This window comes from Actinosynnema sp. NPDC020468 (assembly GCF_040642015.1).
GTDB lineage: Bacteria > Actinomycetota > Actinomycetes > Mycobacteriales > Pseudonocardiaceae > Actinosynnema.
Map to the genome: position 1 here is coordinate 1 of NZ_JBFAEO010000005.1, position 57,671 is coordinate 57,671.

At 71.8% G+C, this 57,671-nt stretch carries 56 protein-coding genes and 1 pseudogene (1 of these 57 running past the window's edge); 30 read left to right on the plus strand and 27 right to left on the minus strand.

The window, feature by feature from the left end; genetic code table 11:
- The first annotated feature begins 146 nt into the window (after positions 1-146).
- From AB0G50_RS05855 to purB, 4 genes are read left to right on the plus strand one after another with little or no spacing between them, the layout of a single operon-like run.
- Positions 147-725, plus strand: a complete 579-nt coding sequence (locus tag AB0G50_RS05855; RefSeq protein WP_360102730.1) for a TetR family transcriptional regulator C-terminal domain-containing protein — start codon at positions 147-149, stop codon at positions 723-725.
- Positions 726-764: 39 nt separating this feature from the next.
- On the plus strand, positions 765-1,286 hold the full coding sequence (locus tag AB0G50_RS05860) for a SigE family RNA polymerase sigma factor (RefSeq protein ID WP_360102732.1): 522 nt from the start codon (positions 765-767) through the stop codon (positions 1,284-1,286).
- Positions 1,283-2,029: a hypothetical protein gene (locus AB0G50_RS05865; RefSeq protein WP_360102734.1), complete on the plus strand. Its 747-nt coding sequence runs from the start codon at positions 1,283-1,285 to the stop codon at positions 2,027-2,029. Before AB0G50_RS05860 ends, AB0G50_RS05865 begins: the two co-directional genes overlap by 4 nt.
- Positions 2,030-2,045: 16 nt before the next feature.
- Positions 2,046-3,476: an adenylosuccinate lyase gene (gene purB, locus AB0G50_RS05870; RefSeq protein WP_360102736.1), complete on the plus strand. Its 1,431-nt coding sequence runs from the start codon at positions 2,046-2,048 to the stop codon at positions 3,474-3,476.
- Positions 3,477-3,520: 44 nt separating this feature from the next.
- Here the strand turns inward: purB and AB0G50_RS05875 are convergent, their stop codons facing one another.
- Genes AB0G50_RS05875 through AB0G50_RS05885 form a run of 3 tightly spaced genes read right to left on the minus strand, consistent with a single transcriptional unit; the run spans position 3,521 to position 5,966 of the window.
- Positions 3,521-4,267, minus strand: a complete 747-nt coding sequence (locus AB0G50_RS05875) for an amino acid ABC transporter ATP-binding protein (protein ID WP_360102738.1) — start codon at positions 4,265-4,267, stop codon at positions 3,521-3,523.
- Positions 4,267-5,112: an amino acid ABC transporter permease gene (locus AB0G50_RS05880; RefSeq protein ID WP_360102740.1), complete on the minus strand. Its 846-nt coding sequence runs from the start codon at positions 5,110-5,112 to the stop codon at positions 4,267-4,269. The genes AB0G50_RS05875 and AB0G50_RS05880 overlap by 1 nt, the downstream gene beginning before the upstream one ends.
- Entirely contained in the window at positions 5,109-5,966 is an 858-nt protein-coding gene (locus tag AB0G50_RS05885) for an ABC transporter substrate-binding protein (RefSeq protein ID WP_360102742.1), read from the minus strand. Before AB0G50_RS05885 ends, AB0G50_RS05880 begins: the two co-directional genes overlap by 4 nt.
- 63 nt (positions 5,967-6,029) lie before the next feature.
- On the opposite strand from AB0G50_RS05885, the gene AB0G50_RS05890 reads away from it, so the two are divergent.
- Entirely contained in the window at positions 6,030-6,914 is an 885-nt protein-coding gene (locus AB0G50_RS05890) for a phosphoribosylaminoimidazolesuccinocarboxamide synthase (protein WP_360102744.1), read from the plus strand.
- A 72-nt stretch (positions 6,915-6,986) separates the two neighbouring features.
- Positions 6,987-7,706, plus strand: a complete 720-nt coding sequence (locus AB0G50_RS05895; RefSeq protein ID WP_360102746.1) for a DUF2334 domain-containing protein — start codon at positions 6,987-6,989, stop codon at positions 7,704-7,706.
- On the opposite strand, the gene AB0G50_RS05900 is transcribed toward AB0G50_RS05895, so the two are convergent.
- Both AB0G50_RS05900 and AB0G50_RS05905 read right to left on the minus strand, forming a co-directional pair.
- Positions 7,628-8,239, minus strand: coding sequence for an MBL fold metallo-hydrolase (locus AB0G50_RS05900; protein ID WP_360102748.1), 612 nt, complete (start codon positions 8,237-8,239; stop codon positions 7,628-7,630). The genes AB0G50_RS05895 and AB0G50_RS05900 overlap by 79 nt on opposite strands.
- 9 nt (positions 8,240-8,248) lie before the next feature.
- Positions 8,249-9,229: an NAD-dependent epimerase/dehydratase family protein gene (locus AB0G50_RS05905; protein ID WP_360102750.1), complete on the minus strand. Its 981-nt coding sequence runs from the start codon at positions 9,227-9,229 to the stop codon at positions 8,249-8,251.
- A 254-nt stretch (positions 9,230-9,483) separates the two neighbouring features.
- Between AB0G50_RS05905 and AB0G50_RS05910 the strand changes: the two genes are divergently transcribed.
- From AB0G50_RS05910 to purL, 4 genes are all read left to right on the plus strand, one after another.
- Complete coding sequence (locus tag AB0G50_RS05910; RefSeq protein WP_360102752.1) at positions 9,484-10,023, plus strand: hypothetical protein; 540 nt, start codon at positions 9,484-9,486, stop codon at positions 10,021-10,023.
- 228 nt (positions 10,024-10,251) lie between these two features.
- Entirely contained in the window at positions 10,252-10,491 is a 240-nt protein-coding gene (gene purS, locus AB0G50_RS05915) for a phosphoribosylformylglycinamidine synthase subunit PurS (RefSeq protein ID WP_360102754.1), read from the plus strand.
- Entirely contained in the window at positions 10,488-11,159 is a 672-nt protein-coding gene (purQ, locus tag AB0G50_RS05920) for a phosphoribosylformylglycinamidine synthase subunit PurQ (RefSeq protein ID WP_360102756.1), read from the plus strand. Before purS ends, purQ begins: the two co-directional genes overlap by 4 nt.
- Complete coding sequence (purL, locus tag AB0G50_RS05925) at positions 11,156-13,417, plus strand: phosphoribosylformylglycinamidine synthase subunit PurL (RefSeq protein ID WP_360102758.1); 2,262 nt, start codon at positions 11,156-11,158, stop codon at positions 13,415-13,417. Before purQ ends, purL begins: the two co-directional genes overlap by 4 nt.
- 34 nt (positions 13,418-13,451) lie before the next feature.
- Here the strand turns inward: purL and AB0G50_RS05930 are convergent, their stop codons facing one another.
- The 4 genes from AB0G50_RS05930 to AB0G50_RS05945 all read right to left on the minus strand — a co-directional run bounded on the left by AB0G50_RS05930 (position 13,452) and on the right by AB0G50_RS05945 (position 17,136).
- Positions 13,452-14,126 (minus strand): lysozyme, encoded by a 675-nt coding sequence (locus AB0G50_RS05930; protein ID WP_360103128.1) that lies wholly within the window; start codon positions 14,124-14,126, stop codon positions 13,452-13,454.
- Positions 14,127-14,221: 95 nt separating this feature from the next.
- Positions 14,222-14,965 carry a lysozyme gene (locus AB0G50_RS05935; RefSeq protein ID WP_360102760.1) on the minus strand — a complete coding sequence of 248 codons (744 nt, stop codon included), beginning with the start codon at positions 14,963-14,965 and terminating at the stop codon, positions 14,222-14,224.
- A 135-nt stretch (positions 14,966-15,100) separates the two neighbouring features.
- Positions 15,101-16,021, minus strand: coding sequence for a pentapeptide repeat-containing protein (locus tag AB0G50_RS05940; RefSeq protein ID WP_360102762.1), 921 nt, complete (start codon positions 16,019-16,021; stop codon positions 15,101-15,103).
- A complete protein-coding gene (locus AB0G50_RS05945; RefSeq protein WP_360102764.1) occupies positions 16,018-17,136 on the minus strand; it encodes a pentapeptide repeat-containing protein in 1,119 nt (372 codons plus the stop codon). Before AB0G50_RS05945 ends, AB0G50_RS05940 begins: the two co-directional genes overlap by 4 nt.
- Before the next feature lie 127 nt (positions 17,137-17,263).
- Between AB0G50_RS05945 and AB0G50_RS05950 the strand changes: the two genes are divergently transcribed.
- Both AB0G50_RS05950 and AB0G50_RS05955 read left to right on the plus strand, forming a co-directional pair.
- A complete protein-coding gene (locus AB0G50_RS05950) occupies positions 17,264-18,085 on the plus strand; it encodes an SAM-dependent methyltransferase (RefSeq protein ID WP_360102766.1) in 822 nt (273 codons plus the stop codon).
- A 61-nt stretch (positions 18,086-18,146) separates the two neighbouring features.
- On the plus strand, positions 18,147-20,306 hold the full coding sequence (locus AB0G50_RS05955) for an EAL domain-containing protein (RefSeq protein WP_360102768.1): 2,160 nt from the start codon (positions 18,147-18,149) through the stop codon (positions 20,304-20,306).
- A gap of 3 nt (positions 20,307-20,309) precedes the next feature.
- On the opposite strand, the gene AB0G50_RS05960 is transcribed toward AB0G50_RS05955, so the two are convergent.
- On the minus strand, positions 20,310-21,317 hold the full coding sequence (locus tag AB0G50_RS05960; RefSeq protein WP_360102770.1) for an alcohol dehydrogenase catalytic domain-containing protein: 1,008 nt from the start codon (positions 21,315-21,317) through the stop codon (positions 20,310-20,312).
- 1,346 nt (positions 21,318-22,663) lie between these two features.
- Entirely contained in the window at positions 22,664-25,249 is a 2,586-nt protein-coding gene (locus AB0G50_RS05965; RefSeq protein ID WP_360102772.1) for an exo-beta-D-glucosaminidase, read from the minus strand.
- Between the two features lie 137 nt (positions 25,250-25,386).
- Between AB0G50_RS05965 and AB0G50_RS05970 the strand changes: the two genes are divergently transcribed.
- The 7 genes from AB0G50_RS05970 (at position 25,387) to AB0G50_RS06000 (ending at position 30,181) form a co-directional block, all read left to right on the plus strand.
- Positions 25,387-25,992 carry a DUF3558 domain-containing protein gene (locus AB0G50_RS05970; protein WP_360102773.1) on the plus strand — a complete coding sequence of 202 codons (606 nt, stop codon included), beginning with the start codon at positions 25,387-25,389 and terminating at the stop codon, positions 25,990-25,992.
- A gap of 94 nt (positions 25,993-26,086) precedes the next feature.
- The gene (locus tag AB0G50_RS05975; RefSeq protein WP_360102775.1) at positions 26,087-26,470 is read left to right on the plus strand and encodes a transcriptional regulator; all 384 of its coding nucleotides are present in this window, start codon (positions 26,087-26,089) and stop codon (positions 26,468-26,470) included.
- A gap of 20 nt (positions 26,471-26,490) precedes the next feature.
- Entirely contained in the window at positions 26,491-27,837 is a 1,347-nt protein-coding gene (locus AB0G50_RS05980) for a PPE domain-containing protein (protein WP_360102777.1), read from the plus strand.
- A gap of 121 nt (positions 27,838-27,958) precedes the next feature.
- Complete coding sequence (locus AB0G50_RS05985; protein ID WP_360102779.1) at positions 27,959-28,765, plus strand: ESX secretion-associated protein EspG; 807 nt, start codon at positions 27,959-27,961, stop codon at positions 28,763-28,765.
- Positions 28,766-29,098: 333 nt separating this feature from the next.
- Positions 29,099-29,491 carry a sterol carrier family protein gene (locus AB0G50_RS05990; RefSeq protein WP_360102781.1) on the plus strand — a complete coding sequence of 131 codons (393 nt, stop codon included), beginning with the start codon at positions 29,099-29,101 and terminating at the stop codon, positions 29,489-29,491.
- Positions 29,488-29,808 (plus strand): hypothetical protein, encoded by a 321-nt coding sequence (locus AB0G50_RS05995; protein WP_360102783.1) that lies wholly within the window; start codon positions 29,488-29,490, stop codon positions 29,806-29,808. Before AB0G50_RS05990 ends, AB0G50_RS05995 begins: the two co-directional genes overlap by 4 nt.
- 25 nt (positions 29,809-29,833) lie before the next feature.
- Positions 29,834-30,181: a hypothetical protein gene (locus AB0G50_RS06000; protein ID WP_360102785.1), complete on the plus strand. Its 348-nt coding sequence runs from the start codon at positions 29,834-29,836 to the stop codon at positions 30,179-30,181.
- Positions 30,182-30,185: 4 nt separating this feature from the next.
- On the opposite strand, the gene AB0G50_RS06005 is transcribed toward AB0G50_RS06000, so the two are convergent.
- Both AB0G50_RS06005 and AB0G50_RS06010 read right to left on the minus strand, forming a co-directional pair.
- Positions 30,186-32,183: an alpha/beta hydrolase gene (locus AB0G50_RS06005; RefSeq protein WP_360102787.1), complete on the minus strand. Its 1,998-nt coding sequence runs from the start codon at positions 32,181-32,183 to the stop codon at positions 30,186-30,188.
- A complete protein-coding gene (locus AB0G50_RS06010; RefSeq protein ID WP_360102789.1) occupies positions 32,180-32,485 on the minus strand; it encodes a hypothetical protein in 306 nt (101 codons plus the stop codon). The genes AB0G50_RS06005 and AB0G50_RS06010 overlap by 4 nt, the downstream gene beginning before the upstream one ends.
- A 142-nt stretch (positions 32,486-32,627) precedes the next feature.
- Between AB0G50_RS06010 and AB0G50_RS06015 the strand changes: the two genes are divergently transcribed.
- The 8 genes and pseudogenes from AB0G50_RS06015 (at position 32,628) to AB0G50_RS06050 (ending at position 40,569) form a co-directional block, all read left to right on the plus strand.
- Positions 32,628-33,359 (plus strand): maleylpyruvate isomerase N-terminal domain-containing protein, encoded by a 732-nt coding sequence (locus tag AB0G50_RS06015; protein WP_360102791.1) that lies wholly within the window; start codon positions 32,628-32,630, stop codon positions 33,357-33,359.
- Positions 33,360-33,464: 105 nt separating this feature from the next.
- On the plus strand, positions 33,465-34,988 hold the full coding sequence (gene purF / locus AB0G50_RS06020; protein WP_360102793.1) for an amidophosphoribosyltransferase: 1,524 nt from the start codon (positions 33,465-33,467) through the stop codon (positions 34,986-34,988).
- Positions 34,989-35,019: 31 nt separating this feature from the next.
- Complete coding sequence (gene purM, locus AB0G50_RS06025; RefSeq protein WP_360102795.1) at positions 35,020-36,078, plus strand: phosphoribosylformylglycinamidine cyclo-ligase; 1,059 nt, start codon at positions 35,020-35,022, stop codon at positions 36,076-36,078.
- Positions 36,079-36,897: 819 nt separating this feature from the next.
- Positions 36,898-37,395, plus strand: coding sequence for a SigE family RNA polymerase sigma factor (locus AB0G50_RS06030; RefSeq protein ID WP_360102797.1), 498 nt, complete (start codon positions 36,898-36,900; stop codon positions 37,393-37,395).
- Positions 37,392-38,099, plus strand: coding sequence for a hypothetical protein (locus AB0G50_RS06035; protein ID WP_360102799.1), 708 nt, complete (start codon positions 37,392-37,394; stop codon positions 38,097-38,099). Before AB0G50_RS06030 ends, AB0G50_RS06035 begins: the two co-directional genes overlap by 4 nt.
- 194 nt (positions 38,100-38,293) lie before the next feature.
- Positions 38,294-38,704: pseudogene (arfB, locus tag AB0G50_RS06040) on the plus strand (alternative ribosome rescue aminoacyl-tRNA hydrolase ArfB); the annotation flags it as partial.
- A gap of 10 nt (positions 38,705-38,714) precedes the next feature.
- Positions 38,715-39,362 (plus strand): class I SAM-dependent methyltransferase, encoded by a 648-nt coding sequence (locus tag AB0G50_RS06045; protein ID WP_360102801.1) that lies wholly within the window; start codon positions 38,715-38,717, stop codon positions 39,360-39,362.
- A 334-nt stretch (positions 39,363-39,696) separates the two neighbouring features.
- Entirely contained in the window at positions 39,697-40,569 is an 873-nt protein-coding gene (locus AB0G50_RS06050; protein ID WP_360102803.1) for an aldolase, read from the plus strand.
- Positions 40,570-40,608: 39 nt separating this feature from the next.
- Here AB0G50_RS06050 and AB0G50_RS06055 read toward each other — a convergent pair whose 3' ends face one another.
- On the minus strand, positions 40,609-41,442 hold the full coding sequence (locus AB0G50_RS06055; RefSeq protein WP_360102805.1) for a hypothetical protein: 834 nt from the start codon (positions 41,440-41,442) through the stop codon (positions 40,609-40,611).
- 94 nt (positions 41,443-41,536) lie between these two features.
- Positions 41,537-42,247: a Crp/Fnr family transcriptional regulator gene (locus tag AB0G50_RS06060; RefSeq protein ID WP_360102807.1), complete on the minus strand. Its 711-nt coding sequence runs from the start codon at positions 42,245-42,247 to the stop codon at positions 41,537-41,539.
- A 326-nt stretch (positions 42,248-42,573) separates the two neighbouring features.
- Here AB0G50_RS06060 and AB0G50_RS06065 point away from each other — a divergent pair, with 326 nt between their 5' ends.
- A complete protein-coding gene (locus tag AB0G50_RS06065) occupies positions 42,574-43,638 on the plus strand; it encodes an NADH:flavin oxidoreductase/NADH oxidase (RefSeq protein WP_360102809.1) in 1,065 nt (354 codons plus the stop codon).
- Positions 43,639-43,708: 70 nt separating this feature from the next.
- Here the strand turns inward: AB0G50_RS06065 and AB0G50_RS06070 are convergent, their stop codons facing one another.
- Complete coding sequence (locus AB0G50_RS06070; protein ID WP_360102811.1) at positions 43,709-43,888, minus strand: DUF3073 domain-containing protein; 180 nt, start codon at positions 43,886-43,888, stop codon at positions 43,709-43,711.
- Positions 43,889-44,050: 162 nt separating this feature from the next.
- Here AB0G50_RS06070 and AB0G50_RS06075 point away from each other — a divergent pair, with 162 nt between their 5' ends.
- On the plus strand, positions 44,051-44,932 hold the full coding sequence (locus tag AB0G50_RS06075; RefSeq protein ID WP_360102813.1) for a hypothetical protein: 882 nt from the start codon (positions 44,051-44,053) through the stop codon (positions 44,930-44,932).
- On the opposite strand, the gene AB0G50_RS06080 is transcribed toward AB0G50_RS06075, so the two are convergent.
- The 5 genes from AB0G50_RS06080 to AB0G50_RS06100 all read right to left on the minus strand — a co-directional run bounded on the left by AB0G50_RS06080 (position 44,885) and on the right by AB0G50_RS06100 (position 49,854).
- Positions 44,885-46,057: an MFS transporter gene (locus tag AB0G50_RS06080; RefSeq protein WP_360102815.1), complete on the minus strand. Its 1,173-nt coding sequence runs from the start codon at positions 46,055-46,057 to the stop codon at positions 44,885-44,887. The two genes, AB0G50_RS06075 and AB0G50_RS06080, sit on opposite strands and share 48 nt — an antisense overlap.
- Before the next feature lie 94 nt (positions 46,058-46,151).
- Positions 46,152-46,733, minus strand: coding sequence for an aerial mycelium formation protein (locus AB0G50_RS06085; RefSeq protein WP_360102817.1), 582 nt, complete (start codon positions 46,731-46,733; stop codon positions 46,152-46,154).
- 60 nt (positions 46,734-46,793) lie between these two features.
- Entirely contained in the window at positions 46,794-47,606 is an 813-nt protein-coding gene (locus AB0G50_RS06090) for a 3-keto-5-aminohexanoate cleavage protein (protein WP_360102819.1), read from the minus strand.
- A 725-nt stretch (positions 47,607-48,331) separates the two neighbouring features.
- Complete coding sequence (locus AB0G50_RS06095; RefSeq protein ID WP_360102821.1) at positions 48,332-49,423, minus strand: folate-binding protein; 1,092 nt, start codon at positions 49,421-49,423, stop codon at positions 48,332-48,334.
- Positions 49,420-49,854, minus strand: a complete 435-nt coding sequence (locus AB0G50_RS06100; RefSeq protein WP_360102823.1) for a Fur family transcriptional regulator — start codon at positions 49,852-49,854, stop codon at positions 49,420-49,422. Before AB0G50_RS06100 ends, AB0G50_RS06095 begins: the two co-directional genes overlap by 4 nt.
- Before the next feature lie 34 nt (positions 49,855-49,888).
- Between AB0G50_RS06100 and AB0G50_RS06105 the strand changes: the two genes are divergently transcribed.
- Complete coding sequence (locus tag AB0G50_RS06105; RefSeq protein ID WP_360102825.1) at positions 49,889-50,731, plus strand: aminodeoxychorismate lyase; 843 nt, start codon at positions 49,889-49,891, stop codon at positions 50,729-50,731.
- 52 nt (positions 50,732-50,783) lie between these two features.
- On the opposite strand, the gene AB0G50_RS06110 is transcribed toward AB0G50_RS06105, so the two are convergent.
- The 6 genes from AB0G50_RS06110 to AB0G50_RS06135 form a co-directional block, all read right to left on the minus strand.
- Entirely contained in the window at positions 50,784-53,336 is a 2,553-nt protein-coding gene (locus tag AB0G50_RS06110) for a glycosyl hydrolase family 18 protein (protein WP_360102827.1), read from the minus strand.
- Between the two features lie 106 nt (positions 53,337-53,442).
- Positions 53,443-54,300: a biotin-dependent carboxyltransferase family protein gene (locus AB0G50_RS06115; RefSeq protein WP_360102829.1), complete on the minus strand. Its 858-nt coding sequence runs from the start codon at positions 54,298-54,300 to the stop codon at positions 53,443-53,445.
- Positions 54,297-54,902, minus strand: coding sequence for a 5-oxoprolinase subunit PxpB (gene pxpB, locus AB0G50_RS06120; RefSeq protein ID WP_360102831.1), 606 nt, complete (start codon positions 54,900-54,902; stop codon positions 54,297-54,299). The genes AB0G50_RS06115 and pxpB overlap by 4 nt, the downstream gene beginning before the upstream one ends.
- Positions 54,903-56,150: 1,248 nt before the next feature.
- Positions 56,151-56,786, minus strand: a complete 636-nt coding sequence (locus AB0G50_RS06125; RefSeq protein ID WP_360102833.1) for an FABP family protein — start codon at positions 56,784-56,786, stop codon at positions 56,151-56,153.
- A gap of 174 nt (positions 56,787-56,960) precedes the next feature.
- Complete coding sequence (locus AB0G50_RS06130; protein ID WP_360102835.1) at positions 56,961-57,257, minus strand: DUF1416 domain-containing protein; 297 nt, start codon at positions 57,255-57,257, stop codon at positions 56,961-56,963.
- 2 nt (positions 57,258-57,259) lie between these two features.
- Positions 57,260-57,671 carry the end of a sulfurtransferase gene (locus AB0G50_RS06135; protein WP_360102837.1) on the minus strand. 434 nt of this gene lie beyond the right edge of the window, so the window shows 412 of its 846 coding nt (coding positions 435-846); its start codon lies off the right edge, out of view; the stop codon is at positions 57,260-57,262.

A 57,671-nucleotide genomic window follows, 5' to 3' on the forward strand; every position in this document is an offset into this window, starting at 1 on the left:
CATACGGGGAGAACACGAGGCCCCGGCGTTAAGGCAAGCGCGCCTTCGGCGCTTCGGGGTGGGTGGGTGGGTGGGTTCGTGGGTAATTCTGGGCTTGTGGTGGTTCGGTTGGTGGTTTTGTTCGGCACGCCAGTACCATTCTTGGGGTGAGTGCAGCTACACCCAAGGGTGAACGTCGTCGGCAGGCGTTGGTCGAGGCGGCGGCGGGGCTTCTTGTGGATGGGGGGTTCGACGCCGTTCGGCATCGGGCCGTTGCGGAGCGGGCGGGGTTGCCGTTGGCTTCCACCACCTACTACTTCGACTCGCTCGAGGAGTTGGTGATCGCCGGGCTGGAGCACCACGCCGGGGCCGAGTTGGCGTACGGGAAGGCTCGGTTGGCCGAGTTGGAGCCCGGGGTGCACGGGCGTGAGCGGTTCGTGGAGTTGGTGTTGGACCTGCTGCTCGGGCCGTCCGCGGACGCCGAGGCCGTGTTGTTGCGGTACGAGCGGTTGGTCGCCACCGGGCGGCGTCCTTACCTTCGGCCGTTGATGCGCAGGCTCTCCGCGTCGCTGCACGCGCTGCTCGGCGACATCTTCCGGGCGTTCGGGCAGCCCGCGTCCCCCGATCGTGTCGAGGAGTTGGTGGCCCTGGTCGACGGGGCCGTGGTGAACGCGCTGATCGAGATCGACCCCGACCCCCGCGCCGTCGCCCGCCGCATGCTGCTCAAAGCCGTGCAACCCCGCTGACCACCTCCCGCGTACGAGTCAGCGAAAGGGAGGAGCGGCATGCGAGAAGAGCATGAGCACGGGTTCCGCGACTTCGCGTCGGCCAACGCCGCCGCGTTGCGGCGGACCGCGTTCCTGTTCTGCGGGGACTGGCACATGGCCGAGGACCTGATGCAGACCAGTCTGCTCAAGCTCTACCGGGTGTGGCACCGGGTGCGGTCGCAGGAGTCGCCGAACGCCTACGCGCGCAAGGTGCTGCTGCGGACGTGGCTGGACGAGAAGCGCCGGCCGTGGCGGCGGGCCGAGCAGCGGGACGGGGAGGTGCCCGACGTCGTCGGCACCGCGTCCGACCCGAGCGAACGGCTCTACGCGCGGGACCTGGTGCACGCCGCTCTGCTCCGGGTGCCGGCACGGCAGCGCGCCGTGCTGGTGCTGCGCTACTTCGAGGACCTGCCGGTGGCGGAGGTGGCGGTGGCGATGGGGTGTACCGAGGGCACGGTCAAGAGCCAGACGGCGCGGGGGCTGGTCGCGTTGCGGGCGGCCGTCGAGGCGTTGGAGAACGGGGCGGTGGTGGCGTCATGAGCGAGGCCGAGCTGCGGGAAGGGCTGCGGGCCGCCGTCGAGTGCGAACCGCCGCTGGAGTTCGACCCCGACCGGTTGATCGCGCAGGCCGAGCACGCGCGGCGGCAGCGGACGGCGCTGGTGTCGGTCGGCGTGCTGACGGTCGCGATCATCGGCACGGTGCTGGTGCTGCCCGGCCTGTCCAGACCGGCGCACCAGGTCGAGGCGGCGAACCTCGTCACCAGCACCACGTTCGCCCCGGCGCGGCCCACCCTCTTCCCGTCGACCCTGGCGCCCGCGCCGGGCGCGGTGGCGGCGAAGCTGACCGAGTTCCTCGAGGGCCGGTTCCCCCAGGTCGTGCCCGCGGCCAGGGGCGTGCGGGTGGTGTTCCAGGACGCCAGGTCCGGGGTGCCCGGCGCGCTGGTGGGCAGCGTCGTCTTCGCGGACGACCGCGGCACCACCGGTCTCACCGTGCAGGTCGACGGTCCGGCGTCCCGGGTCGACCGGGCCGCGTTCTGCCAGGGCGCGAAGTGCCTGCCGGACGAGCCGCGGGCGGACGGCAGCGTGCTCTCGTTCGCGACCCAGGGCCCGGCCGAGGGCATGCGGTCCTTCGCCGTGGCGCACTTCCGCGCGGACGGCGGCGTGGTCCGGTTGACCGAGTACAACTACGACCCGGCGAAGGGCGGCGACGTGCGCCCGTCCCTGCCGCTGTCCACCGACGAGCTGGTGCTGCTGGCCACCGACCCGGAGCTGCCGACGGGCTGACGACTAAGCTGGACGGGTGAGCAAGCCCCGCATCGCCAACGTCCTCGCAGGTCGCTACGCCTCCACGGAGCTGGCCACCCTGTGGTCAGCCGAGCACAAGATCATCCTCGAACGGCAGCTCTGGTTGGCGGTGCTGCGGGCGCAGGCGGCGCTGGGCATCGACGTGCCGGCGGGCGCGGTCGAGGACTACGCGCGGGTGCTGGAGCAGGTCGACCTCGCGTCGATCGCCGAGCGCGAGAAGGTCACCCGGCACGACGTGAAGGCGCGGATCGAGGAGTTCAACGCCCTCGCCGGCCACGAGCACGTGCACAAGGGCATGACCTCGCGCGACCTGACCGAGAACGTCGAGCAGCTCCAGGTGCTGCGCTCGCTGGAGCACGTGCGCGGCAAGACCGCGGCGGTGCTGGCCCGGCTGGCCCGGCTGGCCGCCGAGCACGCCGACCTGGTCATGGCCGGCCGGTCGCACAACGTGGCGGCGCAGGCGACCACGCTGGGCAAGCGGTTCGCGTCGGCGGCCGACGAGGTTCTGGTGGCGTTCGGCCGGCTGGACGAGCTGATCGCCCGCTACCCGTTGCGCGGCGTGAAGGGCCCGGTCGGCACCGCCCAGGACATGCTCGACCTGCTCGACGGCGACCATGACAAGCTGGCCGAGCTGGAGCGCGCCGTCGCCGGGCACCTCGGGTTCGAGCGCGTGCTGACCAGCGTCGGCCAGGTGTACCCGCGTTCGCTGGACTTCGACGTGGTGTCCGCGCTCGTGCAGCTCGCGGCCGGCCCGTCGTCGCTGGCCAAGACGATCCGCCTGATGGCGGGCCACGAGCTCGTCACCGAGGGCTTCAAGCCCGGCCAGGTCGGCTCGTCGGCCATGCCGCACAAGATGAACACCCGGTCGTGCGAGCGGGTGAACGGCTTCGCGGTGATCCTCCGGGGTTACCTGTCGATGGTCGGCGAACTCGCGGGCGACCAGTGGAACGAGGGCGACGTGTCGTGCTCGGTGGTCCGCCGGGTGGCGCTGCCGGACGCGTTCTTCGCGTTCGACGGCCTGCTGGAGACGTTCCTGACCGTGCTGGACGAGTTCGGCGCGTACCCGGCCGTGGTGGCCCGCGAACTGGACCGCTACCTGCCGTTCCTCGGCACGACCAAGGTCCTGATGGCGTCGATCCGCGCGGGCGTCGGCCGCGAGACCGCCCACGAGGCGATCAAGGAGAACTCGGTCGCGGTCGCCCTCGCCATGCGCGAGCAGGGCCTGGCCGAGAACGACCTCCTCGACCGCCTCGCCGCCGACTCCCGCATCCCGCTGGACCGCGCCGCCCTCGACGCGCTCCTCGCCGACCGCCTCTCCTTCACCGGCGTGGCCGAACAGCAGGTCGCCGCCGTCGTGAAGCAGGTCGAGGACCTCCTCACCGCCTACCCGGCCGCCTCGACCTACGCTCCCGCGCCGATCCTCTGACGACGTCGACCGCGAGTCCTCCGTGCCGGGGGACTCGCGGTTCGTCAGAGGCGACCGGCGTCGATGATCCGGCGGAGGAACCGGCGGGTCCGCTCGTGGGTCGGGTCGGCCAGGACCTGCTCCGGGGGACCCGATTCGATCAGCCGGCCGCCGTCGAGGAAGCACACGCGGTCGGCGACCTGGCGGGCGAACCCCATTTCGTGGGTGGCCATCAGGATGGTCCGACCCTGCGTCGCCAGTTCCCTGACCAGCGCCAACACCTCACCCACGAGTTCGGGGTCCAGGGCGCTGGTGATCTCGTCCAGCAGCAGCAACCTCGGGTCGTACGCCAGCGAGCGCGCGATCGCGACCCGCTGCTGCTGACCGCCGGACAACCGGTCCGGGTACGCCGCCGCGCGGTCCGCGAGCCCCACGCGCTCGAGCAGCTCCCGCGCCCGGGCCTCCGCCCGCTCCCGCGGCACGCCGTGCACCACGCGCGGCGCGAGGGTGATGTTGTCCAGCACGGTCATGTGCGGGAACAGGTTGTAGGCCTGGAAGACCACGCCCATCCTCCGCCGCGCCACGTCCGGGTCGAGCCGGGGGTCCGAGACGTCCTCCCCGTCGAGCAGCACCTGCCCGTCGTCCAACTCCTCCAACAGGTTCACGCACCGCAGCAGCGTCGACTTGCCCGAACCCGACGACCCGATCAGCACGACCACCTCGTGCTCGCGCACGTCCAGGTCGACGCCGTCGAGCACCGTCGCCGCGCCGTACCGCTTCACCGCGCCGCGCACGCTCAGCACCGTCGTCATCAGGCACCCTGCCGACGTGCCGCGCGCCGCGACACCGCGTCCGCGAACCGCGCCGACGGCACCGCGAGCAGCACGAACAGCAACCCCGCCACCACGTACGGGGTGAAGTTGTACGCACGCGCCTGCTCGATCTGCGCCGCGCGCACCGCGTCCACCGCGCCCAGCACCGAGATCAACCCGCAGTCCTTCTGCAACGCCACGAAGTCGTTCAACAACGCCGGCAGCACCCGCCGCACCGCCTGCGGCAGCACGACCAGCCGCATGGTCCGGCGCGGACCCAACCCGAGCGAGCGCGCCGCCGCGACCTGCGACGGGTGCACCGACTCGATGCCGGCCCGGAACACCTCGGCCACGTACGCCGTGTAGGTGAGCACCAGGGCCAACCCGCCCAACACCACGTAGTCGTTCGGCACGCCCGTCAGCCGCAGCGCGGGCAACCCGAACCCGACCAGGTACAACGTGATGATCAACGGCAACCCGCGGAACAGGTCCACGTACGCGGTCGCCAGCGCCCGGACCGGGAACCACACCGGCTCGCGCAACGTCCGCAGCGCCGCCACCCCGAGCGCCAGCACCAGGATCAGCGCGCCGCACACCAGCAGCACCCGGACGTTCAGCCACAGCCCCTCGAGCACGGCGGGCAGCGCGCGCCACGCGGAAGCGGGGTCGAAGAACGACTTCCGCACCCGCGGCCACCCCGGCGACCCGGTGACCGCGAACCACGCCGCCACCGCGAACACGACGGTCGACGCCAGGGCCACCAGTGTCGACCGCCGCGCGCGGGAGCGCTTGTACGCCAAGCGCTCCCGCTGCAACCCGCTGACCGCCGAGTCGCCGACGGTCACTTCAACTCGGGTGCGCTGCCCGGACCGGCCAGCCACTGCGCTTCGAGCTCCTTCAGGGTTCCCTTGGCGCGCAACGCTTCCAGCGCCGTCGACACGCACCCGGTCAACGGGCTGTCCTTGTCCAGCACGATGCCGAACTGCTCGCGCTTGCCGCCGCCGCCGGGCACCTGGCCGAGGATCACGCCGTCCTCGAGCTCGGCGGACGTGATGTAGAACGCGGTCGGCAGGTCGAACACCAGGGCTTCCACCTGGCCCGCCCGCAGCGCGGCCTTCGCGTCGTCGTTGTTGTTGTACACGGCCACGTCCTGCTCGGTCTGCAACCGCTTGGCCGCGTCGAAGCTCGTCGTGCCCACCTGGGCGCCGATCTTGACCTTCTTCAGGTCGGCCAGGGTTTTCGCCGACGCCGCCTTCGAGGACTTCAGCGTGATGACCGTTTGCGCGACCTCGTAGTAGGGCGCGGAGAAGTCGACCGCCTGCCGGCGTTCCTCGGTGACGGAGAACTGGTTGATGTCCGCGTCGTAGGTCTTCTTGCCCGGCTGGATGGCCGCGTTGAACGGCACCCGGGTCCAGACCACGTCGCCCTTGGCGTACCCCAGCTCACCCGCCACCGCGTACGCGACGGCCGATTCGTAGCCCTTGCCGTTGGTCGGGTCGTCGTCCACGAACCACGGTGAGTAGGCGGGCTGGTCGGTGCCGAAGGTGATCTTGCCGGCCGTCAGGGTGGTCAGCTTGTCCTTCGTGCAGGCCAGTCCGTTCACCTGGGGGGTGGTGGGCTTGGCCTCTTCGGCAGGGGCGCAGGCGACCGCGGCGAGAACCACGGCGGTCACGGTGAGTATCAGGGAAGGTGCGCGCATGGGGGAATCTTGCCGCAAGTGGGAAGAGCAGCCCATGAACTGGGACGGGTTAGGCTTCCGGTCGTGCCCAAGCTCGCTGATTACCGGCAGATCGCGCAGGGGAAGGTCCGTCAGATCCACGAGGTGGACGACGAGCTTCTGCTGTTCGTGGCGTCGGACCGGATCTCCGCGTTCGACCACGTCCTGTCCAGCGCGATCCCCGACAAGGGGCGCGTGCTGACCGCGATGAGCGTCTTCTGGTTCCGGAAGCTCGCCGACCTGGTGCCGAACCACCTGGTCGCGTGGGACGACCCGCGCATCCCGGACGAGGTCCGCGGCCGGGCGCTGCTCGTGCGCCGGCTGGAGATGGTGCCGGTCGAGGCCGTCGCCCGCGGTTACCTCACCGGGTCCGGCATCGCCGAGTACCGCGCGACGGGCTCGGTGTGCGGCGTTCCGCTGCCGGCCGGGCTGGTCGAGGCCTCCGAGCTGACCGAGCCGATCTTCACCCCGGCCACCAAGGCCGAGCTGGGCGCGCACGACGAGAACGTGAGCTTCGACCGCGTCGCGGCGCAGGTCGGGCCCGACCTCGCGGCACGGGTGCGCGACACGACGCTGGCCGTGTACGCGGCCGGCCGTGAGCACGCCCGCGGCCGCGGCGTGGTCCTGGCCGACACCAAGTTCGAGTTCGGCCTCGCGCCGGACGGCACGCTCGTGCTGGCCGACGAGGTGCTCACGCCCGACTCGTCGCGCTACTGGCCCGCCGAGGGCTACCGGCCGGGTCACGTGCAGCCGTCGTTCGACAAGCAGTACGTGCGCGACTGGCTGACCTCGCCGGACTCCGGCTGGGACCGCGCCTCGGACACCCCGCCGCCCGCCCTGCCCGCCGACGTCGTCGCCGCGACCCGCGGCCGGTACGTCGAGGCCTACGAGAAGATCACCGGTTTGTCGTTCGACGACTGGCTCGGTTAATTCGCCCGATCCGCATCGGCGTGTCACCTGCTCGTTCAGCGGACGACACGCCGGTGCGGCGCACTGGGTGGCATGGTCGCCCACCTCGTGGTTTCGCTGTCCGGCATCGGGCCCGCCACACTCGCCCGGTGCGCCGACCTCGGTCGTGAGCTCGACCGGCGCGACGTGCCGTTGTCGCTGCTCCTGGCCCCGCGCAAGGCCGTGCCCGGCGAGGCGCTGGACTGGGTGCGCAAGCGGGTCGCGGCCCGTGACGCCCTCGTCCTGCACGGGTTCGACCACAGCGCCGACCCGTGCCACCGGTCCGTGTCGCTGCGCAGACGCGCCGAGTTCTCCGCGCTGCCCGCGCACGAGGCCGGGTTGCGGCTGGTCGCCGCGCGGGCCGGGCTGCACCGGCTCGACCTGCGCACGGACCTGTTCGCGCCGCCGTCGTGGCTGGCCTCGCCCGGCACGCTGGTCGCGCTGCGCCGGCACCGGTTCGCGGTGTGCGCGGACATGGCGGGCGTGCGCGACCTGCGCACCGGTGGGGTGACCACCGGCCGGGTGCGCATGGTGAGCGAGCACTGGAACTTCCTGCTCGGCGTCGGTCGCGCGGCCCGGCGCGGCGGTCTCGTGCGGATCGGGGTGGACGCCGCCGACCTGGACCGGATCGGGGTCCGGGACGCGCTGTTGGAGTCCGTCGACCTCGCGCTGCACCACGGCGCGGTGCCCGGCGTCTACAGCTCGACGGGCTCGCCCTCGGTCAGCGGGCGGAACGAGACGCCCTCGGGCGCGGTGCCGGCGAGCACGCCGTAGAACAGCTGGGTGCGGGCCAGCAGCTTCTCGTGGATCGGGAACGCCACCCGCGGTGACACGGCGGCCAGGAAGTCCGCGGCCTCCGAGAGCTTCATCCACGGCGCGGCTGTCGGCACGCCGAGGACGTCGACGCGCTGCTCGGGCACGAAGAGCGAGTCGCCCGGGTGGTAGAACGCGCCGTGGTCCACGAGGTAGCCGACGTTCGCGGGCAGCGGGATCGTCGGGTGGATCACCTCGTGCGGCGCGTCGACCACGGTGACGACCGTGCCGCCGATCCCGATCACCTCGCCGGGTTCGGGCGTGGTGGCGCCGTCCAGCCCGCCGGCCACGTAGACCCGTGCGCCGGGGTTGGCGTCGAGCAGCGCGGGCCACCGGTCCTGGTCGAGGTGGTCGACGTGCTGGTGGGTGACCAGGATCGCATCCAGGCCGGTCAGGGCCTCGAACCCGGTCGAGAACGTGCCGGGGTCGAACAGCAGCCGGGCGTCGCCGGTCTCCACCAGCACGCACGAATGTCCGAAGTGGACGAACCGCATCGTCGCTCCTTAGCCGAGGTCGGTGAGGAGTTCAGCTTCCACCTCGGCCGTGATGCCGGCGCGACGGGCCCGGTCCACGCCGAGCTCCCGCTCGTGGTGCAGCGAGTCCAGCGCGGTGTCGGCCGTCGGCCGGGTGCGCAACCCGGCGGCGAGCGCCGGACCGGGGTCGCGGAACATCAGCGCCCGGTGCGAGTCGGGCAACCACAGCGGCAACGAGTTCGGCCCGCTCCACGGGTTCACCCCGTGCCGCCGGAGCACCTCGACCGGCACCCGGACCAGCTCGGTGCCCTGCGGCGCGACCGCGCCCGCGATCTCGCCCAGCGTGAAGCTCAACGGGTTCGGCGGCCCGACCCCGTCGTAGGTCCCGGTGATCCGCTGCTCGGCCGCGTCGACCACCCACGCCGCCAGGTCGCGGACGTCCACGTGCTGCGCGGCCTGGTCCGGCGCGTCCGGCACCGCCACCCGCCCACCCCGCGCGAGCCGGTTCGGCCAGTACCCGAAGCGATCACTCGTGTCACCCGGCCCGGAGATCAACCCGGCCCGCACGACGAGCGCCGAACTCTCCCGCTCGTCCCGCACCGCGTTCTCGCTGGCCACCTTCACCGACCCGTACCGGTCGGGCGACACGGGCGCACCCGGATCGTCCTCCAACGGCGGCAACGTCACCGACGAGCCGGGCGTCAGGTGGTCGGCGTACACCGAGCAACTGGACACGAACGTCCAGTGCGCCGCCCGCCCGAACACCCGCAACGCCTCGCGAACCCACCCCACCGACATCGTGGCCACGTCGACCACGGCCTCGGCCCCGAACCCGAACAACGGCTCCAGCCCGTCGGGCGCGTTCCGGTCCACCGCCACCAGCCGAGCCCCCTCGGCCACCGCCCCGGACACACCCCGAGCCCCGCAGACCACCTCGTGCCCCCGCCGAACCGCCTCGCCGGCAACGGCCTTCCCGAGGAACACCGTCCCCCCGAGCACCAGAATCCGCATGATCCCCACCCTCCGACCGACCACCCCCTACCCGCCACCCCGTCCGCCCACGGCGAACAACACCGGACACCCCACCCGAACAGGCGCGGAACGCGGCCGCCGACCTTCCGGAGGGGAACCGCGCCCACTTCCCGGACCTACTGGGCCGGGCAGGTTCGATCTTACGTCGGGTGTGCCCACCCGATGAAGGGGATGCGCACACACGTTCGGGTGATCTACTTCGAGCGGGGTACGAACGCCGCCGATGGTCCGACGTGAGTGTGCACGCGTTCGTAGACGAATCCCGCCGCAACGACACCTACTTCCTCGCGGCGGCCATCGTCCAAGTCAAGGATCTCGACATGCTGCGAACGCGGTTGAAGGGCTTGTTGCTCCCAGGGCAGCGGGAACTCCACTTCCGCAGGGAGAAGCCCGCGCGGCGCAGGTTGATCCTGTCGCGATTGGTCGACCTCGGAGTGCAGGTGGACATCTACCGCGCCGGTTGCCGAGCGGGGGAGGAGGAGGCGAGGCAGAGGTGCCTGGCCCGCTTGGTCGAAGACCTCCTGGACATCCGCACGAGCCGATTGGTACTGGACAGCCGCGCCGGCCGGGACAAGTTCGATCGACTCACGATTCGGCGTGTTCTGGGCAAGCAGGCCAAGGAGTCGTGGCTGTCCCACGAGCACTTCGACAGTACGGGCGAGCCACTGCTCTGGATCGCCGACATGGTGCTGGGGTGCCACGGGCTCGGTGGGGACTGGACGCGCCGCACGGCACCCGCGGTGGGTTCTGTCGTCCGACTCGAAGACCCGTAGAAAGCGCGAAGCGCGGCCGCCGTCCGTCCGGACGGGTGCCGCGCTCACTTCCTCGGCTTACGGGCCGAAGCTGGGACCAGGTTAGCAGCGCGGGCCGTGGAGACGGGCATCACGATCGGGTGAAAACGGGGGCAACGTGTGCTGCCCGACACCGGTGAACTTGATGAACACCCAGGTCAGGTAGGCTTCGGCAGTACCGCCAGCCCTCCTACCTTGGAGCAGCCTGTCGTGGCCCGAGTCGTCGTCGACGTCATGCCGAAGCCCGAAATCCTCGACCCGCAAGGACAGGCGGTGGCCAACGCGCTGCCCCGTCTCGGGTTCGAGGGCATCACCTCCGTCCGCCAGGGCAAGCACTTCGAGCTGGAGGTCGCCGACGACGTCGACGACGCCACGCTCGCCAAGATCGCCGAGACATTCCTCGCCAACCCCGTCATCGAGGACTGGGTCGTGAGGCGGGTCGAGGCATGAGGGTCGGTGTCATCACCTTCCCCGGCACCCTGGACGACGTCGACGCCGCGCGTGCCGTCCGGTACGCCGACGGGGAGGCCGTCCCGCTCTGGCACGGCGACCACGACCTCAAGGGCGTCGACGCCGTCATCGTGCCCGGTGGGTTCTCCTACGGCGACTACCTCCGCTGCGGCGCCATCGCGCGGTTCGCGCCGGTGATGCAGGAGGTCGTGGAGGCCGCGAAGAAGGGTATGCCGGTCCTCGGCATCTGCAACGGCTTCCAGATCCTCGCCGAGGCGCACCTGCTGCCCGGCGCCCTGGTGCGCAACCACAAGCTGCACTTCGTGTGCCGCGACCAGTGGCTCAAGGTCGAGAACAACTCGACCGCCTGGACCACCCGCTACGAGCGGGACGCCGAGATCCTCGTGCCGCTCAAGTCCGGCGAGGGCGGCTACCAGGCGAACGAGGAGACCCTGAGGGAACTCGAGGGCGAGGGCCGGGTGGTCTTCCGGTACGTCGGCGAGAACCCGAACGGCAGCCGCAACGACATCGCGGGGATCGCCAGCGCGAACGGCCGGGTGGTGGGCCTCATGCCGCACCCCGAGCACGCGATCGACGCGCTGACCGGTCCGACGGACGACGGTCTCGGCATGTTCTTCTCCCTGCTGGACTCGGTGGTCAAGGCATGAGCGTGGACACGGTCGACAACGCGAAGAACTCGCCCGAGCAGGACCAGCCGTACAAGGAGCTGGGCCTCAAGGACGACGAGTACGCCCGCATCAAGGAGATCCTCGGCCGCCGGCCGACGGATGCCGAGCTGGCCATGTACTCGGTCATGTGGAGCGAGCACTGCTCCTACAAGTCGTCCAAGGTGCACCTGAAGTACTTCGGCGACACCACGACCGACGAGATGCGCGAGAAGATGCTCGCGGGCATCGGCGAGAACGCGGGCGTCGTGGACATCGGCGACGGCTGGGCCATCACGTTCAAGGCGGAGAGCCACAACCACCCGAGCTACGTCGAGCCCTACCAGGGCGCGGCGACCGGCGTCGGCGGCATCGTGCGCGACATCCTCGCCATGGGCGCCCGCCCGCTCGCGGTGATGGACCCGCTGCGGTTCGGTCCGGCCGACGCGCCCGACACCCGGCGCGTGCTGCCGGGCATCGTGGCGGGCGTCGGCGGCTACGGCAACTGCCTGGGCCTGCCCAACATCGGCGGCGAGGTCGTGTTCGACGCGACCTACGCGGGCAACCCGCTGGTCAACGCCCTGTGCGTGGGCTCGATGCGGGTCGAGGACCTGCACTTGGCGCACGCGTCCGGCGCGGGCAACAAGGTCATCCTGTACGGCGCGCGCACCGGCCTCGACGGCATCGGCGGCGTCAGCGTGCTGGCCAGCGAGACCTTCGACGACACGGCCGGCAAGCGCAAGAAGCTGCCGAGCGTGCAGGTGGGCGACCCGTTCACCGAGAAGGTGCTGATCGAGTGCTCGCTGGAGCTCTTCCAGAGGCGCATCGTGGTCGGCATCCAGGACCTCGGCGGCGCGGGCCTGTCCTGCGCCACCAGCGAGCTGGCCAGCGCCGGCGACGGCGGCATGCACGTGTGGCTGGACCGGGTCCCGCTGCGCGCCACCGGCATGACGCCGGCCGAGGTGCTGTCCAGCGAGTCGCAGGAGCGCATGTGCGCGGTCGTGCGTCCCGAGGACGTGGACGCGTTCATGGCCGTGTGCGCCAAGTGGGACGTCATCGCGACCGAGATCGGCGAGGTCACCGAGGGCGACCGGCTGGTCATCACGTGGCACGACGAGGTCGTGGTGGACGTCCCGCCGCGCACCGTCGCGCACGAGGGTCCGGTCTACCAGCGCCCGATCGAGCGCCCGGCCGACCAGGACGCCCTTCAGGCGGACAGCGCGAACGACCTGCCGCGCCCGGCGCGTGACGAGCTGCTCGCCCTGATCACCTCGCAGGCCGCGTCGCCGAACCTGGCGTCCAAGCGCTGGGTCACCCAGCAGTACGACCGCTACGTGCGCGGCGGCACGGTCCTCGCGCAGCCGGCCGACTCGGGCATGATCCGCATCGACGAGTCGACCAACCGCGGCGTGGCGCTGTCCACCGACTGCAACGGCCGCTACGCCAAGCTCGACCCGTACGCGGGCGCGCAGCTGGCGCTGGCCGAGGCGTACCGGAACGTGGCCACCACGGGCGCGACCCCGGTCGCGGTCACCAACTGCCTGAACTTCGGCTCGCCGGAGGATCCGGGCGTGATGTGGCAGTTCGAGCAGGCCGTGAAGGGCCTCGCGGACGGCTGCGTCGAGCTGGGCATCCCGGTGACCGGCGGCAACGTCAGCTTCTACAACCAGACCGGTTCCACGGCGATCCTGCCGACGCCGGTCGTGGGCGTGCTGGGCGTGATCGACGACGTCCGCCGCCGCACGCCCACCGGCATCGGCGCGGAGGCGGGGGAAACCCTGCTGCTGCTCGGCGAGACGCACGAGGAGTTCGGCGGCTCGGAGTGGGCGCACGTGGTGCACGGCCACCTGGGCGGTCTGCCGCCGAAGGTGGACCTGGCCCGCGAGAAGCTGCTGGGCGAGGTGCTGGTGGCGGGTTCGCGCGACGGCATGCTGTCGGCCGCGCACGACCTGGCCGAGGGTGGCCTGGCCCAGGCGCTGGTCGAGACGTGCCTGATCGGCGAGGTCGGCGCCCGGATCTTCCTGGAGGGCGACCTGTTCACCGAGCTGTTCAGCGAGTCCGCCGGCCGGGTGCTCGTCGCCGTGCCGCGCACCGAGGAACTGCGGTTCACCGACATGTGCACCGCGCGCGGTCTGCCGTGGCGCAAGGTCGGCGTGGTGGACCCGGAGTCGCGGGCCCTGGAGATCCAGGACCTGGGCGAACTGGGCCTGGCCGAGCTGCGGGAAGCCTGGGAGGGCACCCTCCCCGCGCTGTTCGACTGAGCGGTCGACGGGGGCGGCTCGCGGGCCGTCCCCGTCACCCCAGCGCGAGCGCCCGGACCCGGTCGAGACCGCCGTTGAACCGGTCCTGGTCGATCGGCGTCGAGGAGTGCTGCCAGATCGTGTGCACCGACCAGGGGTGCGGCAGCGCGCCGACCGCCGTCGCGTACCGCGCCACCCACAGCGGCGTGGTGGCGGTGAAATCGCCGCCCGCGCACTGGTTCCACCAGCTCGTGGACGTGTAGACGAGCGGCCACCGCCCGGTCCGGGCGTGGTAGGTGTCGCCGAAGTCCTTCACCCACGCCGCCATCGCGGCCTTGTCCAACCCGTAGCACGTCGGCCCGTACGGGTTGTACTCCACGTCGAGCGCGCCGGGCAGCGTGCGGCCGTCCCGTGACCACCCGCCGCCTGCCGCCAGGAAGTGGACCGCCTGCGCCGCGCCGGAGGACTTGTCGGGCAACGCGAAGTGGTACGCGCCGCGGATCAGCCCCACCCGGTAGGACCCGTTGTACTGCTGCGCGAAGTACGGGTTCCGATAGCTCGTCCCCTCGGTCGCCTTCACGTAGGCGAACCGCTTCCCGGCGTTCCACTGCGCCTGCCAGTCGACGTCGCCCTGGTGGCTGCTCACGTCCACGCCGTCGGTCGTGCCCGCCGCGGCCGGCGCCACGCCGCGGTCCGCCCGGCCCTCGTGCTTCGCGATCTGCGAGCCCATGGCGTGGTCGTCCACCCGGACGGCGGCGCGGGCTTCGGCGCCCGAGGACACCAGGCAGACGACGAGCACGGCGCGGACCACGCCCCCGGGTCTCATCAGCCGGCCGCGACGCGGCCCAGTTGCGCCTCGTCGCCGTTGAACAGGTTCTGGTCACCGGGGAACACGCCCTCGGCCTGCCACTGCCAGATGGTCTGGAAGTCCCAGCCGAACGGCAGCGGGCCGAGCGTGTCGGTGTACTGGGCCACCCACAGCGGGTTGGTCTCGCCGAACCGGCCCATCTCGCCGACGCACCGCGACCACCAGCTGGTCGAGGTGTAGATCGTCGGGTAGCGGCCGGTCTTCTCGAAGACGCGGTCGCTGAACGCCTTCACCCAGTAGGCCATGGCGAGCTGGTCGAGCCCGAAGCACACGTCGCCGTACGGGTTGTACTCCATGTCCAGCGCGCCCGGCAGGGTCCGGCCGTCCGACGACCAGCCGCCGCCGTTGGCCACGAAGAAGTCGGCCTGCTCGGCGCCGCCCGCCCGGTCGGGCAGCGCGAAGTGGTAGGCGCCGCGCACCATCCCGACCCCGTGCGCGCCGTCGTACTGCTGGTCGAAGTGCGGGTTGACGTACTCGGTGCCCTCGGTCGCCTTCACGTAGGCGAACCGCGCGCCGTCGCCCCACGAGCGCGACCAGTCCACGTCGCCCTGGTGGCTCGACACGTCCATGCCCGGCACCCGGCCGTCGAGTCTGGCGCGCGTCCCGCTCCGGGACGAGCCTTCGTGCTTCGCGATCTGCGAGCCCGCGTAGTGGTCGGCGGACCCGTCCGGCAGCGCGTGCGCCGGTGGTACCTGCGACAACGCGATCGACGTCGCTCCGAGGAGAGCGGCCCAAGTTCGAAGGCGGGTCCTCATCGACACTCCTCCGTCCGGTCGGCGGATTGGTACGTCCGGCCTAGATCGTCAGGCCATCCGCCCGGTTCCGCATCCGGGGTGTCACCCGTCCAGACGCAGGCTCCAGCCGTCGCGCGGGGTGCGGAGCGCGGTGCCCTCGGCGACCACCAGTTCGCCGAGCTGCCTGGCCGGCGGCACGTCGGCGAGCGCGAGGAACGTGCCGACGGTCGCGGCCCGGAAGTCCACCTCGTCCTCGAACGCCACCTCGGTGAACGCCACCCCGCCGTCGAACGCGACCTCGGCCAGTTGCAGCCGGCCGTGGAACGTGGCGCCGGTGAACAGCGCCGGCTTGGCGAACCGGGCGCCGCGCAACGCCGTGATGCCGCGGAACTGCGTGCCGCGCGCGGTCAGCCGACCCACCCGCCGCCCCTCCAGCCGCAGGTACTCGACCGTCGCGCCGGTCAGGTCCAGGTGGTAGGCGGTCTCGTCGGCGTCCTGGCCCCACGGGAGCAGGTCGGTGATCAACCGCTGCGCGGTCAGCCGCACCGCGCGTTCCTGCGCCACGTCGACCGGCACGTCGGCGGTGTCCCGGGGCACCACGCGGTCGGGGTCGTCCGGGCGCGTCTCGTAGTACGGGTGGCGGAACGGCCGGCGCAGGTACGCGCACAGCACGTCCAGCACGGTCTGCCTGTACCGGGGCGTGGACCGGGCCAACCCGGCCAGCGCGTGCATCGCGCCCACCCGCACCTGGTCGGCCTCGCCGCCGAGCAGTTCCACGGACCGCGCGAACCGCTCGTCGGCGACCTTGTCGCTCTCCAACTCGTGCCGCGCCTCCTCGGTGCGGCGCTTGCGGTCGTTGAGCCACAACGCGTACAGCGCCACCACGGCGCCGCCCGCCAGCCCGCCGGTCTTGATCGACTCGCCGAGCGTCGACTTCGGGTCCAGCAGGAGCAGCAGCGTGATCGTGCCCGCCGTGACCAGGATCGCGCCCAGCACGCTGACCAGGAGGAACCCGCGCTTCACGAGTGCACCAGCCCGGTGGACGCGCCGCGCGCCTCGACCGTCCACCCCTCGGGCAGCAGCACGTCGTGGTCGAGCGACACGGTCAGCGCGTGCGTCCGCGCCGACGCGCCCTCGGCGAGCCGCAGGTCCACGTCGGACTCGAACCGCGCGCCGGTGAAGTCGGCGGGCTCGGCGAACCGGGCGCCCGCGAACGACACCCGGTCGGTGAACGTCGAGTCGGCGAACTTGTTCGGGCCCAGGAAGGCGGTGCGCGCGAAGTCCGCGCCGGTGCCGACGAACCCGCTGAACCACGCCCGGCCGCGCACCTCCATGTCGTGCAGGTGCAGCCGACCGGTGCTCGTCGCGCCGGTGAGCCACACGTCCCCGTGCACCACCGCGTCGTGCAGCGAGTTCGACTCGGCCAGCCGCGCGGCCCGCGCGGTCAGCTCGCCGACCTGCCGCCGCGACAGGTCGAAGTACTCCAGGTAGGCCCGGGTGAGGTTGAGCGCGTAGCGCGGCGCGTCCGGCACGCCGACGGGCGGCAGCAGGTCCGCGATCAGCCGTTGCGCGGTGAGCCGGACCTCCAGCTCGCGCTCGGAGGACCGGTCGGCGGTGCGCTCGAACGGCCGGCGCAGGTACGCGCACAGCACGTCGAGCACCGTCTGGGTGTACTCCGCGCGACTGCGGGCCAAGCCGGCCAGCGCGTGCATGCCGCCCGTGCGGACCTGTTCCGTGTCGTGACCCAGCAACTCCACCGATCGGGCGAATCGCTCATCGGCCACTCGTGACCGGTCGTGTTCGGCCCGATCGGACTCCAGCCGTTGCTTCTCGACCTCGATGGCCTGCCGCTGCTCGTCTATCCGCTGCCGCGCCTCGTCCGTGCGGCGGCGGCGGTCGTTGAGCCAAAGGGCGTAAAGAGCGATGAGGGCACCGCCCGCCAGACCACCGGTCTTGATCGCCTCGTGCTTGGGCGCGCCCGCGTCCACCGCGAACAACCAGCCCGTGACCAGCAGGAACGCGCCTATCGACGCGGCGAGGGTCGGCACCAGCAACGTGCGGCCCGCGCGCGTCCACACCGCGAGCAGCACACCGGCCGCAACGATCACGACCGCGCCGGCGATCCACAGGTAGCTCACAAGCACCACATTGTGGTCGGTGATCAGGCGCACGGTGACCGATTCGCGGGACGTCGGCACGAGGGCGGTGTGACAACTCACCGGATTGGCCCATGATGTAGCGGTCACCGCGACATAGGGAGATCGAGTGGACAGCGGCGAGCGACCCTCGTGGGCGCCGGGCGACATCGACCTGGGGCGCCCGAGCATCGCGCGGGTCTACGACTACTGGCTGGGCGGCGCGCACAACTTCGCCGTCGACCGCGCCGTGGCGGACAAGGTGTTGGCCGACGTGCCGGTGCTGCGCTCGGTGGTGCTCAACCACCGGGCCTTCCTGCGGCGCGCGGTGCGCTTCATGCTCGCGCGGGGCGTCCGGCAGTTCCTCGACCTCGGCTCCGGCATCCCCACCGTCGGCAACGTGCACGAGATCGCGCAGGCCGCCGACCCGTCGGCGCGCGTGGTGTACGCGGACATCGACCCGGTCGCGGTCGCGCACAGCCGGGCCATCCTCACCGGCAACGAGTCGGTGAACGTGCTCCAGATCGACGTGCGCGACGTCGAGGCGGTGGTGAAGTCGCCCGAGGTGCGCGACCTGCTGGACTTCGACCGGCCGATCGGCGTGCTGATGATCGCGCTGCTGCACTTCGTGCCGGACTCCGAGGACCCGCACGGCATCGTCGCGGCGTACCGGGACGCGGTGCCCGCGGGCAGCTACCTGGCCGTGTCGCACGCGGGAGTCGAGGAGGGCGAGTGGGACCCGGCGTGGGACGACGCGCGCGGCACGTACAACCGGGGCGTCAGCGAGATGACCTACCGGTCCCGGCGCGAGGTCGAGGCGCTGGTCGCCGGGTTCGACCTGGTGGAGCCGGGTGTGGCGCGGCTGCCGCTGTGGCACCCCGAGTCCCTCGAGGACGTGGACGACGACGCGCACCGGTTCCCCGGGTTCGGCGCGGTGGGACGGAAGGCGTGATGGTCGACTCCAGCCCGCGACCGCCCGTATCCTCTGGGTTCGTGGTGGTAGGCCGACGGACATGACGGAACAGGTTGACCATCGGGTGGTAGGACCAGGCCGATCGAACCTCGACCCCGCGGTGCTCGCCGGGGCGGAGTCGTTCGCCCGGACCTGGGCCACGGCGGTCATCGGCAGCAGCTACGTGCCGATGACCAGGACCGAGGTCGCCGAGCACCTCCAGGCGCTGACCGAGGTGCTGGTGCACGCGCTGCACGCCTCGCCGTTCCGCACCGCGCCGGGGTACGAGATCGGCGCGCGACTGGTCGAGGCGCACTTCACCGGCACCGACACGCTGGGCCGCACCGTGCAGCTGCTCGGCGACGACCTGCTGTCCGAACTGGGCATCACGCCGGACGAGCTGATGCGGTCGAGGCTCGCCGCGTTGCAGGGCGCGCTGTCCGCCGGCTACGCGCGGGCGCTGCGCGAACGCACGCTGGCCGAGCAGGAGGCGATCCGCGCGGCCGTGCTGGACGCGCGCGACCAGGCCGAGGCGGCGCTGCGGGCGTCCGAGGCGCGGTTCCGGGCGATGTTCACCGAGGCGGCCATCGGCATCGGCATCGCGGACATCGAGGGCCGCATCCTGGACGTGAACCAGGCGTTGCAGGACATGCTCGGGTTCAGCGTCGAGGAGATGCGGCAGTACAACATCCGCGACCTCATGCACCCCGAGGACGGCTCGTCGGTGTGGCGGCTCTACGACCAGCTGACCGCGGGGGAGTGCGACCACTACCGCGCGGAGAAGCGGTTCCGGCGCGCGGACGGCGAGCAGGTGTGGACGCACCTCACGCTGTCCCTGGTGCGCGACGACCACGGCGACCCGCAGTACCAGGTGGCGATGATCGAGGACGTCACCGACCGCCACCTGTTGCAGAACCGCCTGCGCTACCAGGCGTTGCACGACCCGTTGACCGGTCTGCCCAACCGCGCGCTGTTCCTGGAACGGCTGGGCCGGGTCTTCAACAGCCGCCACCAGAGCCGCGCCGGACTGTGCTACCTGGACCTGGACGGGTTCAAGGTGATCAACGACAGCCTGGGCCACGACATCGGCGACCAGCTGCTGGTCGAGGTCGGCCGCCGGCTCGACCACTCGGTGTCCGGCGAGGGCAAGCTGGTCGCGCGGATGGGCGGCGACGAGTTCGTGATCCTGGTGGAGGGTTCCCGGGACACCCAGGACATCGTGAACGTCGCGGACCGGGTGCTGCGCGAGCTGGAGTCGCCGATCCGGATCGGCGGGCACGAGCTGATCGTGTCGGCGTCGATCGGCATCGTGGAGCGCGCGCTGGAGGGCACCACCGCCGCGGACCTGATGCGGGACGCGGACATCACGCTGTACTGGGCGAAGGCGGACGGCAAGTCGCGCTGGGCGCTGTACGACCCGGAGCGCAACGCCCGCGAGGTCGCCCGGTTCACGTTGTCCGCGACGATGCCGGCGGCGCTGGAGCGCGACGAGTTCTACGTGGACTACCAGCCCCTGGTGCGGCTGGAGGACGCGGTGGTGGTCGGTGTCGAGGCGCTGGTCCGGTGGCAGCACCCGGAGTTCGGCAGGCTCGCGCCGGACCGGTTCATCGAGCTGGCCGAGGAGACCGGGCTGATCGTGCCGCTCGGCCGGTGGGTGCTGCGCAAGGCGTGCGAGCAGGCCAGGCGGTGGCGCGCGGAGTTCGGCGACTCGGCGCCGTTCGTGTCGGTGAACCTCGCGGTGCGGCAGTCGCGCGACCCGGAGCTGGTGCGGGACGTCAAGCGGATCCTGGACGAGTGCTCGTTGCCGCCCAACCAGCTCCAGCTGGAGCTGACCGAGAGCGCCATCATGGGCACCGCGGACGAGCCGTTGGAGGCGCTGCGCGTGCTGTCGGACATGGGCGTGCGGATCGCCATCGACGACTTCGGCACGGGTTACTCCAACCTGGCCTACCTCAAGCACCTCCCGGTGCACGAGCTGAAGATCGCGGGCTCGTTCATGGAGGGGTTGCGGGCGGAGGACGAGGAGGACGCGGTCGACGTCGCGATCGTGTCCACGCTGGTGCAGCTGGCGCACGCGCTGGAGCTGGGCGTGACGGCGGAGGGCGTGGAGACGCCGGCGCAGGCCAAGCGCCTGCACCGGATCGGCTGCAACACCGGCCAGGGCTGGTTCTTCGCCAAGCCGATGCGGCCGGAGGACATCGACGAACTGCTCCGCCGCTGATCCCTAGGCGGTCAGGTCCACGACCACCTTCACGTCGTCGTCGTGCCGGTCGAACGCGGCCGTGAAGTCGTGCAGCGGCACCCGGCGGGTGATCAGGTCGTGCAACCACCCGCGGTCGGCGTCGGCGAGGGCCGCGGCGGCGGTCCGGTAGTCCTCGAGGCCCGCGTTGACGGTGCCGGTGACGGACCTGTTGCCCAGCACCATCCCGTCGAACACCTCGGACCCCACGACCACTTCGTCCCGGTGCCCGGACAACCCGGCGAGCACGGTGACACCGGCCGCCCGCAGGCACTCCCGGATCACCTCGACGTTCCCGGTGCACTCGATGGCGACGTCCACCTCCATGTCCGGCACCTGCCGGTGGTACCGCGCCCCGAGCCGCTTGACGAGCCCGGGTTTCGGCCCGTCGGAAACCTGGTCCACGACGTGCACGTCGAGCCCCCGCTGAACCCCGAACAACGCCGCCAACAACCCGACCGGCCCGGCACCGGTGATCAACGCGGTCCGCGGCTCGGTGTAGGTCCGCACGCACTGCGCCTCGACCTGGGCCCACGCCTTGGCGACCACGGAGGCGGGCTCCACCAACACCCCGGCGTCGGCCAACCCGGCGTCGACCCGCACCGCGAACCCGGCGGGCACGCTCCACCGCCGAACCCCGTACCCGTCGAGCCCCTTGATCCCCCGCTCCAGGTACCGCCCGTTGCGGCAGAAGTCCCATGCCCCCACCGCACAAGCCGCACAGGGAACCGGATCGGGCCGCCGCACCACCCCGACCACCAGATCCCCGACCCCGACGCCGGCCCCGTCGGGCGCCGCCACGACCCGCCCCAACGACTCGTGGAACAGCACGAACTCCCGCCGCCCCACCGGCAACTCCCCGAACCCGTCCCGCACGATCTCCACGTCGGTGGCGCAAACCCCCACCAAAAGCCCCTGCACCACCACCTCCCCCGCCCCACCACCCCACTCCACAACCCCGACCCGCCCGGCCTCCGCGCGCCCGGGAACCACCAACGCACCCTCGACAAAGTCCACAAAGGAAACCTAACCGCACCCCACACCACCCTCGCGACTCCTCCACGGCTCCACCCCGGATGGGGCCGGCACGCTCCGGTGGGCGGTGAGCCACGGCCCACTCGGCCACCGGCGGCGTGCGGTCGGTGCGCGGACGGGGCGCGGACGGGGGCCGCGCCGGTCTGGGCGGCGGGGTCCCGAACGCGGAGTGCCGGCGCCGCACAGGCCGGGGAGACGGGCCCCGAACGCGGGGTCCCCGAACGCGGAGTGCCTGCCGAACGCGGAGCGCCGGCTGAAGGCGGAGCGCCTGCCGAAGGCAGCAGGCGTGGGCAACAGAGGTGGGCGACAGAGGTGGACGACAGGGGCGGGCGTTCAGCGGAGTCGGAGGTCAGCACGGCTCGGAACAGCGCCCCGGTGCGAGTGGCATCCGCCGGGCGAGAGTCGTCCGACGCACCGACGCACCGACGCACCGACGCACCGACGCACCGACCACCTACCCCACCCGAACCCGAATCCCGCCCCCACCCTGCCCCAACCCGCGTCCCGCCCACAGCCCTGCCTTCCGCAGCCTCCCGCCCAGCCACCTTCCCTCGGCGCCCTCGCACGCCCCGCCCCCCAGACACACCCCCGCGTCTCTCCCCAAACCCATGCCCTCGCCAGCGCCCCCTCCGCCCCTCCCGCCCAACCGCGGCCGGAACCCATGCCTCCCTCCTACCTGCACAGCGGTCCCACATTCCTCCCGAGCCCGTGCCCTCGCCGCCGCCTCCGAGCAACTCCCGCCCAACCGCCACCGCCGGAACCCATGCCCCCTGCCCGACTACGCAGTGGCTCATGCCCTTCCCGAGCCCGCGTCCTCGGCGCCGCCGTCCCTCCCTGCAACTCCACCCGGCCGCCGCCTTCGGGACCCGCGTGTTCCGCCTGCCTGCGCAGCGGCCCCGTGTCCCTGCCGAACCCGTGTCCTCGGCGGCGCCCCTTCGCGCCCTCCCACCCGGCCACCTTCGGGACCCGCGTGTTCCGCCTGCCTGCGCGGCGATCCCGCGTTCGTCCCGAGCCCGTGCCCTCGGCCGCGGCGCCCACCCGCGCCCTCCCACCCGGCCGCCTTCGGGACCCGCGTGTTCCACTCGCCTGCGCAGCGATCCCGCGCTCGTCCCGTGCCCTCGGCCGCGGCGCCCTCCCCGCCCGGCCGCCTCCGGGACCCGCGCGTCCCGCCCCCCAACGCGGCGGTTCCTCACATCCCGCCTGCGCCCGGACCCCGGCCGTCCACACCGCGCGCTCGCCCCCGGCCGAGTCCAGCCCGAGTGAACAGTTCACATGTAGAATCGTTCAACAATCCGATGTGTGAACTAGTGAACACTCAGCGGCAGGTTGACCCCCTCGACGTCCACCGTCGGCCTGGCGCCGGCCAGATCGGACGGGCGGTAAGTGGCACGCAGCGTCAAGGTCTCGCCCGGCCACAGCGTCACGTAGTTGTCGCTCCAGTCGGTGGGCAGCACCTCCGCCCCACCGACCCCCTTCCGCACCGTCGCCCGCACGAAGAACGCCACACCCCCACCGGTGTTCCGCAACGTCACCTCGGTGACCCCGCCCGACGACGCGACCCCCACCGCCACCGACGCCTCCGGCAACGACCGCACCCCGCTCAGATCCGCGTACCCCGACTGCGGCGTGTGGTACCAGGTCGACCCCGTGTAGTCCAAGGTGTCCGCCCGCGTCGACAACCAGTACACGTTCCGGTCCACCACCCGCCCGGTCGAGTCCTTCAACAGCAACCGCGCGAAGTACGTCCCACCCGCACCCGCCGGCAACGTCCCGACCCGCACCGCCCCGTTCCCCGGCACGTCCGCGGCCCACGTCTCCTCCGCCCGCACCGTCCCGTCCACCTCGAACACCGTCGCCGACACGCTCATCCCGGCCACACCCGACAACCCGGTGTTCGCCACCGCCACCGACCCGTCGTCGTACGAGTACTGCACGTGCAACGGCCGCAACGCCGTCTTGGCCCCGAAGTACCCGCCACCCGTCGCCAGGTAGTAGTCGAACAGGTGCCAGTACAACGTCGGCCAGGCGTTGTTCACCATCCAGTGCACAACCCCCGTGGCCGGCCGCACCCGGTCCGACCCGTTGCGCCCGAACGCCTCGAACTGCGCCCGAACCGTCTCGTACCCGGCCAACTGGGCCAGCCGCACCAAGGAGTCCGGAGTGGACGGAGGACCGTACCGCGCGTCCAAAGCCTTGCCCCAGAAGGAGAACTTGTCGAACGTCGCCGACGGCGAGAGGTGGTACTGCACCGCCGAGTAGTCCGTCAACCGCGCGATGTCCGACGGGGAAAGGAACTTCCGCAACTCCGCCATCTCCGGAACGGCCGGCCCCGGCCCGATCTCGGAGGCGAACCCGGACGCGCCGCCCGCCCTCTTGTCGTACCAATAACTCGGCGGCTCCCACCAGTACGGCCCGGCCATCTTCATCCCCGACGCACCCAGCACCGGCGACGACAACGCCTGCGCCGACGGGATCACCGGCAGCTCCCACTCGGCCCGCGCCAACCCGTCCAGGTACACCTTCTCCAGCACCGCGCCCGGCGCCCGGTCGCTGCCGATCAGGAACCCGATCACGCTGGGGTGGTTGCGCACGCGCCGACCCTCGCTCGCCGCCGACTCGCCCGCGACCCGGTAGTCCTCCGCCCCGAACGACGCGTAGTCCTCCCACTTCGAGCAGCACTCCCACCCGGTCAGCACCATGATCCCGAGCCGGTCCGCGATGGCGTAGAACTCGTCGTTCTCCGGTTTCCCCTCCAGCCGCAGCAGGTTCAGCCCCATGCTCCGCACCAGCGCCAGCTGGTCGGCGATCCGCCGCACGTCGGTGCGCAGGAACAGGTCCGACGCCCACCCGCCGCCGCGCACCAGGAACGGCTCGCCGTTGACGAAGAACCGCCGCGCGCCCTGCTCCACCACCGACGACACCTCGCGCACCCCGAACGAGGTCCGCGCCACGTCGGACACCGCGCCGCCCACCGACGCGGTCAGCGACAGGTCGTACAGCGGCTGCCCGCCCATCCGGAACGGCCACCACACCCGCGGCGACCTCAGCTCCCGCACGACCGACACGGTCCGCGTCTCGCCCGCGCCCAACGACACCGTCGTCCGGAACGGCCCGTCGCCGTACGTCCCCGACACCACCGCCGTCACCGGCGAACCCGTGTTGTTCCGCGCGTCGACCCGAACGGACACCGTCGCCCGGGACAGGTCCGGCAGCGGCAGATCCGTCGACACCCGCGGGAACCGCAGCGACACCGCGCCGCCGGACGCGAACCGCACGTCCCGGAAGATCCCCTGGTTCCGGTCGGGCGGCGGCTGCGACCAGTCGACGAAGTGGATCGCCAGGTCACGTGCCGGATCGGCCGCGGAAGCCCGGATCGCCAGCGCGTTCGTCCCCTTGCGCAGCAACGACGTCACGTCGAACTCGTGCGTCGGGTAGGCGCCCACCACGACGTCCGACCCGGCGACTTCGGCTCCGTTGAGCCAGATCTCGCCGCGCGAGATGATCCCGCCGTCCAGCTCGAGGAACGTCCGCACCCCGGCGCGCGGCTCGAACCGGAATGCCTTGCGGTACCACCACGGCACCTCGAAGTCCGACCGCGCCACCGACTTCAGGTTCTCGCCGAAGTTCAGGTCGGGGTACCGGCCGGCGGCGACCAGCCCGGCCACCACGGTCGACCGCGCCGGCACGGTCGTCCAGCCGGAGTCGGAGTACGACGGCGACGACACCGTGCCGCCACCCACCCCGACCTCGACGTCCGACCGCATCCGCCAGTCCGGCACGGTCGTGGAGGAACCGGGCGCGGAGGACACGGTCGCGGACGCGGGCGCGGTGGACGCGAACGGCACGCCGAGCGCCAGGACGGACGCCAGCGCGAACGGGACGACGCGCATTGCTGCTCCCCTGTGGGTCGAGAGGGCGGCGGCGTGCCACGAAGGAGGTTTCCGCCGCCCACCCACCTCGGGCAATGCGGCAGACGAGTGACGTGAACCGCCACCCGCCGTCCGGGTGATCCGATACGTTGACGCCCATGCGCCGTGCCCTGACGCTCCTCGTCGCCGCGGTCCTGCTCGCGGGCTGCTCCGAGACGACGACCGGCTCACCGTCGCCCGACCGTGCGGACCCGACCTCGGCAGGCCCGACGTCCACGACGTCCGCGCCGTCGAGCAGCCCGGCGACCTCGAAGGCCAAGGCCGTGCGCCCCAAGACGATCGACATCGGGGACGTCGACCCCTGCTCGCTGCTCACCGACGCGCAACGCGCCCAGGTCGGCCTGAACCGCCCGCCCGCCAAGAGCGTGAACGACGGCACCGGCTGGCCGAACTGCGTGACCTCCCGCGAGGACCGCCTGTGGGTGCTGAACGTCGCGCTGTCGCCGAGCACCGGCGTCGAGTACTACACCGACGGCCACCTGCCCGCGAACGTGGAGAACGTGCAGGTCGGCGGCTTCCCGGCGGTGCGGGTGAGCGCGAAGTCCAAGGGCACCACCAACAACTGCACCGTCGCGGTCGACGTGTCCGACCACCAGCTGGTCGACGTCAAGGTGTCGAGCTTCGGCGAGACCAGCCAGGAGAAGACGTGCGAACTCGCGCCGCAGATCGCCGAACTGGTGATCGCGACCCTGGCGAGCAGATAGGCACGTCCCGCGATCCGGTCGGAACCGCACACCGGCCGACCGCATCAGAGCTAAAGTCGTCACGAATGCACAGGTCGCTACTAGGAGGGGTGCCGTGTTCATCGCGGATGGTGGTGGGGGCTCCGCGCAGACCCCGCTCCCGGAGTACAGCGGAACCCAGCAGAAGCTGAGCATCGACCCGTCGGCGATCCCGGGTGCGCGCAAGGTGTTCTCCGACGCCCTGGACAAGCTCGAGCGCCAGTTGGGCACGTCGGACTTCCTGACCGCGCGGAACTGGGCCGGCGACCCGGTCAGCTCGGAGACGGCCGAGAAGTTCAACCAGGAGACGTTCGACGGTGGCGAGGGCGCGGCCATGACGGCCGTGCGCGCGTACCGCGACCAGCTCAAGGGCGTCGTCGACCAGCTCACCGCGATCGAGGCGGACTACCGCGCCGTCGAGGGTGACAACACCGCGGCCTGGGGCCGTGTCCACAACTGACCCACGAGGGGGCGAGCACGATGGGTGACCACCGCTGGCGCGGGTATGCCCACCCCGAGCTGCACCGCATGATCAACGAAGGTCCCGGCGTGGCGGCGTCCCGCCCGCTGGAGGACGGCTGGAAGGCCCTGTCCGAGTCGCTCGGCCAGATCGACACCGAGATCCAGGAGGGCCTGGCCAAGCTCGGCGCGTCCTGGGAGGGCTCGACGGCCGACACGACCCTGGCCGCGTTGTCGCCGCTGGCGCAGTGGGCCGCGGACGCGCAGCAGGGCTCGGACGTCATGAAGACCTCCGCGCAGCTCCAGGGCGAGTACATCGTCGAGGCGCGCAAGCAGATGCCCGAGCCCGTGCCGGTGACGACCGAGGCGCCGTCCACCGCGGACAAGGTGCTCGGCCTGCTGGGCGGTCCGGCCGGGATGCTGCACGTGATCAAGCAGCAGAACGACCACGAGCAGCAGGAGGCGGCGCAGGACAACGCCGAGGCCAAGGCCGTCGAGGTGATGGAGAACTACCAGTCGAGCAGCGAGTGGAACCGCGACACGCTCGGCGAGTTCGTCCCGCCGCCGAAGGTCGTGATCGACACCCCGCCGCCCGCGGGTTCCGGCGAGTACAACAGCTCCTCGGCGAACTACCGCTCGACGCCGACGTGGACCGAGCCGTCCGACGGTGGTGGCACGACCAACACCTCGTGGACGCCGCCGCCGTCCGGCCCGACCGTGACGCCGACGTACACGCCCCCGGCGAACAACACGGGCACCACGCACACGGTGTGGGCGCCGCCGACCCCGACGCCCCCGCCGGTGGCACCGGTGCCCAACCCGACCCCGAACCCGACGCCGCCGCCGGTCACCGCGAAGCCTCCGATCGGGACGATCCCCCCGGTGTGGACGCAGATCGGCGGTCAGCCCGGTGGCGGTCCGGCAGGCGGTGGCGGCAAGACCGGCGTTCCGGGTCGGCCGACCGTGCCGAACGGTCCGTCCGGCCGGATGTCCGGCGGTCTCGACGTGCCGGGTTCGCGCGGCGGTGCTCCGGGCCAGTCCGGCCCGGGTGGTCGCGGTGGCCTCGGCGGCCTGCCCGGCGGCGGCCTGTCCGGTCTCGGTGAGACGACGGGCAGCGGCGCGCAGGGTCGTGGCGGCATGTCCGGTGTCGGTGCCTTCGGTGCGAACGCGCCCGGTGCCGCCGGCCCGGGTGGCGCGTCCGGTCGTGGCGGTGCCGGCATGGCCGGTGGCGGTGGCGCCGGTGGGCACGCCGGGGAGGGCGAGGAGGACGTGGAGCACAAGTCCGCCGACTTCCTCGTGGAGACCGCGGACGTGTTCGGCGACGAGCGCCGGGTGGCGCCGTCGGTGATCGGCGAGGCTCCGCAGTAGCCCGTGCCGGCGGGTGTCGCCGGTGGTGGAATTCGCCCGTGGGGGACGTCCGCGTCCCCCACGGGTTCGGCTTTTCCCGCCTCGGTCGAGGCGGGTCCAGGCGCAGTCGGGGAGCGGGACGTTGACGATTTTCGGGGGGCAGGCGGAGCGGGAGCCGATCACGCTCTCCGCCGAGGAGTTCGACGTCGTGTGGGAACGACTCGACCTCGGTCGGATGCCGTTGGTGATCAAGGTGTCCTCGCCGGGCCGGACACACGCCGAGCGCGCCGACCTGGAACGCCGCGTGTGGGCCGGGTTGGGGCAGCGCGGGCTGGGCGGGCCGAGGGGCCTGCACCCGGAGCTGGACCACCTGCTGCGGTTGTTCTCCCGGCCGGAGCGCGAGGTCGACGGCCGGGTGTGGGTGGGGCGCAGCATCCGGGTGCTGGCGGCGGCGAACGGCGACCACGGCGCCGTCGTCACGAAGATCGGCGACGAGCTGACGTTCCGGCGCGCGGCGGGCAGTGGCCTGCCGTCGGCGGTGCTGAGCACGCTTCCGGCGCACCCGGCGGGCACCGGCCACTCGGTGACGATGCCGAGCGCGGACCTGGAGGCGGCGGTCGAGAATTCGGACGGCTCACCCAAGAGCCTCGAGGCCTCGTTCCGCTCGCACGGCGTGCGGCAGGAGGACGCGACCACCCTGGTCAAGATGTTCACGGGCCTGGTGAACACGGGCAACTTCGGCGCCGCCGCCCGCGACCGCTACGGCAAACGCTGCCGCCCGGACCGCGTGGTGGCCTTCTTCGACACCGAGGACGGCCGCTACCTGCAACAACGCCGAACCTCCCCGGGCTCGGTCCCGTGGAGCACCTTCACCCCGACCGACACCCGCCGCCTGGCCCACCAGGTGGACGAACTCCTGACCGAAGCCTCCCGCGCCGCCAAGCCCTAACGTAGAATCGTTCAACAATCCCACGCATCAACAATCCCACGTGTCAACCAGCGCTGCGGCAACGCCGATCGCCAAGACGCCGCAGCCAGGACGACGCGGCCGGAACGACGCGGCCGGGTCGAGGCCCGGTCGGCTCGCCCGATCCTTGGCGCGCCCAGCCGCCGGCCGCCTCTTTGCCGCGGGCTTTCTTCCCGTTCGCGTCTCTGTCGTTGGATTGTCGGATTGTTGAACAAACCAATCGTTGAACAAGTCCCTTGTTGAACAACTCACTTGTTGAACGATTTGACCGGAGGGGGCGGAGGAAGGGGTTGCGGGTGGCGCTAGCCTCTCGCCGTGGTGTCCCGAGGTGTTGATCCGCATGAACTTCGCGCGGCGGTGGCCGAGGTTCTGCCCTGGTTGGGCGGAGAGGGCGAGCAGCCGGCGCGGGCGGTGGTGGGGTTGGCGGTGAAGTTGAGCCTGCGGACGTTGGAGCAGGTCGCGCCCGGGCGGAGCGTCGAGGTGCGGGTGCCGCCGTTCGCCGCCGTCCAGTGCGTCGCCGGACCCCGGCACACCCGGGGCACGCCGCCCAACGTGGTCGAGACCGACGCGCGGACGTGGTTGGAACTGGCCGTCGGCTCGCTGTCCTGGCAGGACGCGGTCGACGGCGGACGGGTGTCGGCGTCCGGCAGCCGGGCGGATCTGGCGCACCTCCTCCCGGTGGTGCGGTTCACGGAGGGTGACCGGTGAGAATTCTCGGAGTGGTGGCGGCGGCCTTGCTGCTGGCCTCGTGCGGCACCACCGAATGGGCGGCCGACGTGCAGTTCAAGGTCACCCGGATCAACCCCGGCTACCAGTCGAAGTCCGGCGACCAGCACCCCGCCACCGCCGAGATCGCGCTCGACCAGGACCCGGCCCCCGGCGCCCTCGACCGGCTCGACACCCGCAGCACCGAGCTGTCCGCGTTCGCCGAGGACGTCGTCCCGGGTGACGCGGTCACCTGCAAGGTCACCCAGCGCGACGACGACGGCATCGTCACGACGATCACCAACTGCCACCGCCGCTGACCCCCTCCCCACTACAGTCGGGTGGGTGATGAGGGTGCTGGGGCTGGTGCTGGCAACGGGCGTGCTGCTCACCGCGTGCGGCGGCGGCGCGTACTCGGGGGAGTTGGCCTTCCGGGTCACCGCGGTCAACCCGGAGTCGGAGTCGATGGGGCGCACCGAGCCCGCCTACGTCAACCTCGAGATCGACCAGGACGTCGCGGACGAGCGGGACCTGCTCGAAATCGTCCGCACCCAGCGGGCCGACCTCGACCAGCTCCCGACCGGGGTCAAGGTCGGCGACCGCGTCCAGTGCCACGTCAACCAGTCGGATGACAGCGGGTTCGACCAGAAGGGTGTGCAGACCGAGGTCACGCACTGCGTGTCACGGTCTTAAGGCCTCAGAACCACGACCCGACGGTCCGGTCCCACAGCCTCCCGGCGCCCTCGACCACGTCCTGGCCGAGTTCGACCGCGTCCCGACCGAACTCGATCGCGTCGCCGAGCCCGCCCAGCACGACGTCGCCCGCGTCGTTCAACAACTCCCGCCCGGTGTTCAGCAACCCGGTGCCGGCCTCGGACCACCGCCCGTGCACGGCGTCGCCGCCCGCGTCCCACAACCCGCCCGCGACGTCGCCCACCAGGTCCGCGGCACCGGCGACGGTGCCGCTCACCGAGTCCAGCACCGGCCCGACCACGGGCAGGTCCGACCCCGGGAGCGCCGGCCCGAGCGGCGAGTCGTACCACTTCTGCGAGGTCACGGACCCGCCGTCGCCGGTCGCGATCCGCGCCAGGTTCTGCACCGACTCCGAGCCCGGCGCGTAGTACTGCGAGTGCGCACCGAGCAGCGACGTCCCGTCCGGCGTGCCGAACGTCCGCGCCCCGAACCGCGGGTCGTAGGGACCGACCGAGGACCCGTCCTGGGTGAACCAGTCCGACGACGTCCCCTGCACCACCGGGTCGTGCTCGGTCGCGCCGACGTACACGTGCCCGGCGCCCGCCGACAGCTGGTCCACGTTCGACGCGCCGACACCGGGCGACCCGACGAACGCGATGTCGTCCGCCGCCAACCCGTTCATCCCGGCATACCCGACCGTGGTTGACCCGTACGAGTGGCCGATCACGGTGAGGTGCTGCCGATTCCCGGCCGCCTCGGCCGCCGCCCGGTACCCGTCGACGTCGGCCACCAGGTTCTGCCCGCCCTCGCGGGCCTGCGCCGGGTTGTCCACCTCGCCGACGGCCCAGCCAGGCGCGTCGTACCCGAGCCACTGCACGGTCGCGTTGCCGCCCGCGCCCATCTGCTCGCGCAGGTTGGCCGCCTGGTCGATGGAGAACGCGTCCAGCGTCGACCCGGTGCCCGGCACGCACACGGCGAGGTTCTTCGCGGTGTCCGGATCGCCGTACGCGATGGCCATCCCGCCGTCGCCGCGCGGCCCGTACGGGTCGTACGCCAGCACCCGCACGTCGTCCTTCGACCAGCCCTTGGCCTCGGCCAGCTTCTCCGCCGAGCGCACGCTGCCCGCGGCCTTCTCGGCGTTCTCGGCCTTGCGCGCGACCTCCTGCCGCTCGTCCATCAGCGACGCGTACCGCGGGTCGTTGAGCAGCGCGGTCTGCCCGGCCGAGGTGGCCGGGTCCAGCCCCAGTTCCCGGGCGCGCGCGGCCAACGCGGCGTCCAACTCGTCGCGCCGGGCCGGGAACCGCGCGGCGTCGTCCATGATCCGCGCCCGGTTCGCCTGGTCCAGCACACCGGACGGCAGCCCGCGCAACTGCCCCAGCTCCTGGAACCTGGTGCGCAGCAACTCGTCCTGCTGGTCCTTGGTCAGCGACTTCCACCACGCCGCGACCTGCTTCGGGTCCGAACCCGGTCCGGGCACGGTCGCCGACGTGCGCAGCGCCTCGACCGCCGACGTCCACCCGGCGTCCTTGCCCGCGGTCTCCGCGAAGCCGGGCTTCACCCGGGACAGCGCCGACGCGTACTGCCGCAGCACGCCCTCGTACCCCGACTTCACGTTGTCCAGCGCGGAGTTCACCCGCGTCGCGAGGTCCCGGGTCTGCACCTCGTCCAGCATCGGCGACCGGCTTCGCCACACGTCGATGATCGAGTCCGCCGCGCCGCGCATCTGCGCGTACGCCCGCGAGGCCGCCTGCACCACGTCGACACCGACGCCCAGCCGCTGACCCGCGACGACCGCGGCGCGCGAGGACAACTCGGCCCGCGCGCCGAACCTGCTCGCCGACGAGCCCCGCCACGCGGAGGACGCCGTGCCGCCGCCCGACGACACCGCCGTGCCCGCCCGCTCGACCGCGCTCAACGCGCCGCTGATGGGATCGGCCGCCGCGGCCACCCGACCCGCGTCGCCCGCCGCCAGCCGGCCGTACAGCTCCTCGGGGTCGATCACGCCGCACCGCCGTCGAACGACCGGAACGACTGGGTCGTGGCGTCCTCGGCCCGCTGGTAGGACTCGGCGTTCTCGGCGAGGCCCGCGCCCGCGTCCCGGTACCAGGCCGCGCCGCGCCGCAGGTCGTCGGACTGCTCGCCCGCCCACCGGGCCAGCGCGTCCACGAACTCGGCCGCGGCGGGAACCTGACCGAGCGCGCCCGCGTCCAGCCTGAGCATGGAGATCAGGTCGGCGCCGTCACCGGTCGCGTCCGCGCCGTCCTCGAACTCCTTCGACGCCGCGCGCAGCGTCTCTGGTCGCACACCGAACACAGTTGCCCACCCTCCGTGCCGCCGGTCCGCATACTGCGACGTCGGGCGGGACCGGGCGGTTCCGCCGGATTCGCCGACCCGAAGTGCGGCACCATGAGCCGCGAGACCAGCCGCGAGACCCAGGGAGTGAGCCGTGCCAGGAGGTTGGACCACCCAGCGGTGGACGGACGTCTTCACCGAGCAGGCGGGCATGTTCCGGGCCGCGGTCGGCCAGGCCGACCCGCGGGCGAAGGTGCCGAGCTGCCCGGGGTGGACGTTCACCGAGCTGGTGCTGCACGTGGGCCGGTTCCTGGAGACGTCGCTGGAGTACCTGCGCACCGGCAGCCCGGTGCAGCTGCGGCTGCCACCGCCGCCCGCCGGCGGCAACCCGCTGGAGTACCTCGACGCGCAGCTGGCCAAGGCGGCCGAGATCCTGCCCGCGGTGCCGGGCAACCGCGCGACCTGGACGTTCTCCCCGGCCGCGCCGGACCTGGCCTGGGTGTGGCACCGGCGGCTCGCGCACGAACTCGACCTGCGGCGGTGGGACGCGCAGGCGGCGTTGCGGCAGCTCGTGGTCGGTGACGCGGAGTTCGCGGTCGACGGCGTCGACGAGGCCCTGACCACGTTGCTCGCGGCCAAGTACGCGACCGACGTGCCGCCGACGGTGAAGGGCACCGCGCTCGTGGCGCTGACCGACGTGCCGGAGTCGTGGGTGGTGACGTTCGCGCCCGAGGTGGTGCCCGAGGTGCGCGCCGCGTGGCCGGGCGAGGAGGCCGACGCGACGGTGACCGGAGAGGCACAGCTCGTGCACTACAGGTTGTGGGGAAGGCTCCCGCTGAAGGCCGTCGGCGACCGGGACGTGCTGAGCGTGCTCCGACTGGACTGAAAGGGTGCCTTTCGTCACGTCGCACGGGTGCCGATGGGGGTGGTTCACCCTCCGTTCGCCTTACACTCGGAGGTGCAGCCCGCCTTCGTCGCTAGGGAGCACTCGGTGGTCACCGACCAGTCCAACGCCGGCCGCAACGACACCGAAGAAAGCGAACCCCGGGAGGAGTGCGGAGTCTTCGGCGTGTGGGCGCCGGGTGAAGACGTCGCCAAACTCTCCTACTACGGCCTCTACGCCCTCCAGCACCGCGGCCAGGAGGCGGCGGGCATTTCCGTCGGCGACGGCAGCCAGGTCGTCGTCTTCAAGGACCTCGGCCTCGTCTCGCAGGTGTTCGACGAGCAGGTCCTCCAGTCGTTGCGCGGCCACGTCGCCGTCGGCCACTGCCGCTACTCCACGACCGGCTCCACGACGTGGGAGAACGCGCAGCCCACGTTCCGCACCACGGCCGCCGGCTCCGGGTTGTCGCTCGGCCACAACGGCAACCTGGTCAACACCGCCGAACTGCTGGTGCGCGCCCGCGAGCTGGGCGTGGACACCTCGCACGGCGCCACCACCGACTCCGACCTGATCTGCGGCCTGCTGGCGGCCACCGCCGCCGACCGCGGCATCGAGCAGGCCGCGCTGGAGCTGCTGCCGACGCTGCGCGGCGCGTTCTGCCTGACGTTCTCCGACGAGTCGACCCTGTACGCGGCCCGCGACCCCCAGGGCGTCCGGCCGCTGGTGCTGGGCCGGCTGGAGCGCGGCTGGGTCGTCGCGAGCGAGACGGCCGCGCTGGACATCGTCGGCGCGTCGTTCGTCCGCGAGGTCGAGCCCGGCGAGCTGATCGCGATCGACGAGAACGGCCTCCGGTCGTCGCGGTTCGCCAACCCCGAGCCCAAGGGCTGCATCTTCGAGTACGTCTACCTGGCCCGCCCGGACACCACCATCGCCGGCCGCTCGGTGCACGCCACCCGGGTGGAGATCGGCCGCCGGCTCGCGGTCGAGCAGCCGGTGGAGGCGGACCTGGTCATCCCGGTGCCGGAGTCCGGCACGCCCGCCGCGATCGGCTACGCCCAGGCGTCCGGCATCCCGTACGGGTCCGGCCTGGTCAAGAACGCCTACGTGGGCCGCACGTTCATCCAGCCCTCGCAGACCATCCGCCAACTCGGCATCAGGCTCAAGCTGAACCCGCTGCGCGACGTCATCCGCGGCAAGCGCCTCGTGGTCGTGGACGATTCGATCGTGCGCGGCAACACGCAGCGCGCCCTGGTGCGCATGCTGCGCGAGGCCGGCGCGGTCGAGGTGCACGTGCGGATCGCCTCGCCGCCCGTCAAGTGGCCCTGCTTCTACGGCATCGACTTCGCCTCCCGTGCCGAGTTGATCGCGAACGGACTGGACACCGACGGCATCCGGCGCTCGGTCGGCGCCGACTCCCTCGGCTACGTGTCCCTGGAGGAGCTGATCGCGGCCAGCGAGCAGCCCAGGACGCGGCTGTGCTGCGCCTGCTTCGACGGCGACTACCCGATCCCGCTCCCCGAGGACGCGCTGATCGGCAAGCACCTCCTGGAGGGCATCCGGGGCGTGTCGGGCTCGGCCACCCCCGTCCTGACGAACGGGTACGGTGCCGAGGACGCCCTTCAGCGCCCCTGAACCCCGTGTGACTTCTGACGATGGAGCCAGTGTGACCGACAGCGCCAAGCCCACCTACGCGTCCGCCGGTGTCAGCATCGAAGCCGGCGACGAGGCGGTGGAGAAGCTCAAGCCGTGGGCCGCCAAGGCGACCCGGCCCGAGGTGCTCGGTGGCATCGGCGGCTTCGCCGGCCTGTTCCAGCTCCGGCTCGACCGCTGGAAGGAACCCGTGCTGGCGTCGTCGACGGACGGCGTCGGCACGAAGATCGCGATCGCGCAGGCGTTGGACAAGCACGACACCATCGGGCACGACCTGGTCGCCATGGTCGTGGACGACCTGGTCGTCTGCGGCGCCGAACCGCTGTTCATGCAGGACTACATCGCCGTCGGGCGCGTGGTGCCGGACAAGATCGCGGCATTGGTCAAGGGCATCTCCGAGGGTTGTGTGCTGGCGGGGTGCGCGCTCCTCGGCGGTGAGACCGCGGAGCACCCCGGACTGATGGGTGACGACGACTACGACATCTCCGGCACCGGCGTCGGCGTGGTCGAGGCCTCGGCCATGCTCGGCCCGGACCGCGTGCGACACGGCGACGTCGTGATCGCCCTGGGTTCGTCGGGCCTGCACTCCAACGGCTACTCGCTGGCCAGGCACGTGCTGCTGGAGCTCGCCCGCATGCCCCTCTCCGGGCACGTGGAGGAGTTCGGCCGCACGCTCGGCGAGGAACTGCTGGAGCCGACCCGCATCTACGCCAAGGACTGCCTGGCGCTGGCCGCCGAGGCCGAGGTGCGGACCTTCGCCCACGTCACCGGCGGCGGCCTGGCCGCGAACCTGGCCCGGGTCCTGCCGGCCGGCCTGTCGGCACGCCTGGACCGCGGCTCGTGGACCCCGCAGCCGGTGTTCGCGCTCATCGCCCAGCGCGGCCGGGTCGAGCGCGAGGAGATGGAACGCGCCTTCAACATGGGCGTCGGCATGGTCGCCGTCGTCTCGCCGGAGGACGTGGACCGCGCGCTCGCCGTCCTGACCGCCCGCCACGTCCCGGCGTGGGTGCTGGGCGAGGTCACCAAGTCGGACGCCCCGACCGCCCTGGCCGGCGACCACCCCCGGTTCTGATCCTGTCGCACTGAGAACTCCTTTCCGAGAACTCCTTTTTCGAGCCCCGATCCGAGGCTCGGTCATGCCGTGTCGGGTGCACCGCGCTCCGGGTGGAGCGCGGTGCCGCCACGACCGATGCCGCCACGACCGATGCCGCCACGACCGATGCCGCCACGACCGATGCGCGACGGACGCGTGGCTCGAGGCCCGCGCGCAGGGCACGCTCCGCCCAAAGCCCAAAGCCCAAAGCCCAAAGCCCAAAGCCCAAAGCCCAAAGCCCAAAGCCCAAAGCCCAAAGCCCAAAGGGCCGTTGTGCCGGAGGCTTCGGTACGCAGGCGTCATGCATCGTCCGCGCCTCAGGCACCCGCCCGCGGCCCTGCCCGCCGCCCGCGTCCCACCGCCCGCGTCCCACTGCCGCCCGCGCCCGATGCGCAGCCCGCGTGCTGCCCACCTGCCGCGCCCCGCTGCCGGTGGGCGGCACGCCACTGGCCGCGCCCGGCCACCGCCCATGCCCGGCCACCGCCCGCGCCCCAGGCACCCGCCCGCGCCCTACAACTGACCGCGCCCCACCACCGCGCTCGGTGGGCACCGATCGTGCCGTTCCCCCAGTGGTCCGGCGGCGGGCACCGCGACCCGGGTTGGTCGTGTTCTCCCTGCCGCACAAGGACATTCGCCCCGCACATCGCTGTGCGGAGCTCACTCGCTCCGTCTGTTGCCTGCACACAACATGCTAGCGGAGTCACGGCCGGTGTGGACGCCACGATCGGGGGATTCGGGGCGAGGCAACCGGGCGGCGGGGTCGTTCCGTATAGCCCCGTGACCCGAAGGGGGGTTTCCGTGGACCGTGAGTTCGACGCGTACGTCGACGCCCGCGCACGCGTGCTGCGCCGCACCGCCTACCTGCTGTGCGGCGACTGGCACCGCGCCGAGGACCTGGTGCAGACCGCGCTGACCAAGCTGTACGCCGCCTGGCCCCGCATCCACCGCGACGGCTCCGTGGACGCCTACGCGCGCAAGGTGCTCGTGCGGGCCGCGATCGACGAGTCACGGCGCCCGTGGCGGCGGGAGACGGCGGTCGCGGCGCTGCCCGAGGTCGGCGGGGCGGGCGACACCACGTCCGACGCGGCGGCCGACCTCGACGTGCGCGCCGCCCTGGCCAGGCTGCCGGCGGGCCAGCGGGCGGTGGTCGTGCTGCGGTACTGGGAAGACCTGAGCGTCGCGGAGACGGCGCGGTTGCTCGGCAACACCGAGGGGACCGTGAAGAGCCAGTCCGCCAAGGGTTTGGCCGCACTGCGGGAACTCCTCGGCCGGACGCACCTGGAGGAGCAGCTGTGACCGACATCCGCGACGTCCTCGCCACCGCGTTCCAGGACGAGCCGCCCCTGACCGTCGACCGGGCCGCGATCAGGAGGTCCGGCCGCCGCCGCCGACACCTGCGCCGGGGGTTGACCGCGGCGTTCGTGCTGGTGGCGGTCACGGCGGTCGGTGTTCCCGTGCTGCGCGGTGCGACCGCGGGCCAGGACACCGCGAGCCCGCCCACCACGCTCCGACTGGTCCCGTCGTCCGTGCAGCCGTCCGGGCTGTCGCCCGACTCCGCCAAGCCGTTCAACGCCGCGCACGCCGCCGAACTCGGCCGGGTGCTGGCGGCGCAACCCCTGCTGCCGCCGGGACTGGTCGCCTCGCCCGCGCCGGGCGGCGCGCCGAAGCCGTTCGAGTTCAAGGTGTTCCCCGACCACTACCTGTCGTTCAGCGAGGTGGACGGACCGACCGGGCGCGGCGCGCTCCGGATCTACGTGACCGCCGCCGGCCGCGACACCTGCGACGCGGTTCACCGGGTCGATGAAAAGCCTTGTGAGACCAAGGAGTTCGAGGGGCGCGAGGTGACCGTGTTCACCGGCGGCCCAATGCTCCAGGTGTGGGTGGAGTCGGGCGGCACGTCGGTCGCGGTCATGCTCGACAGCGACCGCGACCGCAGGCCCCTGACCTGGGAGGAACTGGCGCGCATCGCGACGCTTCCCGGACTGGTCGTCGGTTTCTGACGACTTCCGGACACGGACGCCGCGCCGTGCTGGTGCGCCGGACCGCGTACCTGCCGGAGCCGGAGCGTGGTGGCACGCCGGATCGCGACTGCGGGTGCACCGGATCCACGCGCACGGCACCGCCGGGCAGTCGACAAAGCCGGCGACTTCGCCGGGGTCGGTCCACTAATCTCGGCGGCATGGCCGAGGACCTGGTGGTGACTCGGACGCTGGTCGTGCCGGCGTCCGAGTTGCGCGAGCGCTTCTCCCGGTCGTCCGGCCCGGGCGGGCAGGGTGTGAACACCGCGGACAGCCGGGTGGAGCTGTCGTTCGACCTGGCGTCCTCGCCGTCGGTGCCGGAGTGGTTGCGCGCCAGGATGGTCGGCAGGCTCGCGGGCCGACTGGTCGACGGCGTGCTCACGGTGACCGCCTCCGAGCACCGCGCGCAGTTGCAGAACCGTGCCGCGGCAAGGGAAAGGCTCGCCAGGCTGCTGCGCGACGCGGCGGCCGCGCCACCTCCCGTCCGTCGTCCGACCAAGCCCACCAGGGGTTCGCAGGAACGGCGGATCGAGGAGAAGAAGCGACGCGCCCGGACGAAGCAGGGCAGGCGCGGCGGGTGGGACTAGGTTCCCCGGTGTGACCCGGCACTCCACCGAACCCGATTTCCTGACCACCGCGCGGACCGCGTACGACAAGGTCGCCGTGTCCTACGGGGACCTGTTGCGCGACGACCTCGCCGGCAACCCGTTCGACCGGCACGTGCTGGGGTTGTTCGCGGACCTGGTGACGGGCCGCGTCGCCGACGTCGGCTGCGGAACGGGCCGGATCACCGGTTTCCTGCGCGGACTCGGGGTCGACGTGTTCGGCGTCGACCTGTCGCCGGGGATGCTCGACGTGGCCCGGCACGACCACCCCGACGTCGACTTCGAGGTCGGCTCCATGCTCGACCTCGCCGTGCCCGACGGGTCGCTGGGCGGGGTTCTGGCCTGGTACTCGGTGATCCACGTGCCGTGGGAGCACCACCCGGCGGTGTACGCGGAGTTCCACCGGGTCCTGGCGCCCGGCGGCCACCTGCTGCTGGCGTTCCACGTCGGTGACGTCGTCCGGCGGCTGCGCCAGGGCTACGGGCACGACATCGAGCTGGACGTGTACCGCCTCCAACCGCACGACGTGGTGGCGCAACTCGTCGCGGCCGGCTTCGAACCGCACACGACGGCGGTCCGCGAGCCCCACGGCGGGGTGTCCGCGCCTCAGGGCTGCGTACTCGTCCGCAAGCCGGACTAGTCCACTGTGGATGGTGGGAAACCACCTTCCACCAAGGACTCCCGCGCCATTTGCCACGCCTCCCGCACCTCGCCAAGCGAACGCCGAACGCCGAACGCCGAAGCCCGGACACGCCAAGCCCTGACACACCAAGCCCCCGAGCCTCCAACGCCGCGACCGGCTCCACCGCGCCGGTCGTGTCGCAAGCGCCGCCGAACGCCGCCCACCCCCGTTCGGACGGGTGCCGGTGGTCCGCCGTGGGTAACACTCCTGAGGCGGGAATTGCCCGACAAGAGGATCGTCCGATTGTAGAACGATCCCACATGGGAAATGTCCAACGAGGGCGGAGGCCGCAGTGATCGATGACGACCGGTGGTGGCGGTTGTTGAACACGAGGGCGACCGATCCGGGCGCGGTGCGACGGGCGTACCAGGGTCGGCGGAAGCGGCTCGGGATGCTGTCGGCGAAGGGCACGCTGGTGCTCGTCGCCGCCGACCACCCGGCCCGCGGCGCGCTCGGCGGCGGCGGTGGTGGCCCGCTCGCGATGGCCGACCGGCGGTCGTTGCTGGAGCGCGTGCTGGTCGCGCTGGACAACCCCGAGGTCGACGGCGTGCTGGGCACACCGGACGTCATCGAGGAACTGCTCCTGCTGCACGGCCTGGACGACCGCGTCGTGATCGGCTCCATGAACCGCGGCGGCCTCGCCGGCGCCGACTGGGAGATCGACGACCGCTTCACCGCCTACGACCCGTCCGCCATCGCCGCCAACGGCCTCGACGGCGGCAAGATGCTGCTCCGCCTCGTGGACTCCGACCCCGGCACCGTCCCCACCCTGGAGAGCTGCGCCGCCGCCGTGTCCGCGCTCGCCGAGCACGCCCTGCCCGCGATGGTCGAACCCCTGCCCTACCTGCGCGACCCGGGCGGCCTCGTCCTCGACAAGGACCCGCGGGCACTGGCCCGAGCCGCCGGTGTCGCGGCCGGCCTCGGCTCCACCTCCGCCTACACCTGGCTCAAGCTCCCGGTCGCGCCCGACGAGGTGCTGGACGCCACCACGCTGCCCACCCTCGTCATGGGCGGCCCGTCCGACGACCCGGCCGCCTGGAGCGCCACCCTGCGCCACCCCACCGTCCGCGGTCTCGTCATCGGTCGCTCGCTGCTCTACCCGCCCGACGACGACGTCGCGGGCGCGGTCGACGACGCGACCCGGCTGCTGGCCGAGTCGCGCTGAGCGGAACCGGGCGGCGTCGCGGTGACGCCACCCGGGGGCTCACTCCGGGTCGTTGCCCCGGGCCCGGGTCACCGGTCCGAAGTACGACCCGCGCTGGTCGTTGCGCTCGAAGTTCTGGATCAGGTCGGCCCGCTGGGTCGGCATGGTCGCGTCCCGCCCGGCTTGCACGACCGTGGACCCGCCGTGCGCCACCGCGCTCTGGTTCACCGACCCCGGCGCCGGTTCCGCGGCCGCCGGCGGAACCGGTGGCACCGACGGCGCGGGGGTGCCCGGGCTCAGGTCGAGCCCGTGCACGTCACCGTGCGGGATCCACATCCAGCCGTGACCGGTGAACGTCTTCTCCGCCACCTCGACCCGCCGGAACGACTTCGCCCGCAACGTGGTGTGCCCCGGCTCGACCAGCGAGTCGTACAGGAACTCCGACAGCACCAGCACCAGGTCGGCCGACGGCACCTGCTCGAGCGCCTGGTGGGCCGGCTTGCTGTTCAGCAACCGGCTCACCAACACGGAGTCCTTGCCGGGGAACCCGTTCGCGCCGTCCATGACCATCCCGTGGTGCATGGCCACCCGCATCCGGACCTTGGCCTCGGGCACCCGCCACTGGTTGACCGACGACAGCTCGGCGTCCAGCGCGCGCACGTAGTCGTCGACCACGACGCGCTCCGGCGTGTGCGGCGGCAGCACCGCCCACTCCTCGTCGCCCTTGGCCTGTCGGGTCCACTGCGTGCGGTCGAGGCCGGCGGACGCGCCCGCGCGGTCCAGGCTCCGCACGAGCAGCTCCTGGAGCTCCCGCTGGAGCTGGTCGTCCGCCGAGCCGTAGCTCCTCAGGTCGCAGCAGACCAGCAGACTGCGCCGGACGTTGGCAGAACTCATGGACTCCGACCTCTCGACTGTCCGGAATAGTGACCGCGCACGGTCACTGTGGAGTACGGCTTCCGCCGAAAACCCGTAGAAGTGCGGGATCCGGTCAGAACCCCGCGAATTTCCTCAGGCCCTCCAGGTCGGGCACCAGCACGTCGCGGCGCAGGTGGCTCACCACGACACCCGCTTTCCGCAGATCGGAGAACGCCTTCTCCGCGGTCCGGGGCTTCATCCCGGCGATGGAGGCGAGTTCGACCTTCGTCAGCGGAATTCCCAGCGTCCATCCGGCCGCCTCTTCGCGGCCGTACGTCTGCACCAATTCGGCGAGCACCCGCGCCACCCGTTCGGCGGCCGGGTGGGACAGGAAATCGCGCCGGCGCTGGTTCGCCCACCGCAACCGGTCGTTGATCATCCCGATCAATTCCACGAACACGTCGTTGCGGCGGTGCAGGAAGCTCATCAACTCCCCGCTGGTGATCAATTTCGCCACTACGTCACCGCACGTGACGACAGTGGCCGAACGTGGTTTCTGGTCGAGCGCGGCCATCTCCCCGACGAGGTCGCCCGCGACCCTGATCGCGAGCAGTGCGGTGTCGCCGGTCTCGTCGGTGGTCTGCACCTTCACGACGCCGTCGAGCAGCAAGAGGACGTGAGTGTCTTTCGCGTCCTGCTCGATGACCTCGCGGTCGGCCGCGTAGCGCACGACTGTTCCGATGCTCAGCAGTTCTTGTCGGGTGTTCTCGCGAAGGCGCCCCAGCAGGCTGTTGATGGGCCAGCCGGGATCCGGTGTCGTCAGCGTGGTCGGCATGGGCAGCATGTGGGTCCTGTTACTGTCGTGACCGGCGGGAACTCGAATTGGGCCGACCTGCGACGGGCGGCAAGTGATGGTCTCCCCGAACGTGCTGCGGACAGTACACCCGAATGGGCGTAACTGGCCCTCTCTTGTCCGGTGTTTTGCGTAGCCACCTCTCATTGAAGATCACGTGCGAATGCACGCGCAATACCGAATCGAATGGAATTGCGCAGCTCTCGGACGTTGGGACCCCCGTCACGACCGGGAACAGCTGTCCGATCCGGGACCTTGGACCTGTCGAGGTCCGGCGAAGGACCTGAAGAAGACCCGTCCCACCCTGGAGCCCCACAGTGAGCCTGCTGTTCACCCCCTTGAGTCTCCGCTCCGTCACGCTGCCGAACCGGATCGCGGTCAGCCCCATGTGCCAGTACTCGGCCGTGGACGGCCACCCGAACGAGTGGCACCTGGTCCACCTCGGCTCCCGCGCGGTGGGCGGCGCGGGGCTCGTGCTGACCGAGGCCACGGCGGTGAGCGCCGTCGGCCGCATCTCACCCGAGGACACCGGCCTGTACGACGACGCGCACGTGGCGTCGTGGCGGAGGGTCACCGACTTCGTCCGCGGGCAGGGCTCGGTGCCCGGCGTGCAGCTGGCGCACGCGGGTCGCAAGGCGTCGACCTACCCGCCGTTCTACGAGCGGCACGGCGGCGTGGCGGACGACGAGGGCGGCTGGACGCCGGTCGCGCCGAGCCCGGAGGCGTTCGTGGAGAGCTACCGCGAACCGGTCGAACTGGACGAAGCGGGCATCGCGGGCGTCATCGCCGACTTCGCCGCCGCCGCCCGGCGCGCGCTCGAAGCGGGCTTCGAGGTCGTCGAGGTGCACGCCGCGCACGGCTACCTGCTCCACGAGTTCCTGTCCCCGCTCAGCAACCACCGCGCCGATGGCTACGGCGGCACGTTCGACAACCGCGCCCGCCTCACCCTGGAGGTGACCAGGGCGGTGCGCGACGCGGTCGGCGAGGACGTGCCGGTGCTGGTCCGCATCTCGGCCACCGACTGGGTGGAGGGCGGCTGGACGACCGAGGACAGCGTTCAGCTCGCGACCGCGTTGAAGCTCGCGGGCGCGGATCTGATCGACGTGTCCACCGGCGGCAACGTCCCACACGCGGAGATCCCGGTCGGACCCGGCTACCAGGTGCCGCACGCCGCGGCCGTGAGGGCCAAGGCGGACGTGCCCACGGCGGCGGTAGGCGTCATCACCGACGCGCACCAGGCGGAACAGGTGCTCGCCGACGGGTCGGCCGACCTGGTCCTGCTCGCGCGGGAGCTGCTGCGCGACCCCTACTGGCCGCTGCACGCGGCGAAGCGACTGGGTGCGCAGGTGACTCCGCCCGAGCAGTACGCCAGGGCGTTCTAGGTAGCCGCGTCAAAGGTCGGGCCGCCCGGGTGTACCGGTGGCCCGACCTTCGAGCGGGTTTGTGGATGCGTCAGCGACGGTAGTCGTCGTAATCGTCGTCCGACGGCTCGTCGTAGCGGTCATCGCTACGGCGTGCCTCGGGTTCGCCGGAAAGCTCGCGTTGCAAGGCGTCAAAGTCGGTGTTGTGAGAGCTGTACTTCAGCTCCCTCGCCACCTTCGTCTGCTTGGCCTTCGCTCGGCCGCGCCCCATGGCTCGACCCCCTCGCACAGGGACGGGGGCGGCCGGGGGAACGGCGGCCCCACTCGTCTCGACAACTAGTTCCTGGTAACTACCGTACCGTGTCGAAGGGGTTCCCCGCGACGCGGTAGGCGTGAGACGTGCCGCCAATTCCCGGCATGGGAGGATGCGCGGGTGCCTCGACCGTTCGTCGCCTACCTCAGGGTGTACGAACCGCTGTCGGCTCTTGACGCACCGTTGGCCGACCAGGTGCGGAAAGCCCTGGAAGCAGGGGCGTTGAGCCGGGCGGACGTCGGTGAGCGGGAACGGGAGCTGTGGTTGCGGTCACAGCTCGCCCGGCCCCGCCGCCTCCTGCCAGGAGAGCGGTCGGACGGCAGCGTCGCACCCGACGCGCCGTTCGACGTCATGACCATCAGCCCGGCCGAGGTGCCGGGCGAAGTCGGCCCCGGCCCGCTGGTGTGCCCGCTCGACCTGCGGGCGCGGTCGGCGGCGGCCCTGGTCGGCTTCCTCGCCACGTCCACCGGGCCCCTGCGGGACGAGGCGTTGGCCGTGGAGTCCGACGCCGTGCGCTCCCGCGCGTCCGCGGTGATGGCCGAGCTGAACCGGGGCGCCGTGCACGTCATCTCCACCACGTGGACCGTGCCGCTGCCGTGGTTCGCCCTGGTCGACCCGGACACCAGGCGCGTGGTGCAGGCACCGCGCGACGACCCCGCGCGGCAGGTCTCGTGGCGGGTGTCCATGCCGGACGCCCGCAGCCGGATCGCCCGCGCGCTGCGCGTCGTGTCCCAGTCCCTGGGAGAGGACGGTCCGGCCCGGATCCTGTCCGACACCGGCAAGTGGCTGGACAACTTCGCGCCGGACTCGGCCGTCGAGCTGGACTACGGCGGCCTCGTGCAGCTGATCGACGACGCCGACCTGCTGGAGGACACCTCCGCGCAGGACGTGAACGCGATCGTGGACGCCCTGGAGAGCGGGGACGCCGAGGAGGTCGCCCTGCGCTACGAGCGGCTACGGGAGTTCTGGGACGAGTTGGCCCGGCGCGAGCGCCACGGTTAGCAGCAGGCGTGCGCCCACGGCCGCCGCGGCGGCCAGGAGCAGTGCCGCGGACCACCCGATCGTGACGGCCACCCAGCCCGCGATCGGGGGTGTGATCGTCGCGACCAGGTAGTTGACGCTGTTCTGGGTGGCCATCGCGGTGGCCGACCGGCCGGCGGGTGCGAGTTCACCCGCGGCGGTGAGCGCCAGGCCGTTCCAGCACGTCGCGGCGGCGGCCGCGGGGATCAGCACGGCGGCCAGCAGCCACACCGGCGCCGCGTCCGCCAGCGCGGCGCACAGGGCGAAACCGCAGGCCACGGCCACCGCGATGATCCGCAGCGGGCCGAGCCGGCTGCGGGCGCGGTCCGACCACACGCCCACCGCGAGCCGTCCGGCGCCGCCGACCACCTGGGCCACCGCGAACAACCCCGCCGCCACGCCCGCCGCGACGCCCCGGTGCTCGTGCAGCAGTTCGACGGCCAGCGTCGCGGCGGTGAACTGCGGCACCACCAGCAGACCGCCCGCCACGCTCACCCGGATCAGCCGCGCGTCCTTGACGAACAGCCCCTGGCCGCGGCGGGACCGGACCGCGTCCGGCGGTTCCCGCACCCACACGGCCACCGCGACCGCGACCGCCGCCGTCACGCCCGCCAGGGCCAGGAACGCGCCGGGCACCCCGTCGTGGACCGCCACCACGGGCAGCACCGCGGCGGTCAGCGCCGCGCCGAGCGGGGTCGCGGTCTGCCGGATGCCCATCGCGAGCCCGCGCCGGTCCGCCGGGAACCAGTTCATGACCGCCCGGCCGCTCGCCGCGTTGACGCTCGCCCCGAACAGCCCGACCCCGACCAGCGCCACGCCCGCCACGACCGGGCCGTCGAGCGCGGTGACCGCCAGGAACGCCGCCGAGCCGAACCCGCCGACGGCCATCACCAGCCGCTCGCCCCGCCGGTCGGCGACCGCGCCCCACGGGACCAGGGCCACCATCGTGCCCAGGTTCACCGCGCCCAGCAGGACGCCTACCTGCGGCAACGTCAACCCGAAGTGCTCGCGCAGTTGCGGGGTGATGGCGGGCAGCCCGAGGAAAACCGCCGCGTTGACCCCCTGGGCGAGGGCTCCCACCGCCAGGACCACCCACCGATAACGCATTACGCAAAGCTAAGCGTCTCACCAGAATCTGGGAATCTTTTCCCACATTCTGGTGAGACGCCTGCGCTGAGCTGCGGCCGGACGGCTCCGGCGGCTACTCCTTGGTGCGGCCGGGGTTGGCGGGCCAGCCCCGTTCGGCGGCCAGCAGCTCGTCGACCGACGCGCTGCCGCTCTGGTACCGGCCCGCGATCTCCGCGTTCAGCTGGTCGACCACGGCCTGCACCTCGCGCCGCCGGCCGGACACCGACGCCTCCTCGTTCACGAACACGGTCAGCGCCAGGTCCAGCTTGTCGTCGCTCAACGCGCTCACGTCGCTCAGGTCCACGTCCGCGACCAGCGCCTCGACGTGCCGCTGGTGCGCGTCCGCCCGCGAGGGCTCCTGCGTCTGGTAGCGGCCGAGGCCGGTCGCCGGGCCCACCGCGTTGGAGGCGAGGATGGTCGCGAGCTGGTCGACCACCGCGTCACCGCCGTCCGTCCGGCGCAGCTTCTCGGCCTTCACGATGTCGATCCGGGCGTGCAGCAGCCGGCGCAGGTACGACAGGTCGGTCTCCTCCTGCGCCGCCTCGTCGCGCAGCGCGCGCACCTCGGCGAGCGGAAGCCTCTCGGCACCCTCCGTGTAGGAGGGGGCGAGGACCCGGTCGATACGTCGGCGTCCGCCGGGACGCACCTCGATCACGTACTCATCCTGAGGTAGTTCGTGCCTGCCCGCCAACACAAACCTGCTTCCAAAGTTGTTTCAAACCTGTACCGGAGTGCGCACGCCCAGTAGTGCACGTGCATCTGCCGGCGAGAGGGGCGGTCGTTGGGCGATTCTGGCCAACCCGGCGGCTCTCGCGACGAGTTGTGCGTTGTCGCGGACGGGTTGGCCCTTCGCGTAGGTGATGGTGTCCTCCATGCCGACCCGGAGGTGACCGCCCGCGCCGAGGGCCGTCAACATCACGGGGAGTGACGACCGGCCGATGCCCGTGGCGGAGAACGACGCGTCCTCGGGCAGCAGCCGCAGCGCCGCGACGAGGGTTTCGGCGTCACCCGGCATGCCGCCCGGCACGCCCATCACGAGGTCGACGTGGACCTTGTCCCCGGCGGGTCGGCCGTGCTTGTCGAGCAGTCGGCGCAGCGACGCCAGCTGGCCGAGGTCGAAGATCTCGTACTCGGGCACGATCCGCCGTTCCTGCATGCCCTTGTGCAGCGCGACCACGAACTCCCAGCGGTTCATGAACACGTCGTCGCCGAAGTTCACGGTCCCCATCGTGCAGGACGCCGAGTCCGGCAGTGCGTCGAGCACCCGCAGCCGATCGGCCTCGGGATCGGTCACCGCGCCACCCGTGGACAGCTGCACGACGAGCCCGGTCTGCTCCCGCAACGCCTGCACGGTGTCCTGGAGCCGCTTGAGGTCGAGAGTGGGCTTGGCATCGTCGCCCCGGATGTGCACGTGCACCATCGCCGCGCCCACCTGCTCGCACTCCCGCGCGGCCGTGACCAGCTCTTCCAGGGTGACGGGAAGCTGCGGCACATCACCTTTGGCGTGCTCGGCCCCGGTGGGGGCCACGGTGAGCAAGGTGCCGTGAGATCCGGGTCGGGACATGCCCGAATAGTGGCACACCCCACGCTGCGATCCCGTGAGGTCGACCGCACCACAATCCCTCCACCCACCGGTTCCCACCCGGCCGCTCCTGCCCTCGACCCCGCCCCCTCGACCCCGCCCCCTCGACCCCGCCCAGCCGCTCCCCACCTGCTCGCCGATCAGCGTCACCCACCCCGACCCCGGCAGCTCGAGCACACCGTTCGAATGCGAGTGCACTCCCGCCGCTCTGCTCGCACCCGCCCGGCGCTTCATCGGCAGGCACCGGCGAGAATCGCTCAACTCAAGGATTGTTCAACGATCCGACAACCCATAGCCAGCTTCTCGTCAGATCGTAGAACAATCCAACAAAACAATCGTTCAACAAAAGGGCGATCCAACAACCCCAATCGAGCTCAGCAGCCGCGAGGTCGGGCCGGCACGAGCCGATCATGTCGGGCCGCGGAGTCGACTGGGCGCGGCCGGGTGTCGAACGCGTTGTCCGCCGGTCGAGGGACTGTGCGGGGTTCACGGGGCGAGTCCCGGCCCAACCTTCGGCCGGGAGTGCCTACCGCCCCGGCCGCCGGTCGAGTTCGGCCACACCCAACCGGGTGCTCCGGAGATGGAGGGTGCCACTGGACCCTCGTCCGAGCCGCCGAGCCGCCGAGCCGCCGAGCCGCCGAGCCGCCGAGCCGGCCGGGGCGGGCGTCGGGTTATCGGCCCAGGTTGCGGGCTGCCTCGCGGCCGAGGCCGGGGGTGTCCGGGGGGATCGAGTCGGGGTCCACGTTGGCCTGGACGACTCGGTCCTCGGCGCCGGCCAGGAGTTCCTGGGTCGGGTCCACCGAGCGCTTGACCAGGGCCAGCGCGATCGGGCCCAGTTCGTGGTGCTGGGCGACGCTGCCCACGCGGCCCACCACGCGGTCGCCGGCGCGGACCGGGTCGCCGGTTTCGGGCTGGACCTCGCGGGAGCCGTCCAGGTGCAGGAGCAGCATCCGGCGCGGCGGCCGGCCGACGTTGTGGACCTTCGACACCGTCTCCTGGCCCCGGTAGCACCCCTTGTCCAGGTGCACCGCCTCGCCGACCCAGTTCACCTCGTGCGGGATCGTCTTCTCGTCGGTGTCCACGCCCAGCCGCGCGTGCAGCGACTCCACCCGCAGCGCCTCGAACGCCCAGCTCCCCGCCGGCCGCGCACCCGCGTCGGTGAACCTCGTCCACCACCGCGTCAGCTCGGCGCGCGGCACCAGCAGGTCCGCCGCGTCCTGACCCGGCCACGTCGCGCGCCGGACGACGCCACCGTCGAAGGATTGTGCGGTGTGAGGATTGGGGGGCAGTTCTACGTTTGACTTGTTGAACAATTCTACGAGTGACGGGCCGACCACCGTCAGCACCGCGTAGGAGGACGTCACGTCCTCGACGGTCACCTTCGACCAGAAGATCATCTTGGTGAGGTACGCCACCAGGTCGGCCACCCGGTCCGGCTCGGTGTCCAGGTACGCCACCCCGCCGACGTTCGCCACGACGAAGTGGTGCTCCACCCGCCCCTGCACGTCCAGGATCAGCGCCTCGGTCGCCGCGCCCTCGCCCAACGCGGTGAAGTGCTGGCTGGTCAACGAGTGCAACCAGGTCAACCGGTCCTCGCCACCGACCGCGACGACCGCCCGGTTCGACCGGTCGAACACCGCGACCGACCGGGCCGCCGCCCGCTGCTCCGCGAACGGGTCGCCGAAGTGCCAGGGCACGCCCTGGTCGGGCACACCGGTGAACGGCGCGACCGCACCCGGGAGGGACAGCAGCGGAGAACTCACGAAGACTCCTTCAAGCAGTCGCGGCACGTGCCGGACAGCGCGAGGTGGCTGGCATCCAGTTCGAACCCGTACTCGGCGTCCAGTGTTCCGCCCAACGGCCCGAGCAACGCGCACGGCACCTCGTCCACCCGCCCGCACCGGTGGCACACCAGGTGCACGTGCTCGTGCTCCTGCACCGAGTACGACGGCGCGCCGTGCCCCAGGTGCGTGTGCCGCACGAGCCCGAGCTGGTCGAGCAGGTCGAGCGTCCGGTAGATCGTCGTGATGTTCACCGTCGGCGCCCCGACCTGCACGTGCCGGCACACCTGCTCCGGTGTCGCGTGCCCGAGCGACCGCACCGCGTCCAGCACCATCTGGCGCTGGGGCGTCATCCGCATCCCGCGCTCGTGCAGCGTCTTGCGCAGGGCTTTCGGCTCGCCGGCGGTCTCCACGAGGACGATGGTAGGCCGTGGGTAGTCTCACGGTATGCGAGTGCTCGCCCTGCTGGACGGAACGATCGCCGATCCCGAAGCCCCGGTGATCCGGGCCGACGACCTGGGTCTCCAACGCGGCGACGGCGTCTTCGAAACCGTTCTCGCCGTCGACGGCAAGCCGAGGGAACTCGGTCCGCACCTGGACCGGATGACCCGCTCGACGTCGATGCTCGACCTGCCCGCACCCGACCGGGCGGCCTACGAACGGGCCGTCGGCGCGGTGCTGGAGCACTGGCGCGGCGGTCGGGAGGTCGCGATCAAGCTGGTCCTCACCCGCGGCGTCGACGGCGGCGACGGCACGCCGACCGGCTTCGTCCTCGCCTCGGAGGTCGCGCCGAAGGCGTTGGCCCAGCGCGCGGACGGCCTGGCGGCCATCACCCTGGACCGCGGCGTCGAGCCGGGTCTGGCGGACCGGGCGCCGTGGCTGCTGCTCGGCGCGAAGTCGTTGTCCTACGCGGTCAACATGGCCGCGCTGCGCGAGGCGGAACGCCAGGGCGCCGCGGAGGTCGTGTTCACCACGCCCTCCGGATCGGTTCTCGAGGGACCGACGTCGACGGTCGTGATGGCGAACGGGAAAACGCTCGTGACGCCGCCGGACGCGTTGGGAATCCTGCCGGGAACCACGCAGGCCGCGCTGTTCCGCGCCGCGTCCCGTGCCGGGTGGACGATCGAGGTCGCGCGAATCGATGTCACCGAGCTCTACGCCGCGGACGGTGTTTTCCTCGCCTCGAGCGTTCGCCGGATCACCCGCGTGCACACTTTGGACGGCAAGGTGCTCGCCGATTCGACCGAACTGCACGCGCAGCTTTCCGCGTTGTACGAATCGGAATACTGACGAAAGGCGCCCGCCCCGGGGGGAGAGTTCCCGGGGCGGGCGGTCTTCCCCCTTACTTGAGGCCGGCGTCCACTGCCGACATCAACGTTCCGGTGTCACCGGACATCTCCCAGATCATCGCGCCCAGCAATCCCTTCTGCTTCATCCACGCGGTCTTCTTGCCGATCGACCACGTGTCGTCGAAGGTCCACCACTGGCCGCCGTTGCCGGTGAAGCAGGACGTCGCGACCGCCGCTTCGTCGTGGTACACCGTGCAACCCGGGACGCTCGCGATGAGGTTCGAGTACCCGCGGGTGCCCGCCTCCTCCGCGAACTGGCCCGGCGCCGCGCCGGTCGCCGACTGCCACTCGCCCTTCTTCCCGCCGTCCGCGACGCCTTGCCAGCCGCGGCCGTAGAACGCGAGGCCCACCGTGATCTTGCGCGGGCTCACCCCCGCCTCGAGGTAGGCGTTCACCGTGTCCTCGACGCTGAAGTGGAAGGAGTACGGGTCGTCCGCGTCGGGGTACAGGTTGCCCTGGTGCCCGACCCGGTTCGGCTCCCACGAGTTGTCGCTGCCCGAGCCGTGGAAGTCGTAGCCCTGGACGTTGAAGATGTCCATGGACTTCGCGACCTCGGCGAGCTCCCAGCCGGTGGCGATCTTGCCGCGGTCGGCGGGCGTGAAGGCGGTGATCTGGTACCGCTTGCCCGTGGACTGCGTCAGCTCGTCCAGCTGCTTGCGGAACTCCGCGATCAGCAGCGTGTTGTTGTGCTTGTCGTCCGGGCTGATGTGGTTGCCCGCGTGCCCTTCGGCACCCGGCCACTCCCAGTCGAGGTCGATGCCGTCGAAGATGCCGGCCGCCGTGCCCGGACCGCCCGCCGCGTTGTAGGTCGGCAGGTTGCCCTTGATGTAGGTGTCGATGCACGACGCCACGAACTTCTTGCGCGACGCGTCGGACTTCGCCACGTCGGAGAAGTACTTGGAGTACGTCCAGCCGCCGAGCGAGATCAGCACCTTCAGGTTCGGGTACTTGGCCTTGAGCTTCTTGAGCTGGTTGTAGTTGCCGCGCAACGGCTCCCAGCCCGTGTCGCCGACGCCGTCGACCGACTGCGCCGCCGCGAACGGCCTGCTGTAGTCGGCTTCCGCGTCGCCCGCGCCGTCACCCTGGTTCGGGTCCTGCGGGTTGGCCGTCGTGCCCTTCGTGACGCCCTGGAGGCACGTCAGGTTCACCGGGTCGATGTTGCCGAACGCGTAGTTGATGTGCGTCAGCTTCGCCGCGGCGCCACTGGTGTCCAGGTTCTTCACGAAGAACTGCCGGCCGTAGATGCCCCACTGCACGAAGTAGCCCACCCGCGCGTAACCGTTCACGATGTCCGAAGTGGACACCTTGACCGTCGGGCTGGCCGCGGAGATGTTGTCGTACAGGTCGCGCGCCTTGACCGAGAACGAGTACTCGGTGGACGGCGACAGGCCGGAGACGGTGGCCGTGGTGCCGAGGACGGTGGTCGCCACGGTGCCGCCGACGTAGACGTCGTAGTTCGCGACGCCCTTGTTGTCCGTGGACGCGTCCCACGCCAGCGTGACGCTGCCCGCGTCCTTGCCCGTGCTCTTGAGGTTCGCGGGCGCGGTCGGGGCCTGGGTGTCGTCGGCCGGGTTGTTCGTCGTGACGGCGAGCGGACCGGCCGCCGCGGAGGCGTTCCCCTTGGTGTCCTTGGCCTTCACGGTGAACGAGTAGGCCGTGTTCGGGGTCAGGCCGGTGATCGTCGCGGTGGTCGTGGTGACCGTGGCGGCGAGCGTCGTGCCGTTGTAGACGTCGTAGTTCGCGACCGGCAGCGAGCCCGGCGAGGAGCCGTTCCACTGGAGCGTCACGGTCTTCGTCGTCTTGACCGGCGAGCGCAGGTTGCCCGGCACCGTCGGCGGGACGTCCGGGGTGCCGTCGCAGTTCACGTTGTTGATGCGGCAGGTCACCGGTTGGACCGCCGAGCTGAGTGTGAACGTCGGGCTGTAGGGCTCGGTGGACTTACGAGCCCCGACGGACTTGTTGTAGTGCACCGGGTTCAGCGTCACCGTGGTGCCGCTCTGCGCGATGGTGCCGTTGTTCGCGTTGCTCGCGGTGACGCCCGCGGGCAGCGTGAACGTGATGGACCAGTCCGCGAGGGTGGCGTCGGTGTTGTTGTTCACCACGACCTTGGCGCTCGTGCCCGAGAGCGTGAAGTCGGCGGTGATGGGTGCGGGTGGTGGTGCCGGGTCGCCGGTGCCGTCGCAGTTCGCTCCCTTGATCGTGCAGGCCGTGGGATCGACCGCCGAGCTGAGCGTGAACGTGGGGCTGAACGGCTCGGTGTTCTTGCCGGCCTGGAGGGTGCTGATGTAGTACGCGGGGGTGAGCGTGACCCGCGTGCCGGATTGGGTGGTCGACGCGTTCTGCGCCCCGCTGACGGTGACGCCCGCGGGTAGGTCGAACTTGATCGACCAACCGGTCAGGGCGCTGGTCGTCGAGTTCGTGACGACGAACTTGCCCGTGTTGCCGGTCCGGCTGAACGTGGCGGTGATCCCCGTGTCGGCGTGAGCCGGCACGGCGAATGCGGTTACTGCGGATAGTGCCAGGAGCGCGATGGCTAGTCGGCGCATGGGTTGTGCTCCTCGATTGCAGGGACAGTCGAGAACCACGGCGGCCAAGCACGAAACTAGGTCGTGCGCCCGGGATTCACAATGGGTCTAGACCAATTGCGTCCGTTCAGCCCTGTGGGCGGAACCGGAGTCGGGTTCCGGGAAGCGCCTGACCCAGCAGTGGAAGGGATCTTTCGGGCACTACGCCGATCACCGGGTATCCGCCGGTGGTCGGATGATCGGCCAGGAACACCGCGGGTTGGCCGTCGGCCGGCACCTGCACGGCACCCGTCACCAGGCCTTCGCTGGGCAATTCCCGGCTTTTGTACCGTTCTTCCCTTTGCAGTGCGGTGCCGACGAGTCGAACGCCGACCCGGTTGCTCCGCTCGGACACGGTCCAACTGCCGTTCGACAATTGAAAAGTAGGATCGTTGAACCATCCCTCCCGCGGTCCCAGCAGCACGGGCACCACGAGTTCGTCCGGCACCCGGACCGGGACCAGCACGTCGACCCCGACGGGCACCCCGAGCACGTCGCCGAGCGGGAGGACGTGGCCGTCGGCGAGCGGGTCGGGGCCGATGCCGGAGAGCAGGTCGGTGGAGCGGCTGCCGAGTTGCGGGTCCACGTCGAGTCCGCCGGAGACGGCGAGGTAGTTGCGCAGGCCGTGCGCGGGCGTGCCGAGCCGGACTTCCTCCCCCGCCGCGAGGTGGAACGGCGAGTCCCGGTGGACCCCGTCGACCAGCACGTCCACCGAAGGCCCGGTGACCGCGACGGTGCAGGACGCGTCGGCGCGCAGGTGGAGCCCGCCGAGCAGCACCTCGAGGGCGGCGGCGTCGGGCGGGTTGCCGACCAGGCGGTTGGCGAGGGTGAGCGAGGGGGTGTCGAGCGCGCCGGACGGCGGCACCCCGAGCGCCGCGAACCCGGTGCGGCCGAGGTCCTGGACGAGGGCCTGCGGACCGGTGCGCAGGACGGTGACGGTTCTCAACGGACCACCTCGAACCGCACGCGGTCGCCGGGCGCGAGCAGGGCGGCGGGGTCGCGGTGGACGTCGAACAGCGGCGCGTCGGTCCGCCCGATCAACCGCCAGCCGCCGGGGGTCGCGCGGGGGTAGGCGGCGGTGTACTCGCCCGCGACGCCCACCGAGCCGGCGGGCACCCTGGTGCGCGGCGAGTCGAGTCGTGGCTGGTGGAGGGCCTCGGGCAGGCCGACGAGGTAGCCGAAACCGGGCGCGAACCCGCAGAACGCCACCGAGTACACCGCCTCCGAGTGCAGCCGCACCACCTCTTCGACCGCGATGCCGGCGGTGTCGGCGACCAGCGCGAGATCAGGCCCGTCGTACACCACCGGCACGACGACCTCGCGCGCCTCGCCCGCACTCCGCCGCCCGAGGTCGACCCCTTCGAGAACCCGCCGAACCCGCGCCTGCCCACCGTCCCGCGTCACCACGAGCACGGTCCGCGCGGCCGGAACGACCTCGACCACCTCGTCCAACCGCGCCCCGACCACAGCCGCCCGCACGGCCTCGACCTCGTCCAACGACCCGACCTCGACCAACACGGCCCGGTCACCGCACCGCCGCAACCTCACCTACGCACCCACCAGCCCATCCACCTATCCACCCATTGCTCCCACATAGAATTGTTCAACAATCCTACCTCGAAACACCCACCCCGCGCCGCCACCAAAAGCCGAGAGCCGGGCCAGCCCGGCTGAGACGCACCGAAGAACGCCCACAACCGCACCCGGCGGGAAACCGCCCTCTAACCAACCCCACAACCGGCCTCGGCGAGGACCCACCCGCCCGCCGACCCCGCCCAGCGACCGTTCTCTGCGGAGACGCAACCACCTGCCGGACCCCGCCCGGCGACCGGGATCGGCGAAGACGTACCCATCGGCCCGTCCCCACAACCGCGTCCGGCGGCCACCTGCCCGCCCGGCCGCGCAACCGCCGCCGACGGAGATCCGCCAGCTCGCCCGACCGCGCAACCGCCGCAGATGGGGGCACGCCCGCCCGCCTGACCTCGCAACCGCCGCAGATGGGGGCACGCCCGCCCGCCTGACCTCGCATCCGCCGCAGATGGGGGCACGCCCGCTCGCCTGACCTCGCAACCAGCATCGGTGGAGACCTACTCGCCCGGCTGGCCCGGCGACCGGCATCGGTCGAGACGGACCCGCCCTCCCTGCTCAGCCACCGCGCCCGGCGGAGACACGACCACCCGCCCGGTCCCGCAACGACTGCCGGAGGGATTCGTGATCGCCCGCCTGGCCCCGCAACCGGCAACCGGCGCTGCGAGGACGTGATCGCCGACCCGGTCCGCAACCTCCACCCCTGCACTACCGGCGGGATCGTGATCGCGCGCTCTGCCTGCTCAACCGGCACTGCGGGCACGCGATCTCCAACCGGTCCGCGACTTCCGCCCTGCCACGACCGGTGGGATCGTGATCACGTGCTCGGCCTGCCCGACCGGCACTGTGGGCACGCGATCGCCGGCCGGTCCGCCATCTCCGCCCTGCCGCTATCGGCGGGATCGTGCGCTCGGCCCTGCCCCAACCCGCACTGCGGCGCGCGGTCGCCAGTCGGTCCGCGACCCCCCTGCCCCACCGGCGGGGCCGTGATCGTCCGCTCGGTCCGCTCAGCCGGCACCGCGCCGGCGCGATCGCCCGGGCCCGAAACCGCCGCTCGCCTGAATGCCCGCTTGGTCGGCTGAGGTCGGCCGCCGTTGGTTGCGCGGCGCGGCTCGAGCGTTGTCGGATTGTGGGTGTGTGGGATGGGGGGATTGTTGAACGATGGGGCGTGGGGATTGTGGAGCGTGGGGATTGTTGAACGAACGGCCTTCAGCCGACGACGCGGCGGAGGTGGGCCGAGGTGTGGGGCTGGAGGGGTTGGCCCACCATGGCGCGTTCCTCGACGTAGGCCAGGTCGCCGTTGTTGACCAGGCCGTACAGGCGCTGGGCGCCGGTCACTTCCTTGGCGGTGGCGGTGCGCACGACGGCGTCGGTGGTGAACTCCCACGACGTCTGGGTGCGCGGCGTGCCGTAGTACAGCTCCACGATGCCCGTGTTGTGGGTCAGCAGGACCTCGATCGTGTCGTCCGCCTGCGGACGCCAGAAACCCGTCTCCCGAGCCGCCGGCCGGATCACCTCGCCCGAGGCGTCCAACAACCACGACCGCGCCTCGTAATACAGGAACGGCCGCCCGTCGTGGGCGAAGGTCACCTGCTGGCCGAACCGGTACGGCCCGTCGATCGTCGGGTACACGACCTCGCCCTCACCCCGCCACACGCCCACCAGGGGCAGCAGGGCCAGGCAGGCGTCGTGCAGCGACGGCCCCTCGCGCAGGTTCGCGGTGTCCGCCGGGATCGGCAGGTCGTCGAACTGCGGGAGGTTGCGGGCACCGGTCACCGCCGCGCGGCCGGCCGCGGCGCGCACCGCCGCGTCGCCACTGCCCGGGGCGGGCGCGTTGTCGGTCACCGCTGGTCGGAGTACAGCCGGTACACGACGTACCCGGCGAACCACGTGATCAGCAGGGTGACGAACACCAGCAGGCCTGTGAAGAAGTGTTCCACCCGCCGAGGATATCGCCCCGACCCCCGACGCGAAGGACCCCGGTGGCCAACGCCACCGGGGTCCCGTCGAAAAAGCCGATCAGGCGACCGCGACCTCGACCGGGTGCACGCCCGGGCCGGACGCCGTCACCGAGGCCTGGCCGTTGCCGGAGCGGTGCAGGACGCGGATCGTCCACTCGCCCGGCGCCGCGTAGAAGCGGAAGTCGCCCTGCTCCGAGGACACGACCTCGGCGGTGAACTCGCCGGTCGAGTCCAGCAGCCGCACGAACGCGCCGCCGACGGGCTCGCCCGCCGCCTTCACCTTGCCGGTGAGCACGACCTCGGTCTCGCCGACCGCCACGTCCACACCCTGCTCGGGCGCGCCACAGCTGCTCATGCTCAGGCCTCCTTGCCGCTGCCGAGCTCGACCGGCACGCCGACCAGCGAGCCGTACTCGGTCCAGGAACCGTCGTAGTTCTTCACGTCCTCGTGGCCGAGCAGCTCGTGCAGCGCGAACCAGGTGTGCGAGGAGCGCTCGCCGATGCGGCAGTACGCGATGGTCTTGCGGGAGCCGTCGAAGCCGGCCTCGCCGTAGATCGCGGTCAGCTCGTCGTTCGACTTGAACGTGCCGTCCTCGTTCGCGGCCTTGCTCCACGGCACGTTGATCGCCGACGGGATGTGGCCGCCGCGCTGCGCCTGCTCCTGCGGCAGGTGGGCGGGCGCGAGGAGCTTGCCGGAGAACTCGTCGGGCGAGCGCACGTCGACCAGGTTCTTGTTGCCGATCGCGTCCACGACCTCGTCGCGGAACGCG

Coding starts and splice junctions, on each gene's coding strand:
- AB0G50_RS05965 (WP_360102772.1), bottom strand. CDS start 25,249: ATGCGCGTCGTCCCGTTCGCGCTGGCGTCCGTCCTGGCGCTCGGCGTG.
- AB0G50_RS06060 (WP_360102807.1), bottom strand. CDS start 42,247: ATGCTGCCCATGCCGACCACGCTGACGACACCGGATCCCGGCTGGCCC.
- AB0G50_RS06110 (WP_360102827.1), bottom strand. CDS start 53,336: ATGCGCCGACTAGCCATCGCGCTCCTGGCACTATCCGCAGTAACCGCA.
- AB0G50_RS05905 (WP_360102750.1), bottom strand. CDS start 9,229: ATGCGGATTCTGGTGCTCGGGGGGACGGTGTTCCTCGGGAAGGCCGTT.
- AB0G50_RS05885 (WP_360102742.1), bottom strand. CDS start 5,966: ATGCGCGCACCTTCCCTGATACTCACCGTGACCGCCGTGGTTCTCGCC.
- AB0G50_RS06055 (WP_360102805.1), bottom strand. CDS start 41,442: ATGAGTTCTGCCAACGTCCGGCGCAGTCTGCTGGTCTGCTGCGACCTG.
- AB0G50_RS06130 (WP_360102835.1), bottom strand. CDS start 57,257: ATGAGCAGCTGTGGCGCGCCCGAGCAGGGTGTGGACGTGGCGGTCGGC.
- AB0G50_RS05900 (WP_360102748.1), bottom strand. CDS start 8,239: ATGCGGTTCGTCCACTTCGGACATTCGTGCGTGCTGGTGGAGACCGGC.
- AB0G50_RS06105 (WP_360102825.1), top strand. CDS start 49,889: ATGCGAGTGCTCGCCCTGCTGGACGGAACGATCGCCGATCCCGAAGCC.
- AB0G50_RS05875 (WP_360102738.1), bottom strand. CDS start 4,267: ATGACGACGGTGCTGAGCGTGCGCGGCGCGGTGAAGCGGTACGGCGCG.
- AB0G50_RS05860 (WP_360102732.1), top strand. CDS start 765: ATGCGAGAAGAGCATGAGCACGGGTTCCGCGACTTCGCGTCGGCCAAC.
- purL (WP_360102758.1), top strand. CDS start 11,156: ATGAGCGTGGACACGGTCGACAACGCGAAGAACTCGCCCGAGCAGGAC.
- AB0G50_RS05970 (WP_360102773.1), top strand. CDS start 25,387: ATGCGCCGTGCCCTGACGCTCCTCGTCGCCGCGGTCCTGCTCGCGGGC.
- AB0G50_RS06070 (WP_360102811.1), bottom strand. CDS start 43,888: ATGGGGCGCGGCCGAGCGAAGGCCAAGCAGACGAAGGTGGCGAGGGAG.
- AB0G50_RS05930 (WP_360103128.1), bottom strand. CDS start 14,126: ATGGGCTCGCAGATCGCGAAGCACGAGGGCCGGGCGGACCGCGGCGTG.
- AB0G50_RS05865 (WP_360102734.1), top strand. CDS start 1,283: ATGAGCGAGGCCGAGCTGCGGGAAGGGCTGCGGGCCGCCGTCGAGTGC.
- AB0G50_RS06080 (WP_360102815.1), bottom strand. CDS start 46,057: ATGCGTTATCGGTGGGTGGTCCTGGCGGTGGGAGCCCTCGCCCAGGGG.
- AB0G50_RS05980 (WP_360102777.1), top strand. CDS start 26,491: ATGGGTGACCACCGCTGGCGCGGGTATGCCCACCCCGAGCTGCACCGC.
- AB0G50_RS05955 (WP_360102768.1), top strand. CDS start 18,147: ATGACGGAACAGGTTGACCATCGGGTGGTAGGACCAGGCCGATCGAAC.
- purQ (WP_360102756.1), top strand. CDS start 10,488: ATGAGGGTCGGTGTCATCACCTTCCCCGGCACCCTGGACGACGTCGAC.
- AB0G50_RS05895 (WP_360102746.1), top strand. CDS start 6,987: ATGGTCGCCCACCTCGTGGTTTCGCTGTCCGGCATCGGGCCCGCCACA.